Annotated in this window: 61 protein-coding genes (2 of these 61 running past the window's edge); 36 read left to right on the top strand and 25 right to left on the bottom strand. The window is 62.7% G+C overall.

Annotated features, from left to right (window positions below):
* Nucleotides 1–1,739, top strand: the 3' portion of a protein-coding gene (locus tag L2Y96_RS12900) for an ATP-binding protein (protein WP_247326325.1). 361 nt of this gene lie to the left of the window's left edge; only the last 1,739 of its 2,100 coding nucleotides appear in the window; its start codon lies beyond the left edge, outside the window; its stop codon occupies nt 1,737–1,739.
* Here the strand turns inward: L2Y96_RS12900 and L2Y96_RS12895 are convergent.
* Both L2Y96_RS12895 and L2Y96_RS12890 read right to left on the bottom strand, forming a co-directional pair.
* Nucleotides 1,736–2,680 (bottom strand): hypothetical protein, encoded by a 945-nt coding sequence (locus L2Y96_RS12895; RefSeq protein ID WP_247326323.1) that lies wholly within the window; start codon nt 2,678–2,680, stop codon nt 1,736–1,738. The two genes, L2Y96_RS12900 and L2Y96_RS12895, sit on opposite strands and share 4 nt — an antisense overlap.
* A gap of 8 nt (nt 2,681–2,688) precedes the next feature.
* The gene (locus tag L2Y96_RS12890; protein ID WP_247326319.1) at nt 2,689–3,393 is read right to left on the bottom strand and encodes a hypothetical protein; all 705 of its coding nucleotides are present in this window, start codon (nt 3,391–3,393) and stop codon (nt 2,689–2,691) included.
* Between the two features lie 932 nt (nt 3,394–4,325).
* On the opposite strand from L2Y96_RS12890, the gene L2Y96_RS12885 reads away from it, so the two are divergent.
* Nucleotides 4,326–4,880: a hypothetical protein gene (locus L2Y96_RS12885; protein WP_247326316.1), complete on the top strand. Its 555-nt coding sequence runs from the start codon at nt 4,326–4,328 to the stop codon at nt 4,878–4,880.
* Between the two features lie 80 nt (nt 4,881–4,960).
* On the opposite strand, the gene L2Y96_RS12880 is transcribed toward L2Y96_RS12885, so the two are convergent.
* The gene (locus tag L2Y96_RS12880) at nt 4,961–6,610 is read right to left on the bottom strand and encodes a site-specific integrase (RefSeq protein WP_247326313.1); all 1,650 of its coding nucleotides are present in this window, start codon (nt 6,608–6,610) and stop codon (nt 4,961–4,963) included.
* A 338-nt stretch (nt 6,611–6,948) separates the two neighbouring features.
* Here L2Y96_RS12880 and L2Y96_RS12875 point away from each other — a divergent pair, with 338 nt between their 5' ends.
* On the top strand, nt 6,949–7,353 hold the full coding sequence (locus tag L2Y96_RS12875; RefSeq protein WP_247326311.1) for a hypothetical protein: 405 nt from the start codon (nt 6,949–6,951) through the stop codon (nt 7,351–7,353).
* A 27-nt stretch (nt 7,354–7,380) separates the two neighbouring features.
* Here the strand turns inward: L2Y96_RS12875 and L2Y96_RS12870 are convergent, their stop codons facing one another.
* The 3 genes from L2Y96_RS12870 to L2Y96_RS12860 form a co-directional block, all read right to left on the bottom strand.
* Nucleotides 7,381–7,560, bottom strand: a complete 180-nt coding sequence (locus L2Y96_RS12870) for a hypothetical protein (protein WP_247326309.1) — start codon at nt 7,558–7,560, stop codon at nt 7,381–7,383.
* A 65-nt stretch (nt 7,561–7,625) separates the two neighbouring features.
* On the bottom strand, nt 7,626–8,114 hold the full coding sequence (locus tag L2Y96_RS12865) for a hypothetical protein (protein ID WP_247326298.1): 489 nt from the start codon (nt 8,112–8,114) through the stop codon (nt 7,626–7,628).
* A gap of 400 nt (nt 8,115–8,514) precedes the next feature.
* A complete protein-coding gene (locus L2Y96_RS12860) occupies nt 8,515–8,676 on the bottom strand; it encodes a hypothetical protein (RefSeq protein WP_247326297.1) in 162 nt (53 codons plus the stop codon).
* Nucleotides 8,677–8,880: 204 nt separating this feature from the next.
* Between L2Y96_RS12860 and L2Y96_RS12855 the strand changes: the two genes are divergently transcribed.
* The 5 genes from L2Y96_RS12855 (at nt 8,881) to L2Y96_RS12835 (ending at nt 14,002) form a co-directional block, all read left to right on the top strand.
* Complete coding sequence (locus tag L2Y96_RS12855; protein ID WP_247326294.1) at nt 8,881–9,321, top strand: hypothetical protein; 441 nt, start codon at nt 8,881–8,883, stop codon at nt 9,319–9,321.
* Between the two features lie 1,333 nt (nt 9,322–10,654).
* Nucleotides 10,655–11,728 (top strand): ankyrin repeat domain-containing protein, encoded by a 1,074-nt coding sequence (locus L2Y96_RS12850; RefSeq protein WP_247326289.1) that lies wholly within the window; start codon nt 10,655–10,657, stop codon nt 11,726–11,728.
* 76 nt (nt 11,729–11,804) lie between these two features.
* On the top strand, nt 11,805–12,797 hold the full coding sequence (locus L2Y96_RS12845; protein ID WP_247326278.1) for a hypothetical protein: 993 nt from the start codon (nt 11,805–11,807) through the stop codon (nt 12,795–12,797).
* Between the two features lie 91 nt (nt 12,798–12,888).
* Nucleotides 12,889–13,680: a hypothetical protein gene (locus L2Y96_RS12840; protein ID WP_247326276.1), complete on the top strand. Its 792-nt coding sequence runs from the start codon at nt 12,889–12,891 to the stop codon at nt 13,678–13,680.
* Nucleotides 13,649–14,002, top strand: a complete 354-nt coding sequence (locus L2Y96_RS12835; RefSeq protein ID WP_247326274.1) for an ankyrin repeat domain-containing protein — start codon at nt 13,649–13,651, stop codon at nt 14,000–14,002. Before L2Y96_RS12840 ends, L2Y96_RS12835 begins: the two co-directional genes overlap by 32 nt.
* Here L2Y96_RS12835 and L2Y96_RS12830 read toward each other — a convergent pair.
* Nucleotides 13,966–14,757, bottom strand: coding sequence for a hypothetical protein (locus L2Y96_RS12830; protein ID WP_247326272.1), 792 nt, complete (start codon nt 14,755–14,757; stop codon nt 13,966–13,968). The genes L2Y96_RS12835 and L2Y96_RS12830 overlap by 37 nt on opposite strands.
* Before the next feature lie 296 nt (nt 14,758–15,053).
* Between L2Y96_RS12830 and L2Y96_RS12825 the strand changes: the two genes are divergently transcribed.
* From L2Y96_RS12825 to L2Y96_RS12815, 3 genes are all read left to right on the top strand, one after another.
* Nucleotides 15,054–15,632 (top strand): NAD-dependent malic enzyme, encoded by a 579-nt coding sequence (locus tag L2Y96_RS12825; protein ID WP_247326269.1) that lies wholly within the window; start codon nt 15,054–15,056, stop codon nt 15,630–15,632.
* 1,357 nt (nt 15,633–16,989) lie between these two features.
* Nucleotides 16,990–17,451, top strand: coding sequence for an Hsp20 family protein (locus L2Y96_RS12820; protein ID WP_247326268.1), 462 nt, complete (start codon nt 16,990–16,992; stop codon nt 17,449–17,451).
* Nucleotides 17,452–17,814: 363 nt separating this feature from the next.
* Nucleotides 17,815–18,525 (top strand): response regulator, encoded by a 711-nt coding sequence (locus L2Y96_RS12815; RefSeq protein WP_247326266.1) that lies wholly within the window; start codon nt 17,815–17,817, stop codon nt 18,523–18,525.
* On the opposite strand, the gene L2Y96_RS12810 is transcribed toward L2Y96_RS12815, so the two are convergent.
* Entirely contained in the window at nt 18,522–18,794 is a 273-nt protein-coding gene (locus L2Y96_RS12810) for a hypothetical protein (RefSeq protein ID WP_247326251.1), read from the bottom strand. The genes L2Y96_RS12815 and L2Y96_RS12810 overlap by 4 nt on opposite strands.
* Before the next feature lie 218 nt (nt 18,795–19,012).
* Between L2Y96_RS12810 and L2Y96_RS12805 the strand changes: the two genes are divergently transcribed.
* A complete protein-coding gene (locus L2Y96_RS12805) occupies nt 19,013–19,243 on the top strand; it encodes a hypothetical protein (protein WP_247326249.1) in 231 nt (76 codons plus the stop codon).
* A 35-nt stretch (nt 19,244–19,278) separates the two neighbouring features.
* Here the strand turns inward: L2Y96_RS12805 and L2Y96_RS12800 are convergent, their stop codons facing one another.
* The 4 genes from L2Y96_RS12800 to L2Y96_RS12785 all read right to left on the bottom strand — a co-directional run bounded on the left by L2Y96_RS12800 (nt 19,279) and on the right by L2Y96_RS12785 (nt 21,838).
* Complete coding sequence (locus L2Y96_RS12800) at nt 19,279–19,494, bottom strand: hypothetical protein (protein ID WP_247326238.1); 216 nt, start codon at nt 19,492–19,494, stop codon at nt 19,279–19,281.
* 452 nt (nt 19,495–19,946) lie between these two features.
* Nucleotides 19,947–20,435, bottom strand: a complete 489-nt coding sequence (locus L2Y96_RS12795) for a pyridoxamine 5'-phosphate oxidase family protein (RefSeq protein WP_247326235.1) — start codon at nt 20,433–20,435, stop codon at nt 19,947–19,949.
* 78 nt (nt 20,436–20,513) lie between these two features.
* Entirely contained in the window at nt 20,514–21,470 is a 957-nt protein-coding gene (locus L2Y96_RS12790) for a hypothetical protein (RefSeq protein WP_247326229.1), read from the bottom strand.
* Between the two features lie 26 nt (nt 21,471–21,496).
* Nucleotides 21,497–21,838, bottom strand: coding sequence for a hypothetical protein (locus L2Y96_RS12785; protein WP_247326227.1), 342 nt, complete (start codon nt 21,836–21,838; stop codon nt 21,497–21,499).
* A 171-nt stretch (nt 21,839–22,009) separates the two neighbouring features.
* Between L2Y96_RS12785 and L2Y96_RS12780 the strand changes: the two genes are divergently transcribed.
* The 12 genes from L2Y96_RS12780 to L2Y96_RS12725 all read left to right on the top strand — a co-directional run bounded on the left by L2Y96_RS12780 (nt 22,010) and on the right by L2Y96_RS12725 (nt 30,176).
* Nucleotides 22,010–22,267 carry a helix-turn-helix domain-containing protein gene (locus L2Y96_RS12780; RefSeq protein ID WP_247326225.1) on the top strand — a complete coding sequence of 86 codons (258 nt, stop codon included), beginning with the start codon at nt 22,010–22,012 and terminating at the stop codon, nt 22,265–22,267.
* A gap of 351 nt (nt 22,268–22,618) precedes the next feature.
* Entirely contained in the window at nt 22,619–23,656 is a 1,038-nt protein-coding gene (locus tag L2Y96_RS12775; RefSeq protein ID WP_247326223.1) for a GGDEF domain-containing protein, read from the top strand.
* Between the two features lie 1,188 nt (nt 23,657–24,844).
* Nucleotides 24,845–25,240: a hypothetical protein gene (locus L2Y96_RS12770; protein WP_247326214.1), complete on the top strand. Its 396-nt coding sequence runs from the start codon at nt 24,845–24,847 to the stop codon at nt 25,238–25,240.
* Nucleotides 25,241–25,398: 158 nt separating this feature from the next.
* Nucleotides 25,399–26,091 (top strand): hypothetical protein, encoded by a 693-nt coding sequence (locus L2Y96_RS12765; protein ID WP_247326212.1) that lies wholly within the window; start codon nt 25,399–25,401, stop codon nt 26,089–26,091.
* Between the two features lie 75 nt (nt 26,092–26,166).
* Nucleotides 26,167–27,111, top strand: a complete 945-nt coding sequence (locus L2Y96_RS12760; RefSeq protein ID WP_247326210.1) for a hypothetical protein — start codon at nt 26,167–26,169, stop codon at nt 27,109–27,111.
* A gap of 74 nt (nt 27,112–27,185) precedes the next feature.
* Nucleotides 27,186–27,788, top strand: coding sequence for a phage N-6-adenine-methyltransferase (locus L2Y96_RS12755; protein ID WP_247326209.1), 603 nt, complete (start codon nt 27,186–27,188; stop codon nt 27,786–27,788).
* A 110-nt stretch (nt 27,789–27,898) separates the two neighbouring features.
* Nucleotides 27,899–28,237, top strand: a complete 339-nt coding sequence (locus tag L2Y96_RS12750) for an ankyrin repeat domain-containing protein (protein WP_247326207.1) — start codon at nt 27,899–27,901, stop codon at nt 28,235–28,237.
* A gap of 183 nt (nt 28,238–28,420) precedes the next feature.
* The gene (locus tag L2Y96_RS12745; protein WP_247326205.1) at nt 28,421–28,603 is read left to right on the top strand and encodes a hypothetical protein; all 183 of its coding nucleotides are present in this window, start codon (nt 28,421–28,423) and stop codon (nt 28,601–28,603) included.
* Nucleotides 28,584–28,916 carry a response regulator gene (locus L2Y96_RS12740; protein ID WP_247326203.1) on the top strand — a complete coding sequence of 111 codons (333 nt, stop codon included), beginning with the start codon at nt 28,584–28,586 and terminating at the stop codon, nt 28,914–28,916. Before L2Y96_RS12745 ends, L2Y96_RS12740 begins: the two co-directional genes overlap by 20 nt.
* Nucleotides 28,917–29,008: 92 nt before the next feature.
* On the top strand, nt 29,009–29,371 hold the full coding sequence (locus L2Y96_RS12735) for a hypothetical protein (RefSeq protein ID WP_247326193.1): 363 nt from the start codon (nt 29,009–29,011) through the stop codon (nt 29,369–29,371).
* A 286-nt stretch (nt 29,372–29,657) separates the two neighbouring features.
* Complete coding sequence (locus tag L2Y96_RS12730; protein WP_247326170.1) at nt 29,658–29,873, top strand: hypothetical protein; 216 nt, start codon at nt 29,658–29,660, stop codon at nt 29,871–29,873.
* A gap of 81 nt (nt 29,874–29,954) precedes the next feature.
* Nucleotides 29,955–30,176 (top strand): hypothetical protein, encoded by a 222-nt coding sequence (locus L2Y96_RS12725; protein WP_247326167.1) that lies wholly within the window; start codon nt 29,955–29,957, stop codon nt 30,174–30,176.
* Nucleotides 30,177–30,189: 13 nt separating this feature from the next.
* Here L2Y96_RS12725 and L2Y96_RS12720 read toward each other — a convergent pair whose 3' ends face one another.
* From L2Y96_RS12720 to L2Y96_RS12710, 3 genes are all read right to left on the bottom strand, one after another.
* Nucleotides 30,190–30,519 carry a hypothetical protein gene (locus tag L2Y96_RS12720; protein ID WP_247326165.1) on the bottom strand — a complete coding sequence of 110 codons (330 nt, stop codon included), beginning with the start codon at nt 30,517–30,519 and terminating at the stop codon, nt 30,190–30,192.
* Entirely contained in the window at nt 30,516–31,196 is a 681-nt protein-coding gene (locus L2Y96_RS12715; RefSeq protein WP_247326163.1) for a hypothetical protein, read from the bottom strand. The genes L2Y96_RS12720 and L2Y96_RS12715 overlap by 4 nt, the downstream gene beginning before the upstream one ends.
* Before the next feature lie 404 nt (nt 31,197–31,600).
* On the bottom strand, nt 31,601–31,975 hold the full coding sequence (locus L2Y96_RS12710; RefSeq protein ID WP_247326160.1) for a response regulator: 375 nt from the start codon (nt 31,973–31,975) through the stop codon (nt 31,601–31,603).
* Between the two features lie 344 nt (nt 31,976–32,319).
* Between L2Y96_RS12710 and L2Y96_RS12705 the strand changes: the two genes are divergently transcribed.
* From L2Y96_RS12705 to L2Y96_RS12695, 3 genes are all read left to right on the top strand, one after another.
* Nucleotides 32,320–32,523: a hypothetical protein gene (locus L2Y96_RS12705; protein WP_247326158.1), complete on the top strand. Its 204-nt coding sequence runs from the start codon at nt 32,320–32,322 to the stop codon at nt 32,521–32,523.
* 516 nt (nt 32,524–33,039) lie between these two features.
* Nucleotides 33,040–34,698 carry a methyl-accepting chemotaxis protein gene (locus tag L2Y96_RS12700; protein ID WP_247326157.1) on the top strand — a complete coding sequence of 553 codons (1,659 nt, stop codon included), beginning with the start codon at nt 33,040–33,042 and terminating at the stop codon, nt 34,696–34,698.
* A 2-nt stretch (nt 34,699–34,700) separates the two neighbouring features.
* Entirely contained in the window at nt 34,701–36,674 is a 1,974-nt protein-coding gene (locus tag L2Y96_RS12695; protein ID WP_247326155.1) for a putative bifunctional diguanylate cyclase/phosphodiesterase, read from the top strand.
* Here L2Y96_RS12695 and L2Y96_RS12690 read toward each other — a convergent pair.
* The gene (locus L2Y96_RS12690; RefSeq protein ID WP_247326153.1) at nt 36,658–36,879 is read right to left on the bottom strand and encodes a DUF2188 domain-containing protein; all 222 of its coding nucleotides are present in this window, start codon (nt 36,877–36,879) and stop codon (nt 36,658–36,660) included. The two genes, L2Y96_RS12695 and L2Y96_RS12690, sit on opposite strands and share 17 nt — an antisense overlap.
* Before the next feature lie 123 nt (nt 36,880–37,002).
* On the opposite strand from L2Y96_RS12690, the gene L2Y96_RS12685 reads away from it, so the two are divergent.
* Nucleotides 37,003–37,287 carry a hypothetical protein gene (locus L2Y96_RS12685; RefSeq protein ID WP_247326152.1) on the top strand — a complete coding sequence of 95 codons (285 nt, stop codon included), beginning with the start codon at nt 37,003–37,005 and terminating at the stop codon, nt 37,285–37,287.
* A gap of 170 nt (nt 37,288–37,457) precedes the next feature.
* Nucleotides 37,458–38,306: an alpha/beta fold hydrolase gene (locus L2Y96_RS12680; protein ID WP_247326150.1), complete on the top strand. Its 849-nt coding sequence runs from the start codon at nt 37,458–37,460 to the stop codon at nt 38,304–38,306.
* Between the two features lie 202 nt (nt 38,307–38,508).
* Here L2Y96_RS12680 and L2Y96_RS12675 read toward each other — a convergent pair whose 3' ends face one another.
* Complete coding sequence (locus L2Y96_RS12675; RefSeq protein ID WP_247326148.1) at nt 38,509–38,664, bottom strand: hypothetical protein; 156 nt, start codon at nt 38,662–38,664, stop codon at nt 38,509–38,511.
* Nucleotides 38,665–39,005: 341 nt separating this feature from the next.
* Between L2Y96_RS12675 and L2Y96_RS12670 the strand changes: the two genes are divergently transcribed.
* Nucleotides 39,006–39,377: a transposase gene (locus L2Y96_RS12670; protein WP_247326146.1), complete on the top strand. Its 372-nt coding sequence runs from the start codon at nt 39,006–39,008 to the stop codon at nt 39,375–39,377.
* A gap of 30 nt (nt 39,378–39,407) precedes the next feature.
* Here the strand turns inward: L2Y96_RS12670 and L2Y96_RS12665 are convergent, their stop codons facing one another.
* From L2Y96_RS12665 to L2Y96_RS23085, 3 genes are all read right to left on the bottom strand, one after another.
* The gene (locus tag L2Y96_RS12665) at nt 39,408–39,698 is read right to left on the bottom strand and encodes a hypothetical protein (RefSeq protein WP_247326144.1); all 291 of its coding nucleotides are present in this window, start codon (nt 39,696–39,698) and stop codon (nt 39,408–39,410) included.
* 699 nt (nt 39,699–40,397) lie between these two features.
* Nucleotides 40,398–40,808, bottom strand: coding sequence for a hypothetical protein (locus L2Y96_RS12660; protein WP_247326143.1), 411 nt, complete (start codon nt 40,806–40,808; stop codon nt 40,398–40,400).
* Nucleotides 40,809–40,969: 161 nt separating this feature from the next.
* Nucleotides 40,970–41,509, bottom strand: coding sequence for an isochorismatase family protein (locus L2Y96_RS23085; protein ID WP_425492422.1), 540 nt, complete (start codon nt 41,507–41,509; stop codon nt 40,970–40,972).
* Between the two features lie 338 nt (nt 41,510–41,847).
* On the opposite strand from L2Y96_RS23085, the gene L2Y96_RS12655 reads away from it, so the two are divergent.
* Both L2Y96_RS12655 and L2Y96_RS12650 read left to right on the top strand, forming a co-directional pair.
* Complete coding sequence (locus tag L2Y96_RS12655; protein WP_247326140.1) at nt 41,848–42,345, top strand: YciE/YciF ferroxidase family protein; 498 nt, start codon at nt 41,848–41,850, stop codon at nt 42,343–42,345.
* A gap of 99 nt (nt 42,346–42,444) precedes the next feature.
* Nucleotides 42,445–42,624 (top strand): hypothetical protein, encoded by a 180-nt coding sequence (locus L2Y96_RS12650; protein ID WP_247326137.1) that lies wholly within the window; start codon nt 42,445–42,447, stop codon nt 42,622–42,624.
* Nucleotides 42,625–42,732: 108 nt separating this feature from the next.
* Here L2Y96_RS12650 and L2Y96_RS12645 read toward each other — a convergent pair whose 3' ends face one another.
* Nucleotides 42,733–44,016 carry an NRAMP family divalent metal transporter gene (locus L2Y96_RS12645; RefSeq protein WP_247326134.1) on the bottom strand — a complete coding sequence of 428 codons (1,284 nt, stop codon included), beginning with the start codon at nt 44,014–44,016 and terminating at the stop codon, nt 42,733–42,735.
* A 144-nt stretch (nt 44,017–44,160) separates the two neighbouring features.
* Entirely contained in the window at nt 44,161–44,448 is a 288-nt protein-coding gene (locus L2Y96_RS12640; protein WP_247326131.1) for a hypothetical protein, read from the bottom strand.
* Between the two features lie 1,808 nt (nt 44,449–46,256).
* On the opposite strand from L2Y96_RS12640, the gene L2Y96_RS12635 reads away from it, so the two are divergent.
* A complete protein-coding gene (locus L2Y96_RS12635) occupies nt 46,257–46,451 on the top strand; it encodes a response regulator transcription factor (protein WP_247326128.1) in 195 nt (64 codons plus the stop codon).
* 19 nt (nt 46,452–46,470) lie between these two features.
* Here L2Y96_RS12635 and L2Y96_RS12630 read toward each other — a convergent pair whose 3' ends face one another.
* Complete coding sequence (locus tag L2Y96_RS12630) at nt 46,471–46,746, bottom strand: hypothetical protein (RefSeq protein WP_247326126.1); 276 nt, start codon at nt 46,744–46,746, stop codon at nt 46,471–46,473.
* Between the two features lie 507 nt (nt 46,747–47,253).
* Between L2Y96_RS12630 and L2Y96_RS12625 the strand changes: the two genes are divergently transcribed.
* Nucleotides 47,254–48,381, top strand: a complete 1,128-nt coding sequence (locus L2Y96_RS12625) for an AI-2E family transporter (RefSeq protein ID WP_247326123.1) — start codon at nt 47,254–47,256, stop codon at nt 48,379–48,381.
* A gap of 86 nt (nt 48,382–48,467) precedes the next feature.
* Here L2Y96_RS12625 and glgX read toward each other — a convergent pair whose 3' ends face one another.
* Nucleotides 48,468–50,588 carry a glycogen debranching protein GlgX gene (gene glgX, locus L2Y96_RS12620; protein WP_247326120.1) on the bottom strand — a complete coding sequence of 707 codons (2,121 nt, stop codon included), beginning with the start codon at nt 50,586–50,588 and terminating at the stop codon, nt 48,468–48,470.
* A 170-nt stretch (nt 50,589–50,758) separates the two neighbouring features.
* Here glgX and L2Y96_RS12615 point away from each other — a divergent pair, with 170 nt between their 5' ends.
* Entirely contained in the window at nt 50,759–52,438 is a 1,680-nt protein-coding gene (locus tag L2Y96_RS12615; RefSeq protein WP_247326118.1) for a hybrid sensor histidine kinase/response regulator, read from the top strand.
* Nucleotides 52,439–52,556: 118 nt separating this feature from the next.
* Here the strand turns inward: L2Y96_RS12615 and L2Y96_RS12610 are convergent, their stop codons facing one another.
* Nucleotides 52,557–52,925, bottom strand: coding sequence for a hypothetical protein (locus tag L2Y96_RS12610; protein WP_247326116.1), 369 nt, complete (start codon nt 52,923–52,925; stop codon nt 52,557–52,559).
* Nucleotides 52,926–53,209: 284 nt separating this feature from the next.
* Here L2Y96_RS12610 and L2Y96_RS12605 point away from each other — a divergent pair, with 284 nt between their 5' ends.
* On the top strand, nt 53,210–53,469 hold the 5' end (the start) of the coding sequence (locus L2Y96_RS12605) for a YihY/virulence factor BrkB family protein (RefSeq protein WP_247326113.1). The gene runs 709 nt beyond the window's last position; the window shows 260 of its 969 coding nt (coding positions 1–260); the start codon lies at nt 53,210–53,212; its stop codon lies off the right edge, out of view.

The raw sequence follows: 53,469 nt of genomic DNA, 5'->3' as shown, positions 1-53,469 counted from the left end.
GCGCCATCTGGTTCACCCGCTTCAAGGGGCGTGCTGCAAGCATCTCGGTAACCAGTGCTGATCTCGAAACCTACGAGTACGTCGTCTATGAGGATGACCAGGCGCCATCTCTGGTTCCCGCCAAGGGCACGAGGGTGGTCCTCAATCCAGTCACGCGGTCACTGCCCCACACAGACGCGATGCTCGCTGCACTTGGCCTGGAGTTCGGCTGGTTCCTCGCCGTCAATCCCGAAGCCCGGTTCATCTACGACGGCTGCCCTGTCCGTGCGCCCGCCCACGACATCGTCTCGCGAAAGATTGAGCGCGACGGTCACGAATTTGACCTCAGCATCGTCCGGTGGCACGACAAGCCGGCCTCCGAGAAGTCCCAGCTCTACCTTCTGGACGGTCGGGGAACGACCGTCTATCACCGGCTCAATGCCCACAACAACAAACCCGGATTTTTCACCAGCGTCATTGCACGGTCGGCCTGGGCGAACGGATTTGCACCCGAGCAGGACCTGCTTCGTCCCGATGCGCCCACGGCAGCATCGAAGACGTGGCGGGGTGTCGAGGACGACATCGTGGCCATCCTCAGGGATGTCTACAACGACTTCCAGCGCGCACATGTCGAGCAACGCCTTGTCGAATTCGAGGACGAGGGCGCGTTTCCGGATTTCAGCCGCCTGACACCGGTGGATGCGGCATGGCGCAGGGAAAATCTCCGGGGCGTGCTTCGCGCCATGATGCTTGCCGAGCCAGGGGTTATCTCCAACAACCGCAAGCAGCGTCTTCTCTTCATCCGCCTGGTCGACCGGCTGTCTGTTGCCGGCGAGAACGATGCGTTGTTTGACGTGCTCCACTCGGTCCTCGAGCTCGACCCGCCTGCCGTGGCACGCCTCGCCGCCCAACTCCAGCGGACGACACTCGACAACATCATCCAGACCATCAGCCTCCTGCAGGAGCGGGCAGAGGCCGTCGCCTACCTCCGTGAGCTTATGCGGACGCATTACCGCACCTTGCGGGAGACGCCGGACCTGCAGCGTGTCATCGAGCAAAACACCTGGTTGTTCGGTCCCCAGTTCGCCACACTCGGTGCAGAGGAGACCACCTTTACCGAGATTGCCCATCAGCTCCGCCTGCAGGCGCGCTCGGCAGACGACATTGAGCAGGGCGACATCGAGGATGTTTCCCTGGACGTATCGCTGCAACAACCGGACCTGTTCCTCGTGCGGCGACTGGAAGAGGTCGACTCCCTCGGTGTCCAGTTCTTCCGGTGGGTCATTGTCGAGATCAAACGTCCTTCCATTGCGCTCAATTATCGCCATCTCCGTCAGCTCGAGGACTATCGCCGTCTTATCGCCAACCACGATGCCTTCAACAGCGAACATGCCCGAGTCGACCTCATTCTCATTGGTCGGCGGATATCGAAGGACGATTCGGATATTCGTGCCCGGCTTCGGGAGCGGTCGAAGGAGGGACGTCCCGGGCTTATCCAGTCGGACGATCGCATCAACCTCTATGTGCTCAACTGGGAGACCGTGCTCGACGGGTTCGAGATAACCCACCGCGACCTGCTGGGACGGTTGCGGCTAAAACGCGAAAGCCTCGAGCAACGCTCAAAGGACGACCTCCTCGCTGCACTGGCGCCGCAAGCCACGCGTGCGCTGCAAGGCGACGCCGGGATGATCCTGCCGACGGCGGCGGTTGGCCGTGGGACGGGCGGCAGGAAGAAGGCTGCGCAGCCGGAGCCCCGTTAGGGGCAACTGTCGGCAGGAGTGGTTGGCCGCAGCACCCCGCTGACGGCCACCCGGCTGTCGGAGACCGTTTCGTCGTACCGGCTGATGAAGGTGGCGAACCATTCGACGTCACCGGCGTGCGCGCTCAGCCAGCGGACAATGGCATCGCCGACGACCTTGATGAGCCCGTGGAAATTGAAAAAGAAGATACCGTCCGGTGCAGACCATAGACCAGCCTCCGGGGCGTTGACCCCGAAGCTGATACGACGCACGGTCCCGCGCCGCACGCGTCGTGAGTGCACATTGGTCATGTGGACAATGCCATTTCGCATCTCCCACAGCTCTTCGGACGTGATTCCTAGCTTGGTGAGGTCTGCGTAGCCGTCGAGCCAACGCGAAAAGTTGCCCTGGACATCCCCGAACTCGATGTAAGACAGCGAGTCAATGCACGACAGCAGGAGTTTCATGGACGAGACGTAGAGCCGGGCATTGAACGTCGCCTTGATGGCAAGGAAGTAGTCGTCGTGGATGAGTTGGGGAAGGTCAATGCCGTGGTTGGTGGTGTACTTCGCCAGCCAGTCATCCATGACGCCAAACGCACCGAGCTTTTCATCGACATCCTTCATGTCGAGTGGACCGGTTCCGCTCTGGTAGTTGACCCGTGGACGGCCGTGTTCAACCTCAGTGACCAGCATCATGGGCTGTGGTCCGGCGCCGGTAAGCTCGAACACCTCGTCGAAGAGGTGATGCCCGTTGCCCATCCGGTGGCCGGCAATGAGGCGCTCGTGGGTGAACGATTGCTTGAGGCGGAGCCGGGTCGCACTGACCAGGTCCTCTTCGAGGCAGGCGTGAAGGAGCTTGCCCGCTTCCTCGTCGGTTCCCTCGAACGTATGGACCACGTACCCGACCTCAGCGCAGGTGTCCCCGACGAAGTACAGAAAGAGGTTGTAGATGGGTTCCATGCTGCGTCTCATGCGTGCGATGGGGGATGGGGGACGCCCGGAGGCAACGTTCCAGGTTTGGTCAGGCGCTCGGTGAACGGGATGGCCTCGGGACACTTGATTTCGATGCAGTCGACTTCGTCGCCAAGCGCCATCCAGATGAGGCGGTACTCACACTGGGTTGCATACCGGAGGCGCTTGAGGAAGAACGAGTCAACCGATTCGGTCTGAATCGCTTTGTCGAACCGCTCGAAGGCTGCAGTCGGGTCCGCCTCGTCCGCCTCGGTAAACATCTGCGGCATCGCCTTGATGAGCCCGACGTCGTCGCGGTACATGCAAAGGCCCTCGACCCCCTGGATGAACCCGGGGATATGGCGCGAGACGACATCGGCAAAGGCGACCGTGTCGAGGATGCGGAAACCGTCGTCCGTGCCAAAAGCCTCTGCAATCGCGGGGCCCTCGCTTGATGCGCCGCACAGGACAAAGCAACGCCCGCCGTTGATTGTCACGATGGCACTGTGGCCGCCGTCCGGATGGGTCCATGTCTGGCTCGCCCGCCCCTCCAACCCGTCCCCCCTGACCTCGTCGGCATATTGGCGAAAGCGCCGGAAGGACGACAATCGCAGCGACCCGTCCCGGAAGAACGCGTCGACATACGCCGTCTCCATGTAGCGGGTCACCACGGGACGACGGATTTGCCACGGGCGCGGGAAGAGGACTTGGAGATGGTTCATCGGAGAGCTCTGGTGGGCGAGAGACCATGCTAACCGGCCCGTGCGTGATACGGGCGGGAGTACCCTTGACAGGCCTCCGTTCCTGGGTACGTTGGTGATCCCGCGCCGGACCGACCGTGAGCCAAAGCAGCCCGATCCTCCTCCCTTCATTGCCGCCCCCAGTGCCCCGGTCAGGTGCCGGTACGTCCGCCTCATCGGCCCCGTCATCGCGCACGACACACGGCGTCAGGTATTCCCCGCAGACCGACGAGATATCCGGCGCGGATACTTGCAGCAAAGCGCAGTCGGTGTTGTCGCGCCGGGCTGTCATGAGTACATTTCCGGCAAAAACCAAGGCCAACGGAATCTCCGAAGCGGTCTATGCCATGTACTTCCTGCGCTTGGGATTGACGCTGTCCGCCGGCTTGGACTCATTGACATGGATTCTGTCTCCCGGTGAGTCACTCCGCATCTGGCCAGAATGGAGCGCGCCTCTCATGTTTCCGTCATTCGATCATGTGGACGCGTGGTGGAAGCGGGAGGCGTGCATACTTTTCCAAAGATCGGACAGGCAGCGCGTCGCGCTGACCATTTGTAGACAGGGCGCACCCGACGCGGTGGCCGACTTGCTCGGTGCCCTCAACGGGGTGCAGGGGACCAGGTTCGCCGCCACACTGTGCCGACGGGCAGAACGCTGGCGGAGCGAGCAGGGTATACCGGGAACCCATTGGAGACGACGCGCGCGAACTTTATTCAGACTGCACTACTGCCGCGATGGCGCCCGGGAGAAGGGTTTGGAACAACTCGTGGCGGAGGCGCTCTCATCGTCACTGGCCGACTCGATTGCGCCAGCACAGACCGTCGCAAACAAGCCTCTTCGGCGTCTTTAGTCAGGCCATTGCCAAGTCTGTGGCAGCGAGCTATATACATGGTTCGACTAAAGGGAAGTTGTCATGGGGACTCTTGCATTGCCCGCCGCATCGCTCGTCGACATGCTCGCTCAATACATCCTTGCCCACCCGAGCCTGAATGCCCAGAGACAATTTCCAAAATCTGTCCAGAAGGTCCATCCTCTAGGCATGGTGTCGAGCGAGCCGCTGCGGTGGTGCGAGCCAGGCCGCTGCTGGTTCAATGTGCTCGCGGCCGTCGGCGCGGGAAAGGGTCAGGTGATTTACGGCTGGGCGTTTTGGCCGTCCGAGGTCGAGGAGAACGGAAGTCGGCGCGAAGTGATCCTCGCCCAACATCATGCGGTGCTTGAGGACCATACCGGCAAGCTCGTTGACATTACCCCGCAGGAAGAGGTCTATCCGGGCCCGTCGGTGATGTTCATGGGGGATGAGCGTGTTGGATTCGATGTCGATGCTCTCAAGCAGCCTGGCGTCCTTGCGCTCGATGTGATCAACACACTCGCAGGCAAGCCTGACCTTTCATGGCGCGACTACTATCTCAAGCGGCTACCGCAGGCCGCCGGAAACCTGTTTGACAATTTCGGCGTCGGAACCATGTAGGACCTGGTTCAGGGAATCGCTGACATCAACGAAAGACGGGCTGCCAATGGCAGCCCGTCTCATTCTCAGCTCCGGTCGCCTCACGCCGCCCGGCCATACACCTGCTCAATGCGCTCAAACCGCGCCTCATCCTCTGCCGCCTGCTCGAACGCCTGCTCATACTGTGCCGGCTCATAGGGCAGATGTTGGAGTGGCATGAACTGCATTTTGCCCATCGACTGCTGCATGTCCAGGAGGTTGAGCTTCATCAGGTAGTGCTTCCGGAGAATTGAATCCCCCGCACTGTGCCCAAGCATGATGGCGATGCGCGCATCAGACAAACCGGAGCGCTCACCATGGGTGGCGAAGTTGTGGCGGAACGAATGGAAGACCTTGTCTTTTGCTTTGATGCCGCACGTCCGTCTGAGAAAACTCCGGTTGAACCAGTCGGATGTTGTATCCCCCGGCCCATTTGCACCCCACACCAGACCGGGGAAGAGGGTGACCCGGCCCCAGCGCCTTGCTTGCTGTACAAAGTCGAGAAAGCCGTTTTCCACCAGGACGGGATGGATGGGAAGCGTGCGACGCGACTGGCTGTTTTTCAGTCGCTGCCCCGGCCGGTCACGGGTGACATCAATGCACCACAAACCATCGATGAGGGAGATGTCATCGACGTAGATTTGGGATAACTCGTTGACACGCAATCCCTGGTAGTAGCCGAGAAACCGCGCCCAGTACTGGTGGGGCTTGGTAAACGTCTTGTCGTGCTTGGGGTGGAAGAGGAGTTCGAGTTCATGCGGGTCAAAGGGCTTGCGCCGCTGACCCCGGTCGTCGGTCGATGAAAACAGACGCACCCCTTTCAGAAGTCCTGGCACCACTTCGTGGCGGTTTTCCAGCCAGCGGAAAAATGTCCGCAGCAAATCGATGTGGCGCTGCTGCGTGCCCACATCGATCGGGGGGTCTTTCAGACGCTTCGCCTTGGCGACCACCGCAGGGGCCTTCATCAAACGATAGTCGCGCCGCTTGCTCGCATGCGGGGGCCAGACACTGATGGCGTGCAAAAACACGTCGACGTCCCCAGGCCCGAGCTCGCACAGACGCTTGTCACCGACAAGTTCCGTGAGGATGCGCAGCGTCCAGAGGCCGCCAATGGTGCAAGAGCGCGACGTGTGCTTCTGGCGCAGGTAATCGACGTACACCGGATACCGGTCGGTCAGGGTGACATCCGACTGGATGACGAAGGTGCCGGTGTGCGAAACACCCTGCTGCATCAATGCCGGATGCTGCCAAGTGGGGTTGGCGGGAAGACCGCGCTTGCTGCGGGTGATTTCATCGACCGTGGGGCGGGGCGTGAGGTCAACGGGCACGGCAGGACGCGGGGTCTTCTTTCGCACGTCACTGATGGCCATGACATGCCGCGCGGACGGGGAGGGTTCGAACACAGGCTCTGGCTCGACTTGCACGCTTGCAAGCTCATCATCGGACATCGTCATGATGGCGTCCTCAATCGCCTTGCGCTTCAACGTGGCACGGACCTGGTGGATGGGTCTGGCCGTCCGGGTCATGACGCGGTGACCGTCCTCGGTTTCGCCGACATGCCGGATGCGGGGCGCAGGGGCAGGGGCGGCATCAATGCTGCGGATGAGGTCGGAGGCTTCGGCGGAGGGTGGGACGGGAGGGAGTGAGCGGGACGGCGTGCGGGGCGCAAGACGGCGGGCACGGGATGGGTTGGAGCGGGAGATGTTGGACATTGGATTTCCTCGGTAGAAAAAGAGCAGGGCCGATGAGCAGCTCATCGAACGTAAGCCGTGCAGTTCGCAGGCTTGCCTTCATCCAAACGGGGTTTTGGTTTTTGTCAACCCGTCAAGTCCGATTATTTTCTTGCTTTTTCGCAGAAAGAAGATAGGGATTCAAAATGCTCCTCCTGTTCAGTGCTGGTACCGTGGACCTGACAGGGACCAGGGTGGGCCATGCCGAATTGGTGTAGGTGATGACTGACTGACACCGCGCTACCTCGTGTGGAATCCTGCCGGGAACGAAAATTCGAGGGCAGGTGATGTCGAAGGGATTTGATTGGGGCAAGGAGGGTATGCGCATTCTTGCCAATTTTTTGTTTTGGCTCTTGCCAGCCCTGATTGTCATTGCACTTTGGAAGAGCGGGCGAATATCTGTATCGACGAGCGTTCCGGAGTGGCTGTCGAGCTTGCTTGAAGGCATTCTTGACGTGCCTGCCATCGCGTTTGTGATCCTCGTCAGTGGCGCCTTGTTCTGTCTGCTGAGGCTCAATTGGCGCACGCGGCCGTTGGCACGCGTTGTTGCAGAGGAGGTGTCGCGCGTGCTGTATGTGGCCGCAACCTATGTCTCAGTGGCTGTCATCTTCATCGTTCTGGCGGGGCTGAGCCACAGAGGGGATGTGGCAAACGCGCTTGTTGTCGCCCCATGCTGCATCGGGTTTGGGCTGCTTGCGGCTTGGGCTGCGCACCGTTTTACCTGACGGTGGTCCCACAAAGAATGACAAAGGCTAAAACCAGCCAAAATGCTCAAAGATGGCAATCGTCGAAACGAGGATGAGGCCGAACTCCACGCCGCCAATGAGGGCGGCCAGCAGAGGATGCGCCGTTCTCGCGCCGCGAGCCGTGGATGACTGGATGGTGTCGTTGGGTGTGTGCGTGGGTTGGGTCGTCATGGTGTGCTCTTTCATTGGGGTGATGTCCTCGGGTTCGAAGCTGTAATAAAGGTTCGCTTGGTGTGCTGCATGAGCCCGGGTCACGGGCGTGTCGCTGACTCAAGAAAATCCAGGGTTGTCTCCAGCCACAACGCCTCGTCCATCGCATTGCTGCAATGGCGGCTCCATTGCCGGCGCAAGGTGGCAAGGACGGTGCGTGCTGCGTCCCGCGACTGCCTGGGGCGCGTGGGGTTGTCGACAGCGGCCAGCGGCAGGCCGCGCCGGCGCAGGAGATACAACCCGTTGATGGCGTCCCCCACGGCACCGGTCTCCACATGGCCGACAATGCGGTGGATGAGAAGGCGCAGCCGGTCGCGCTCCCCCTTCCTCAACAGCGTGGGGTCGAGCTCGGAGAGCTCGAAGATCGTGCGTTTGAGAATGGGGAGATGCGTGATGACGTGCCGCACCTCGTCCGGCGTGGACACGGGGATGTCGACCAACTTGCGCCGGTCGGGACGCCTTCGCCGTGCCGGGGCGTCGTCGGTCCGGGTCGGTGTGCCGGTGGCGTTGGTGGTCGTATCGTCGAGCATTGGTTTGTCCCTGTGTAAGTATTACTGACTTGGTGGTTGACCCCTGCGACCGTCATCCCCCGGTGGCTCGCTGATTTTCTTGGCGGGATTCTCGAGATCTGGCCCTTCGTGTTTGCCTTCGGCACGACGGCCCTGCTGTTTGTCATCTTTCGCATCCGATCTTCCACGCGACCATTGGCCCGCGCCATCGGTGAGGAAGCCTCGAGGTTGCTGTACGTCATTGGGTCGTACACGTTTGCGGCAGGCATGTTCCTGCTTGCCACAGGTCTTGCCGGGTCGAGGGACATGCACAACGTCGCCATTGTCACCCCGGTGTGCCTCGTGTCGGGATTCGGATGCGCCTTTGCCGTCCACAAGGGGCATGAAACACGTCTCTGCCATCGAGGGAGGGTGGGCCCGGTCATGGCAGCCACCCCAGGGCCCGGGCGAGACACAATGCGCCGATGACGACACAACCAAAGACCGTCCCGGCCCACAGCGCGACGAAAATGGTGCGGGCGGGATGGACTGCATCGGAGTCCTGGATGGTTCTTTGCGGGGCAATGGCGTCAGGGTGATTCATGGTGTCGTCCTCATGGGTGGGGTGGGTATGGGTGTGACAGCGAAGGAGTGGGGCGCGGCGTTCGCTCCGGAGGCTCCGCCGGCGCGGGATAGGATTCGGTGAAACGAAAGGAAAGTCCGATTTTGTGTAGGCCTGCGCCGACAGACGACAGCTGATGCAGATGGAATGCTGTTCGCACCTTGATGAACACGTTCCGGGCGACCCGTGGCGAAGCCGTTTCCCGTCAAATCCGAATTCATCCGCATCGCAGCCAATCTTGTGTTCTGGCTTACCCTTGCGGCCGGGGTATGGGGCGCATGGGCAGCGGGGTGGGTGACGCTGTCGACCGAGTTTCCGGACTGGTTTTCCAGCTTTCTCGAAGCTGTGCTTGATGTGAATGCCATCGGGTTCGTTATCGCCGTGAGCCTTCTTCTCTTTTGCGCGTTCCGGCCGTTTCGCCGAACGAGGCCACTCGCGCGCGCCATTGCCGACGAGATTTCCCGCGTGCTGTATGCCGCCGGCACATACGCCCTCGTGTCGGGCGGAGCGCTCGAAATCGCGGGCATGGCGAATCGCTCGGATGTGCTGCACGTCGCCGCCGTCACAGTGTTTTGCCTGCCTCTCGGCTTCGGGTGGGCCCGTCTGGTCCACGGCGCCACCGGATAGGCTGGCCGGCACCGCAGGCTGCGTTTGGCCGGCGGCTGCACTACAGCGTCCTGCCCAGGGCGTGGCATACGGCGCTGGCGAGGATCAGCAGGGCCGTGCATGCGATGCCGCCAACGAATGCGGCGAGGATGGGATGTTCCTCTCCATTCGGGGCCAGCGGCTCGCCAGCATCTGGGACGGGGGCTGATGGGTGTGCGGTCCCTGTCGGAGGCGGGGTTGCTGCGGCACTTTGCCCACCCGGATTTTCGGGGCGGGGGACGGGCGGGACGGTTGGCTTTTCGGTGATATCCATGGCGGTTCCTCAGTGGTTGGTTCGCGCGTTAACAAGCTTTACTGGCTTGACTGGGGGCAAAACCCGTCTTCACTAAAAATGTTTTCGCTGCAAAGGGTTGGGTGTTCCCGGTGTTGGTGCGGAACAAACCCAAACGCTTCGGGTCTTCACGAACACACGGCGGGTGACGCTCGGTGTCGCGCGACCGAATGCCGTGCGCGCAGTCCTTGACGAACTCCGATTCCTGGTTAGGTTGGTGATCCCGGTCAAGCGAGTTGAATTCACCCCATCGTCCTGCAATCGCGCCTGCGGCCGTGTGTCATGCGAAGATCTGACGTATTCCGAGCCGTTTCTGCCGCAGGCTGGTCGATGAGTGCGATCGACTGCCCCCAAATCCAACCGAGGTGCCGTTGGGCGCTTGTGATGCCTGGGGGCGAGGAGATCCTCTGCTGGTCGCTTCGGGAGCTGATGAGGCGCCTGCGAAAGGAAGCGCGTCAATACCTCGCATCGCGGGCGCATGCGGAACGGTTGGTCATGCAGGAGTTCTGTGATCCACCGAGCGCGGGGTCGCCTGGAATGGTGCCAAGACTCGAACAGCGCCGCTCCCACCATTGGATACGCTCACTGGAGCGAGTGGGTGGTCTGCCTTCGCCTGGTAGCGTATCGCTGAGTCAGTTGGTCGGTGATTTCCGGGCAGCGCGTGAGCGATTGCACCTTATCGCGACGTTGCCGGAAAAGCGTTGCCTGAAACGCCCGCGACGCATATGAGTTCGACGCCCCACAGTAAAATCGCCGCTTTCAGTTTCGGGAGAGTGGTATGGCTGTGGGGCTTACGTGTGTCTACCACTTCCGCAACGGAGAGAGGATTCGTGAAAACGAAGAGCTGAAGCTGGGGCCAGACGACGTCGCGAAAATCGTGGCGTCTTTTGTGACGGCCGACAAGCGTCACACGTAACGCTGCCCACCCGGACGACTGCAAAAAGTGGCAAATGTTCGCATCGCCCCTTGACGAAACTGCAAACGACGCCAGGCTGGAGATCCCGCCCCCAAGGACGGATTGCCATGACGATCATGCCAGACACTTTTTTGCACACCACCAACACCCGTCAGCCCGACGAGGTGACCGAGCGGCTCGTGCAACTCATGGACGACCCGGATGTCAGCCTGCGGGACATTGTCGGCCAGATCGTGACGGGTGCAGATTTGCACAATGAGTGCGGTGACTTCGAAGCGGGCGACTGGCAGGCGTGGACCGATCTGACGGCCCTGTCGCTCGCGGTGCTCATCGACTCGGACCGTCACCAGTTGCTGCTGACACCGTTGTTGCTGGCTCACGGTGGCGACATCAAACAAGTCGACTCCAGGGGTCGCACGTTGATGTCGTTTGCCTGGCAAGGGCCGGTCGCCGCGTATCTTCATGACCAGGGCGCACCATCCGCGCCCGGTGCCGCCGAAGCGATTGCAGCCATGGAAGAGACTGGCAGCGTCGTGCTGGTCGATGACGAGCCGCTCATTTCCGATGATGAACTCCAAACCCTTGCGCCGGAGTGGCTGTCAGCAGAACTCGAAGCCCTGGGGTTCTTCAATCCGGACGCGGCCAGAATGTTCCCGACGTTCCGGGATACCCATCCCCTCATCGCCCGGTTCAGTGTCGCCCGCATGCTCTCCGATGCGGTCTATGCGCGGGATGACATCCGCATCAAGCGGCTTGTCGAGCTCGGCGCTCTGGCGGTTCAACTTGGGCATGACTACGACATCCAGCGCGGTGCGACGCTGTATTCCTTCCGTGACCTGACCTTCCTCGGTCTTGCCGTCGTCGTTGACGGGGAAGAGGGGGGCGACGATGGGGCCGATGGCCCTGAGGGTGAGCCGCGCGCCGTTCCTGCATTCGTGCAGTCGGTCGACTTCCTTGGTCCTCACGATGCCCATGGCAACACACTCCTCCACATCGCCAAATCCACGCGGATGGTCGAATGGCTGCTTCGCCTCGGCCTGCCGCTCGACGTCACCAACGACAAGGGCGAGGCCCCGTTGGATGTCGCCACACCGGTGACGCGGGCTGTCATGGAGAAATGGGTTTTCGAGAAATGCCTTGGTGGCGATGTCATGGGCGCCATGGCGCAAAAGCGCCTTTGATCCGCGCTGCGGGACCGGCCGCCGGAGCGTGGCGGTAGTCCTTGCTACCATCCACCCATCACGAAAGGAGACACGGATGGCACGCGAATCGATGTGGAACAGTCGGACGCAGACGATTGGCGAGTTGCTGGGATCTCTTTGTCGCGTCCGATGGTTTACCCCGGACGCCATGGCATGCGGCGGCTATGATGGCCGCAACGCAAAGGGGGCTGACATGGGTGCGGGACGTGCATCGCAGTGGGGTGGCGCAAAGCGCACCATCAGCCAGCTGCTCGAATTGCCCGAGGGCGACGGGGTACCCACGCAAGACGAGCGCAACAGCGTGTGGGATGCCTATGCATCGGCCTCGGGAAAAGACGCATTGTCCCCTGAGCAGAAAGCATCGCTGCTCCATTCCCACGCGTCATTTCGGGCGCTGTTCCTGCGCGTGCCCGATGATGCCCGGGTCACCGAGCTCGTCGCAGCCGCCTGGCTCGGCATTGCGACACGGACCCTGGCACTCGGTCTGAAGGCCGCCTATGAAGGTGCGCCGCCCGTTCCCTGGCGGACGCGCCTGGGTGCCTTGCTGGTCGACCCATTGCCGGAGGAAGCGGCACTCCTGAATGCAGGTTTTCGCTGGCTGTTTGTACGGGACGTGCTGCCAAAAAAACTGAAACGCCAAGTCGACCGTGCCGAGGAGCGCCGCGATCGCTTGCTCGAGGACCACACCCGAAAGGTCAAGGCATCGGCATACCCCGGGCCCGTCGCCGAGCGCATTTTGTTCATGGTCGACAAACAGGGCGCCGTGCTTCATGCCTTCGGTCAGGCGCATGTCGACGCTGAGGCATTCATCGAACTTTGCGCAGAAGGTGCACAGTGCATCCCTCTGAGTCCGCTGGACGCCCTGTCGCGTCCCTGGCGGGACCTGGTGGCCCGTGAAGCGTGGGAAGGCCCTGTTCGCCAGGCTCTCCGGGTCGCGCACGCGGTTGCAGAAGGCGACATTGGGGTGGGCGCGGCGGGAACTGAACAGCTGTTGCTTGAAGAACGCCTGCCGCCGGCCGCCGGAAAGACCATCCTCAAGCCCCTCTAGGCAGGGCCCGCTACGTCGGTGGGATCAAACCCGTGCGCCGATGGGTGCGTCCCGGCCAAGCTGGAATCTCCGCACCCACTGGAGTCCAGCCATGATGCATACCCGGTTCCACACGGCCCTCGGCCGTGTCCATGTCCCCAACATGCCGTCGTCCCAGCGCTTGCCCGCCCGGTTGGGCCAGGTGCTGGGCGGGGCTTTGCCGACCCTGTGCGAAGCGGCCGCGCAGGGCCTGCCCCTTGGTACCCTGGCGGACGTCACGACCGTCTGGGAAAGCCAGATCCACCATCATCACCAAACGGCGCCCGAGTTTCCTGTCGCGATCTTCGAACTGCTCGGCCTTGTCCGCAGCATGCCCTTCGGTGCGGACGTGCTCGGTGCGTTTCTGGCCGTCCACTGGACGGACTGTGCGCTTGATCCCAGCGAGCTTGCCGAGGAGGGCAGGGTCGTCAAACGAGCGCTCTCCCTCATCCCGCACGGGTTCTACGGTGAACTCCGTTTCAACGAAGGTCGCTTCGGCCGTCTCACGCTCGGCTTGCTTGCGGCCATCGTCCAGCGGGGCGACGTTGACCTCCGGGCGCTTGAGGTTGTCGTGAAATGCACGCCAACGGATGACGGCTACCCATCCATTGTCTGCATCCTTGCCTCTTGCTTCGTCCACGGCCACCTGCCCACTGCCATCGAGTTCGTCGCGGGCGAAGAGAGCCTGTGCAGGCTCGATTGTCCGTGCAGTGACAGCCCTGTGCTTCCGACTGCTTCGGGTGGGCTGTCGATGGAGGCGAAGGAGCACGCATCGACCTTGACAGCATCGAAGGGGATGGTAGATCTGATTTTTTCACGGCAAGGACGCCGACATGAATCCGACCCTGCAACGACAACTCTGTGACGCCGCCTGGGACGGCAACGACGCGGTGGTGGCTGCGCTCATCAATCATCCGGAGGTTGTTCCCGATGCCCACCACTCGGCTGCCCTCGTGCACGCAGCCCACAGAGGGAAGACAGGCTGTGTTCGTCTCTTGCTGCCGGTCAGCAACGCCAATGCAAGAAACGCCGAGCCGCTCTGGCGGGCGGCAACGCATCGGCGGGCGGCCTGTGTGCGCCTCCTTGTCCCCGTGTCGGACACCTCGGGCTGGGAACAATGGATGTGGTCCGAGCTGCCCGGCCCGATGCGTCATCTGTTGGCGACCCTCGGCAACGCCGCAACCTGACGGTCAGTGGACGTCGGCAATGCCGGGCACCGGGTGTCTTTCACCAGGGGGCCGAGCACCTCGATGACGTCGGCCGCGACCATGCGCGAGGCGATGATCGTGCCGCCCCCGATGCGCGCAATGAGCACGGACGTGCCCAACGGCCGGACCATGTGCCATGCGAGCGGATCGCCCGGGATGCAGACCAGGGGATGGAGGCCGCCCGGCTCGCCCCGCAGCAGTCGCTGAGCATCGAGCGTGCCTTGCTGCCAGGGAAAGAGCGTGATGACGCAGAGCACGAGGCTGATGGCAAGGGGAACCACGATGCGCCGACTCCGCAGATCGCGGGGGCGGGTTGCAATGAGCAAGGTGGCCACCATCGCGATGAGCAGGGAGACGCCGGCGAGGAGCACAACGTCGAGGACGCGTGTCATGTCAGCGGCCCATCCGGGGCTGAGGCTGCGGACGATGAGTGCGGTGAGCACTGTGGCGAGCAGGGGCCAGAAGACGCTGCTGCGGACAACGCGCCGATGGGGCATCTGGAGGGTCACGGTCAGGCACAGGGCCAGGGCGCTCACGGTCATGCTGATACCAAGCGCCCCCGTCTGCAGCATGGTCGTATACGGCACATAGTCCATCGCCCACATTGACCCGATGGCCTCGAGGAAACCCTGCATCTGATAGGCGCCGACGACGGTGGCAATCGCGGACGCGCCAATGAGGCTGCCGCCGATGACAGGCAGTGTCTGGAATGCCTTCCCGAGGATGCCGACCATCTCATCGTGACTGCGAAGGGCGCGGTGGAGCGGGCGTCTGCGCCGTCCGGTGTGCGGGGTCGAGGGGTCCGTCACGGCCTGGTCCTTGTGGTTCCTGAGGCCGGAAGGATAGCGGTCGGGTCGGGGCCCGAGGAAGGCGGCTCATCCATCATGCGCCTGCCCAGTCGCCTGCGCTTGCGGCATTCAAGTTTGCAGGTCAGCTCCAAGAGCGCGGAGTCGCAATTTCCTACCGTAGGGGCTCGCCCTTGAGGAGTGTGTGCGATGGCAGACCACAATGACCGGATTGGGCGCCGACGATGGACGGGGGGATTGCATCGCCGGTCCCGCGCCCCGGTTCGTCGCTGCAGACGGCCCTGACCGGCTACAGCCTCCTGCGTGATCCCCGCCACAACCGGGGCACCGCATTTGCCCTTGATGACCGGAGGCGCCTCGGCATCGAGGGACTGCTCCCACCCGGCCCAAGCTCGCTGGAGCACCAAATCGCGCGCATCCACATTGAGCTCTCGCATCTGCAAACCCCGCTGCTCAAATACCTTCTCTTGTCCGACCTGCAGGCGAGAAACGAGACGCTCTACTACGCCGTCCTCATGTCAGACCCGGCGACCTTCATGCCGATTGTCTACACCCCGACGGTCGGCGAGGCGTGCCAGACCTTCGACCACATTTTCCGGGCGGCGCGCGGTGTCTATGTGCCAATGACCGCAAAGGGCCGGGTGCGGGAGCTTCTTTCCCACTGGCCGGTCAGCGACGTCCGCTTCATCGTGGTCACCGACGGCGAACGTATCCTCGGGCTTGGTGACCTTGGTGTCGGTGGCATGGGCACCACTCGCGATCTCTTTTTTGATGGCGAACATTCCGTCTGGTTCTCACATTGATCGACGCAATTGCCCCGGCCACCTTGTCTGTTCTTCTTGTTTTGATGACCCAGATTGATTCGGATCAATCCCGAAGAGCACCCGATTGGCGATGATGCAGCTTTACCGCGAGGACGCCCATGCCCGTCAAAGTCGCGCTCTTGAAAGAACACGTTCCCGGCGAGAGCAGGGTCGCGATGGTTCCGCAGTTGCGTTCGCGCTGGGAAAAGTTGGCGTTGAGCCTGTGTCTCGCGTCGGGTGCTGGACAAGCTGCCGGCTACGCGGACGCGACCTGCACGCCGGCCGTCATTGCAGCGACAGATGCCGAACTGTTGACTGGACCGGTGGGTGGAATCAGGAATTGCATGCGGCCATAGAGACGAAGGTCTTGGACGCATTCAATGCCATGTACGGGAATGCGACGTTTAGCATTGATGAGCGGGCAAAGAACATTGATGGAATGCGAGGTTTTTACTAAGCGCGGATGATGGCGACAGCGACCCTCCTTCTGGCCGAAGTTCCACTCATGGTGGCGGGTGTGGCTCTCGTGGTGTCGGTGTTGTAGGAAGAGCCGAATCTCGGAATGGGTAGCTAGAGCAAGCGGAGGACAATGGATGATTGCAGCAATTTTTGGCTTCATCGGTGTCATCTTCGGTGCGCTCCTTACAGGCTTCAAGGAGTGATTGTTCCGCCGGTGGGATGACGAACGAAAAGGCTACTTCCCCGCCGTCCATCAGCGGGGACTGTTTTTGTTGGTGGCCTGCCCCGGTCATGGAGCAACCATTTTCCGGATGGGCGCATGCGGTGAGGTCGCCGGTCCCGCACCCGGCGATGCCATTGTCACGCGCCGCGCACGGACCCACGCCATTTTCGCGACAAGTAGTGGGGGAGGGTGGCCGAAACCCCGGAGACGCCCATGCACCTCATTCCTCCTCTGCGCGCCTCGAGCACGCCTCTGACGTCCGACCCGACCGAACCTGGCAAGCCGCCGACACCGGAGGTCGACCCGGGCAAGGCCCCGCCAGAAAACCCCGACCGGGACCTCCCCGGCACGCCGGGATTCCCGGCAGAAGACCCTGGCCGGCCACGACCGGTCGACGACCCGCCCCCGGCCAATCCCGACGGCGTCCCGCCACCGCCCGGTGGCACGCCCGAAATCCGGGAGTGAGGGGTGGGGAAATGCCCCCGCGACCTGGTCCGCGCAAGGCAGCGACAACGTGGCCGGCAAACGGGATATGGACGTCCAAACGAATGCTGAATTGGCACCCTTGAAGACGGTCCGGGAATCCCTATCTGAAAATCGCCGGGGTACCCCCGGCTTTGCCTGGACAACAGGCGAGCACCCATTCCATCTCCTTGCACGCTCGGAGGATTTGCCATGCGTACTCTCAACCTCAATCCCATCTACCAGCCCACCAGTGGTCTTGACCGCGTCTTTGACCTCATCGAGGCGGCGGCGCAACGCCAGGGCGACGATTTCCCACCCTTCGATTCCATCCGTTTGTCAGACAACCGCTTCCGTTTGTCGGTCGCCGTCCCGGGATTCCGGGAAGACGAGGTTGCGGTCACCCAGCACAAGCGTGAGCTCATCGTCAGTGGTGAGCGCAAGGGGGAGCCGGAGGGGGCGTATCTCCACCAGGGGATTCCACGGCGCGTGTTCAGCCGCCGGTTCCAGCTCGCCGAGCATACCGAAGTCATCGGGGCGACACTTGCCCACGGCCTGTTGTCCATCGACCTTGCACGGGAAATCCCGGACGCCGAAAAGCCCCGCACCATTCCCGTCAGCGTCTCGCCGGACTGGGCTGAGCCGGTGCGCCAGATTGAACGCGATGCAGCCTGATGGAGGTGCCCGCCCCTTGCCGGGGCGGGCCTTTTCCCGATGGCCAAATCCCATGATTCAACACAGCGTTACTGCGTCACGGCGGCAGACCTTGCCTGGGCAGAAAGCTGGCGCCCGCCACCGAGGCCGCCCCGCCGCGAGTGCATTGCCTGCCTTCACTTTGTCCCCGACACCATCAATCCGGCCGGCGGGCTTGGCCGCTGCCGCACGCGCCCGGACGTGAGTGTGTTCCCTGGTGTCGACATGCAATGCAGCCGGTGGACGGACGCACACGCCTCAACCCGGTGAGCCTGGCGGGTTGCCACGGAATTTTGTTTTTGGCAGGATTTTAAAAAGCCGATTGGCCATCCAAACGTTTCCGTTATGCCGCTCCGACGCTTTCCTCGCATCGTTGGTTTCGAGGTCCCACCGCTCAACGCCACGGTCGACGTGGTGCGCGACCCACCCATCGTCGGCCTGTTGAGCCTTCCGCCCACACGCCCGTGGCTTGATGCCTTCATCATTGAAGCGGCGCTGACGCGGAGCAAGCTTGGCGATGCGATGGTGTCGGTCGATGGCACACGGGTGCTGTTTTATGCCTCATCGACCAATGCGCGTGCGCAATGCAAGGCGGTTCGTGACATGGTCGAAAAGGTGAGTCGGCAAATCCTCGCCGGAACGCCTTCCCGTCCTCCCGGCGAGGCTGTTGGCATCGGAAAAACCGAGCCCCGGAAGGTGCTGCTGGTCGAAGATGACGAGGTGCTGCTGGACGTGACCGCCGAGGTGCTCCGGGGCGGCGGATGGACGGTGACAGCAGTGACCAGTGCAACCGGGGCGACTGCCGCACTCAATGAGGCGTCGTTCCACGTCGTCATGACCGACATTGACCTCGAATCCCCGGGGCAGGGGTTGGTGCTCGCCGAGGACGTCCACCGGCGCTGGCCCCGGACTGGAATTGTGGTGGCAACAGGTCTCCGGAGCGAGGTCGTTCCAGCCCTGCCGGAAGGCGCCTTGCTCCTGACCAAACCCTACCAGCGCCGGCAACTTCTCACCGTGCTCAACTTGGTGTCCCCTTCAGGGGTGGGGCCGGGCTAGACCTCCGGCTCTTTCGGATTCCGGTCAAGCCAGCCGGGCGCGCGATTCATTGCCCACTCGATTTCCCGCGCCAAGGCGTCCGGCATGTCGGCGCCCTTTCTCAAACTGGCGAGCACCCCGGTGCGAAGGCCGAGGACCTGGTCAACGAGCAGGTTTGACTCGATGTCGTCGGATTCAAGTTCGACAAGGAGACGGCGCAGGTTGGCATGCCGGCGGGTTTGCAGGGTTTCCGGCAACCGTCCCTTCGATGCTGGCCGGTCCCCGGCCATCAGGAGCGCCTTCCACGTGGACGGGAAGTGTCGACGGGCAGGGAGGTCTGGTGGGGCATGTCTTCTTGATACGCCATCCCGGCCACGGCCGCCAGTCCGGACGCAGGCGGTTGACAGGGACGCGCGGACTTGGAGGATAAGGCCCACGGGTCTGGGTGTGACCGGGGCGCGGTCTCGCCGGCTCCGCCATCCGGCCGGCCCGTTTGCAGGAGGCGGCCATGAGGGAGCAAGTCATTGAGGTGGTCGACGAACATGGTGTGCCGCTTCGCGCTCAGGTGACCTTCGGGGTCCTGGGCCGGGAGGTCATATGGTCGGCGGAGATTCCGGGTTCAACGCTTACGGTACCCCTGACAGGCACCGTCGCCACGGAGGAGAGCATCGCGGGCGCGTTGCAGGCCACCGTGCTCCGCTGGGGCATCACAGCGGGCACGTCGGCCCGCTTCCGCTGACCCGTACATGGCTTTATCGACACCGTCGCGAAGGGTCAGACGTCGGAAGGGTCGGTCGTGAGGCCCGCGACGCTGGCCAGAAAAGCCGTCGGAGGGGTGGATGCCACCCGTGTCCGGCTTGCCTTGATGGGCGCAGTCGGCTCGGGGACGTCAGGGCGGCGTTCGTCCAGCCATTGCATCGCCGCCGCCATCAGGTGCTCGATCGAGCGTGCGAGGAAGTCAGTCCGGCAGCGGCGCAACTGAAAGTTCACCCGTGAGGCGCTCGGGGGGCATGGACGGGCCAAGGCGGCCGAGAGACGACGGAATCCGGTCGCACCCCGGGCCTCCCGGGTCCGGCACGAGGCCTGGATGCTCTCGGCACCCGCGCGGAGGTCGGCATCAGGATGGAGCATGGCAGCACGCAAGACAGACACGGTGCAGGGGTGTTATCGGAAATCCCGTCTCCCGGTTGGACCTCAAACCTGAAGAAGGTTTTGGCTTGCCGGTCACCATGGCTTGATGGCCGGGCAGGGATGCTCGGGTGAACCCTTCAGGCGCGTGACCTGACTCCCATCAGGCGCACCCTCGTGCGCTTTTTTTTTGAATCAGCGCACAGTCCGGGCGGGACACATGGCGGCATGCTCTCCTCGTCGGCCGTCACCCTCACCCCCTTGCGCCGGCCCTTGCAGCCCCGCCCATGGACGGGGCTGCTTTTGGGGCGGGGTCAGACGTCAATCTTGCCGTGCTCGCCGAGGTCCGGCTGGGAGCCCGTCACACGTGCCTTGATGTAGTCGAAGGCGACGGCCATCTTCGACGACGGCGCGTCCCAGTACTCTGCGGTGTCGATATCCATGCGGAGCAGCGCCAGGTCCGGGTCGTCCTTGCCGTCGGGAAACCAGGTCGCCACGAACTGGTTCCAGTGCTGGTCGATGGCATGCATGTTATCGACGAGGATGGCTCGGCCGGCGAGGGAAACAAGGCTCATGTCGGCAGCCGAGGCATAGGCCACATTGACCTCATGGTGACCCGCCACCTCGTCGACCTTGGGGGAACTCTTGCGGGTAAAAAACCAGAGCGTGCCGTCAAAGTGCTTTTGCGAGGCGACCATCGGCCGACTGTAGAGCCGGCCGTTCCGGGTGGTCGTGAGCATGGCGACCCGGGCGTCCTTGATGAGCGACCAGATCTTTTCAAGGTCTTCTTCCCGCTGGTTCATGGCGTGTCCTCTGGCAAAACCCGAAGCTGGCACCCGAGTCCTCAACCAGGTGTCAACGCAGCGCATACCCTGGGATGACTACGTGGCCGGGCAGATAGACAGCAGGCCCTTTCCGTGGAGCTTCTGGACCGTCACCGCTTGGTCAGCGCTCAAGGTGAAGACTGGACGGTGGTCTCCAATAACCGCCAGGATGCGGTTGCCGCCCTTGGCAACAAGCGCCGAATCCAGGCGCTCAATCAACGGATGCTCGCCGACCCCGCCATACATCCGCCCGTCCGCCTCGATGACGAGGTAGCGCAGGGCGGGACCATCGAGGGCCTCCCAGACCTCGACCGCTGGCGTGCCGGTTGCCAGGCGCTGTTCCCGGCAGTACCGGACAAGGGCATCGGTCGCGGTCTGCCAGTCCAAGGTGACCTTGCCAGCGTCGAGTTCAATCCCCGGATGCAGCCGGAGCCAGCCGGTGACATCCAGCCCGCTGTCTTTCCACACGTCGACCCGGACCACGTCGTGCATTCCCCGCTGGGCGGTGACGGGTGACAAGGAGCCAGCTGCCGGCCACTGGCGGAACGAAAGCTTGGCCCGCTGCTGGCCGTCATCCTCATAGTAGGACGCATCGAATACCAGCCGCCCCATTGCGACCGGATGAGCCATGATGTTCCCGCGTAGGGCGACCAACACCCGGCCGGCGGCCCGGTCGAGGGTGAGAGTCAGTTCGGGCGTTGTCAGTTCATCCCGGGACAGCCGGCGGTGACGGAGCAGCCGGACGGCGACCGCCCCCAATGCCCACAGCCCGACAACGACTGCTATGAGCCCACCGACGGTCGGCCAGAACTCAGCGCCCGGTCCGGGCATGGGTGGGGATGAGCGGGCAGGCGGGTCGAACAACGAGAAAAAGGCCATGCCGAGGCAGGCCAGCATCGCGACTTGCGATGCGCGGAATGCCACCTCCGACCAGTTGTCGTCTTTGATTCTGTCGGTGCCAAAACGACCACAGAACATCAACGTCGCCGCCAAAACGAGCCAGAGGACAGTCATATAAACACTCCTTGGTGTGATGGCGCTCAGTTCCGCTGGAAGCGCGAATAATTCGTGAAGAGACCACGCTGGTCGAAGGTGACCGCGGTGTATTCACCCGACGTCGTCGTGGCCTTTTCAAGGGAGGGGCCAACAGCCGGAATTGTGGATGCGGGGTCTGTTTTCACGGCTGAAAAGCTGTAGCCGAGGGTCGTGCCGCCGTCGAGTCGTTTGGTCACCGACTGCGGACTGCCCAGCAGTCGTTCGGCATCGGCCACTGTCGAGCGGCCGGGTTTCAACTGGTCGACCTGGGTGGTGTCCGTCCGGGTGCCTTGGCTCGTGCACGCGGCCATGAGAAGGGTGAGGGTCAAAATCAGATATCGCTTCATGCGTGCTCCCCTGTAGTGACGCCGGGAGGGGTGCCGCCCGCTGCCCGGCGGCCCGGTTGGTCAATGAGGGCCGGGCGTCAAAAGCGTATCTAGTTATCAGGTAAAAATCCTGAATTAAACGTAACTGTTTATCAGGTATAGGTTCATGGCCGTCCTTTTGGTCGCGGCCCAATGAAACGAACCTCCGTCCACAGCGCACGGCACGCCGTCATCACGAATTACCTTCGTGAGCTACGCGTGGTGCGGGGACTGACCCAAGGAGAGGTGGCTGATGCGCTCGACCGTCCGCAGACCTACGTGTCTGACATCGAGAAGAACCGGCGCGGAGTCGACATGCTCCAGGTCATGGAGTTCTGCGATGCCTTCGGCGTTCCTTTCGAGGAATTCGCCAGTGAGGTGATGAAACGCATCCGCAAGGTCAAGGCCTGAGCGGCAGGCGCCGCGCCAGATTCAGCGTTGGCGCGGGCTAGTGTGCTCTTGCCGGCAGTCGCCCATATCAGCGAGAGCCGTGTTCTGGGACGGGAAACCACGCCGCGCCTTCTTTGGTCGTGCGCTCCTGATGAGGACTAGGCTTCCTCCGTCAGCCGTTCGTCTTGTCCCTCCCTTTTTTTGACTGCACATAAGTGGCCCTTTGACGGCCACCAATTTCTTTTCGCGTCCAAGGTCGACTGCGGACGACAAAAGACGTCCAACGATGAGGTGTCAATCAGCCTTTCGTCGTATTGGTGGGACCTCTTCTTCGGGGCACAGTCATGCTTGGCTTGAAGTTGAGGCGCGGCCATGGAACCGGAGGTCAGGAACGCATTGCTCACGGAAGTTCAGCATTCCACAGCACGCGCAAAACTCACCGTGCAGGCGATAAGCATTGTCGCAGTGCTCATCCCCATCTTCCTCGATGACCGAATATGGGTAGCGTGTGGTGCGCTCGCACCGCTGGTCGTCTGCGCAATGGCGGGGTTGATGGCTCTGTCGCAAAGTAGGTCCATGGTAATGTCCCGTCTGGCTGCTCCGGCGTTCGTCTTGCTGGAAACGGGCTTCTTTTGCCTGGAGGCCCGGGCCCTGGGCCCCGAAGGCATTGTCTGGTGCGTGCCCATCGTGACTACGATCGCGCTTGCCGCTGCATTGTTCTTTTCGCGCTTCCCTGATTATTTGGTCGCAGCACTGGGTAGCTGGGTGGTCCTGTTTGGGGTGACCGGCGGTTCCCTGCTCACCGTGTTTGTATGGTATCTGCTTTTAACGTTCGCCGTGGTTGTCTCTGCAATTGGGATGGTCATGCAGCGGGCATTCAGCGGCTTGGTCGGACGCCTGATGATGGCGCGCGTACAATTCGAGATCTTGGCCAATACCGATGACCTGACGGCGCTGTCCAATCGCCGCCGCTTCCTCGAAGAACTCCACAGAGCGCTCCAGGAGGATGGTCGCGTTCTGGTCATGGTCGACATCGACCACTTCAAGCAGATCAACGATCGGTATGGTCACCCGACCGGGGATATCGTCATCCGAGCAGTGGCGGAACACATGATGACGCTCGAGGGTTGTATTGCCTGCGGAAGACTCGGTGGGGAGGAATTTGCAGCCGTGCTTACCGTCCCCATCAATCTCGCCGCCGCAGCATGCGAGCCGATGCGTACGGCCCTGAGGGCTGCGACGCTTCCTGTTACCATCAGTGTGGGAATCGTGAGTGCGACTGCTGGCGAGTCTGTCAGGCAGATTCTTGGTCGGGCGGATATCCAGCTATACAAGGCAAAAGCGCATGGTCGCGATTGCATCGCAGTGGAAGGTGTGATTGCTCCGCAGCCAGTCACCGTCCCTTTCTGAGGTCACGTGGCGGCCTGACCCCGGTCCCCATGTGTAGATGTTTCGTTTCCGTCCCGCGCGACACTGTGCGGGGAAGAGCTCCTTCCTTCTCAGCGTGGCCCTCCATTTGCATTCGCTTGTGACCAAGCGCTCTTCCCAGCTGCTCCTTCAGTGCTCCTTTCAAACGCCGGATGAGGCGTTTTGAGCTGTGAACATACATACTGCACCTCGATGCGTTACGACACGGCGTATCCGTAGCTTCTGAGGCCGTTGGAAAAGGAAACGACCTGCGCCGACCGGTTGCTACCCACCGGCAGGTGATGATCCAGAAGGCACGGTTCCGTGCCCACATTGTGGCTTTGGGCCGACGCGCTGTCTTTTGCCGGTTGCTCGGGGCACATAGGGTGCCTGACTTTTACCTCACGGTTCGCCAACCAGCGGCGGAGAGGGAGGCGCTACACGACAACGGACCAAATTGGCAGTAGACGTTGGCACGGCGTTGCACCGGCGCGGCACGGCTAATGCAGCCCGATGGTGACTCCCGCCGCTTTTCGGCGTCATTGACGTGTCCGAGGGGCCAGTTGCGCAAGGCACTGTCGGCGTCGGGAAGTCCATGAAGAATTTTCAGCGATAGACCCGGGCGGATCTGGCTGAACGTCTCCTCATCCAGGTCTTGTAGCTTTGCCACACAGTCATCGCGCAAGTCATCTCAGGCCCTGTGCAACCTATTCGGCCGAGATGGCATTCGAACTGTACCCACGTCTCGATTTCCGGCCAGTCGGGCTCGGTACGCAACTTCTCGACAAGGGAACCGACCTGATTGGCGCGGATGCGTCGGTTCCGCAGGTAGTAGGCGAAAGATAATTCGGAATCCAAACGCAGGGCCTTCATCACGTACATGGTGAGTCGCCGGCGTAGCTCGTGCATCGCGCCAGTTGGACTACTTATTACCACGAATTCCGTCCCCCGTTCCGCGTGAAAAGACACATTCTGGGAAAAGAGCACACTCCAGCAGCTCCAACAGCGATTCCATGTTCTAAGGACGCAGTACCTCAATGTTTCTCAGGGAGTACGTTTGTCCTGACGTTTGAAGCCTACCTCTCGAATCTGATGCATCCTCGCGCGAGACAGGCGACGACCTAGTTGAGGCCCCATCTGCCGCCGATGAACGCGGCAGCGATGGCCTTGAGCGTCTTGCCGGCTGACTCCGTGATTGAAGACGTGGATCTCCTCAGCGCCATCCAGCGAATCCTCGCGGTCTCGGGCGAGATGCTTGTCGTCGGCGATGACGTGGAGTCCAGCGACATCGTCGGGCGTCGGTACGTTGTCGTTGATATGGAGCCGCCTGTGACTGCTCGACTCTTCTCGTCCATGGAGGAGCTGCGGGAGGAGGTCGAGGACACTGTTCAGCACTCTCTCAACGCGCTGGGCGGCCGGCGCTACGTGAATGCCATCGGGGAGGGCGAGCTCGAACGCCATGATTTCCTTGCGTTCGCCGGTGAGGACGGCGAGGAATGGCTCGCCAAGGGGGAAAATGCCATCCTGGGTCAGTCGATCGACAAGGCCGTTGGTACGGCGACCGTGACGCAGAGGACACGACTGTGAGAAGCCGTCCGGGCAGCGGGTTTCGTTACACGTAACGTTTGAATCCTGTAACACGTAACACCTTTGGAGAGCGCGTATGGACAACATGCCGCTCCGCCCCTTGACGACCTTCGAATCCTCGTTAACGTGGAAGGAGTCCCCCCCATTTTGGAGTTCCCGTGAACGATCCCGTCCGTCTTCCGCCGACCACGCTGGGCAGTGAAATGCCTGGGTATAAGGAAGCCTATGGTCCATACCGCATCGGTCGGCAGGCACTGCAGCAGCAGTTCACCCCTGCCGAGCTTGAGTCACTCGGCTACACGTTGGTCGACCCGACGCTCGGGTACGCGCCGGATGACCCACGGAGGCGCCAGAGCGACCGTCCCAAACCGGCCAATGTGGACGACACCTTGCCGGGCCTCCAAGGCATGCTCGAAGGAGCACTCGAGGAACGGGACCTTCCGGCTGCGCGCGCTGTGCTCGGCACAGGTCTCCGGACAGACCTCGATTGCATGAATTTCGGGTGTGACCCCACAGGCGAGGAGCCGCCCGACGTCGCAGACATCTCCGCCATGGCCTATGCCACGTTGCTTGACTCCGAATCGGGCAACCTGGAGTTCCTCCCGCTGCTTGCCGAGTTCGGGAACCTCCTTCAGGTCGACACCCATGGCCGCACGCTGATTGCCTACGCCGCGAACCCGGCCGTGATTGGATTTCTGCTCGATGCCGGCGTCCGCATCGATGCAATCGATGAGGACGATATCCCCGTCACCGAGTTTCTGGGGCCGGACAACGCCCAGCTCATCGAGTCCATGTACCTTGAGCGGGCCGTGCCTGCCGGGAAGACACGCGACACCGCGCCGCGTTTGTGATGTGGGGCAAGGGAGACCCAGTCCCGACTTTGCATGCGATGATGGCGCCATTGGATAACGCACCGCAGGACGCCCATGGCCACATTGTCTGTCACCAACAGCCTCCCGACTTTTCTCTATGACCTCTACCGCGCGAAGGGGAGTGGCTGGCCGAGGCGACCCTTCGATGCCACAAAAGCCGCGGAGGAGCATGCCATTGCCGAAGCCTTTGCGCGCGACTGTGAGGTGGACCTCTTGGCGCTCTCAGGTGACAACCGTGGGGACATCGACTACGAGCGCGAACTCGGCGAAAGGATCCTCATGCACGAGTCCCACGCTGCGAGGTTCAAAGGTCTCGACGACGGCGACTGGATAGGACAGGTCGCTGCCGCCTTCTACTGCAAGGTGGGGAAGAAGGCGCTGGGCACCGCGTTGACGGCCAACTACGGTGCAGGTTGGAAGGCGTTCCTCATCACACAGGGCGTTGCAAAGCGCCATGCGATCCGTTTTTCGGACGCGCTGTCCCGACCACGGGCAGACGGAAATGACCGCATCCTGCCCACTCCGGCCGCTCCATCGCTGCTGTTCGTCTGGCACTGGGTGCGCGACGAGCTCCCGCGCGTGATCCGGCCCCCGCAGCCCGGCAAGGAAAGCGGGTCGAGCGTGGCGACACCCGAGGAGCGCCCGGCCATCAACCGTGCCCGTGTCCTGAAGAAAAAAGTGCCCTTCGTGGTGCGGACAAATCCTGACGGGTCATTTGTCATCGAAGGCTCGGCCGACGGCGGATCCATCAGTGTGGACACGATCGTCGCGGCGATGCGCGAAGACGGCTATCAGATTCGCATGTTCTCCGCGTTCGACGTCGTGGGCATGCCCTGGGCACGCAGCGACGAGCGCCGCGTCTGGGTGGCCCTGGTCAATGCCACGATGGACGTCACCCGGGATGCCATTCGCCTGGCCGACGACGAAACCCTGCGCATTGTTCTCGACGAGAGCCTGCCAGAGGCGGTGGCTCCCCTCCCGCCACGCAACCCCCTCTAGTCGGTCCGGGGATCAACCCCCGGACCGGGGTGATCCCCATGAGTGTCCGTTGCTCCCATCACCGGAGCAACGCCATGACCCGCTCGACCCTTCCCGCCCCCCGCGCCGCCGCCAGCCAGCCTGCCACCCGCCGTAAACCCGTCTCCCCAAAGTCCTCGACGAAGAAAGGCTTCCAAGCCGACCGCACGGTCGGGGAGGAAACCTGGCTGACGCCGCGCTGGCTCGTTGATGCCCTCGACCTCCCCAATGTCGCCGACGTCGACCCCTGTGCGCCGCCCATTCGCTACTGGAAGACGGCGCGGCGTCATTTCAACAAGGCGCAGGATGGCTTCAACCGCGTGTGGATGCCCGAGGACTTCTATTGGGTCAATCCGCCGTACGGCGCTGAGTGCGCCAAGTGGATGGAGAAGCTTGCAGACCATGGCAACGGCCTCCTGCTGGTCTTTGCCAGGACGGACACGAGGGCATTTCACGACTCGGTATTCGCTCACCCCAGCACCAGCGCGGTGTTTTTCTTTCGGGGCCGGTTGAAGTTCGCCAACGCAGCCGGTGAGGAAGTCGGCACGGCTGGTGCTCCGTCGGCGCTGGTTGCCTATGGGACCAAAGCGGTGGGCGTCATCAGGCGGGCCATTGGACGGGGCGAGATGGACGGCTACCTGCTCGAGATGACCCGGTGACCTTCGGACCGACCCATTTCCCGCCCCCATCCCTCTTGACGCCGTGCGGTTTTCTGCTTGAGTGGAAATGTCCAGGACGGACGGCTGCGCCAAGGAGGCGCCATGCGGAAATGAACCAGCGCGCATTGTGTGACGCGGCCTGGACGGGCGACATCGACGTCGTCAGGAAATGCATCCTCAACCCCGCCATGCGCCGCGTCGGTGACGTCGATACGGCGCTTCTTCACGCCAGCCACCGGGGCCATGCCCGCATCGCCGAACTCCTGCTTGGCGTCGGCGCAAATCCCCTCAGGCGAAACTCCGAATGCCTCTGGCGCGCAGCCTGCCATGGGCGGGGGAGCGTGGTGCGCCTGCTCTTGCCCCTGAGCGACACGTCTCGCTGGGAGCGCTGGCAGTGGGAGGAGATTTCGCCCACGATGCAAAAACGGCTTGGTTACCTGTCGTCGTAACCCGGCGGGTCAAGGCCGTCCGCACGACCGTGAAGGTGGGGCGCGATACGATGGGGTGAGTCGGGCGATGCCAACATCTCAACGGCACCGCGCAGAGCTGTTCGTACACGTCAGGGGACCGTATCGTGTGCGTGCTGCAACGATGTCGGCTGCAGTGGGTATGGCCCATCAGGCAGTTCGGTTGTGACGTTCCCACCCACCGATGCACCGGCCATCAGCGGTCCGGGCAGCAGCTCGAATGGTTTCTACACCATCAACTGGAGTGGGATGGCCGGGGCGACGTACAAGATGCAGGAGCAGACCAACGGCGGAGCGCGGACTGGCATCGGCAACGAGGGCTCGCCTGATGGCACAGGATCCGATTGAAGACGGCGGGTTCCGGGTCGTGTCTGTCCCCGATGCCGCTTCGGCCATCCGGATTCTCGAAACCCGGCTGGATATCCGCATCGTCTTCACCGACATCGACATGCCCGGCGACATGGACGGCATCCTCCTTGCTGCGGCCATCCGCAGGCGCTGGCCGCCCATCGAGATAGTCATGACATCGAGCCATGTCCACATCCAGGACAGCCAGTTGCCCGAGCGCGGGGTGTTCGTGTCCAAACCCTATGATGGCGAGCAGCTCCTCGGCTTGTTCCGCACGATGGCCACGCGGACGGACCTGTCGGGCGCCCCCTGAGAGGGCGGAACAGAACGCCGGGCCGGCCGTGAAAATCCGGATGCGATTTCCTACAATACGGTCCCCCATGGTGAGCCAGGCCAGGAGGACCGATGGCCACTACCCGCTTCCCGCGCGTCGTCGGCTTTGAGGTTCCACCCCTCAAGGACACGGTGGACCCTGCCGTCGATGCACCCATCATTGCGTTGCTCGACTGCACACCGACGCCGAAGTGGGCCGAAACCTTTGCGCGCGAGGTCACCGCGCTGCATGGCGAGCTGTCGACCGCCCATGTGGACATCGAGGGCGACCGAATCCGGTTTTTTGCCACGGCATCGACGGGACGGGCGCTGGCAATCAGTCTCCGCTCTTTGGTCGAGCGGGTTTCCCGTGTACGGCTCGACGAGCGGTTCGAGAAAGCCGGGGTGACCCCCGTCGGAAATACCGGAGAACCGACGGCGGGGGACGGGGTGTGAGTCGGGAAATGTCCGGCGGCCGAGCCTGCAAACGTCCTGCCCATCGCACGAATTTGTGATGAGATCGCCCATATGCACCAGCAGCCCAGATGCACTTACTCCATCCATACCGGACCCGGCGGCTTCTACGGGTCGTTCGAGGTGTTTGATGCCAATGGCGCCGAGCTTGAGTCCGGCCGCGACGCCGCCCGCCATCCGACCCGACAGGCTGCGATCGACAGCGTCTGGGCCCTTGCGCAGGCAGCGGTGGCGCGCCATTCCCCCAGGGACCGGAAGAGGGAGCGAGGTGAGCACTGAGGCGCCCGTTCGCATCTTCATCATGCACCCGGCCCGCCCGGGTGCCCCATGGCACGTCTCGGTCGAGGGCGAGTGCCCCCTGGCGCTCGACAGCGAGGCAGCGGCTGTGGACGCCGCGCTGGCCAAGGTCCGCGCTTGCGAGACCATGGGTCTGGCAACCCTTGTGCGCAAGGAACGGCCGGACGGTGGTTGGGAGGCCCTCTGAGTCGTGGGAAGCAGTCCGGTATCCATCGGGTGGAAGCGGCGCGCGTGGGCGGGCGTGCTGGTCGTCTGGGGTGTCAGCCTCATGGTCCACGAACCCAGCCGCAAGCACGCCCTTGCCATGGGTGCTTTCCTCCTGACCGGATGGCTGGAGGCGTTCGTGCCGAGGCCCCCTTACTTCCAGCCACTGTCCAGGACCGTGGCGGGATACCGGACAGGCCTTTATCCACGCCCCCGCATCAAGGACATGCTCGTGGCCCTGAGCGTCTTTGGCCTGATGATTTCGGCGATGCTCACCGACCGATGAGGGCAGGGCGCGCTCAGGCGCCCTGCAAGGCAAGGCCGGCCAGATCCATATAAGACGCATTCGCCTCATCGAGGGTCCGCAGGGGCGTCATCGTCGCGATGCCTGCAATCCTCGCGTCGATGTCCTGGAAGGTCTCATCCTCCCAGACGCGGTCAACATCCGCCCCCGTATCGAGGACAATGATGTAGACGATTTCCCCACGTGTTCCTTCGCACAGCAAAGGCGGCTGTTTTGCCAGCATGCCAAGCGCCCGGGTCCGCCGGTGCTGCTGGGCCAGCAGCCCGAGCAACTCCTCCCGCTTGCCCTGCATGGGCCGGTAGGCAACCACAATGACCCGGCTCATCGCATCTCCCGAGTTTGGTGATTCCTGCCGATGGTCGCCAAATGCGCCTGAGCCGGCAAGGGGCGTAAAAGGGTCAAAATCCGACCAATAATCGTCATGCCGGGAGGGTTTGAGCAGGCGTCGGATTCAGAACGCCGGAACAGGGTGAGATGGGCAAGGGTCTCCCGCATGCCCTGCGTCTGGTCGATGACCCGGAACAGCGCCTGGTTGAAGACGCGCCGCTCCTTCGCCTGATAGCGCACGAGCTGGTTGAAGATGGCCGGTTCCGTGTCGTGTCCGTGCCCGATGTCGCTTCGGCCATCCGGCTTCTTTAGGGGGGCGCCCGTCAGTCGAGACCCTGTGCGACCTGTTCGCGTCACTTCGGGTTCTGCTCCTGCAAGGGCGTGGAGCGAGGTGTGCGTGGGTGCGTTGCCGGTACCGGGAAATGAAGGGGTCGATTTCGTGGGGCTTGCATCGGGCGTGACCGGTAAAGTTGCAGCGTTCGTGACAGCCCGTTCGGGCCCGATCCCCTCGTCAGCGCTGAATTTTTTCGTCATCGCTATCACGGATGTGGAGGCGGCGTTCGCCGAACTGCCTGTTGTCTCGTCGGCGCAGATGCTTGTCGACAGCAAACGCCCCGATGATTTTATCGACGTCGCCACGCGCGGATTTTTTTCTATGACTGGCAGGATGTCCACCGCACGAGCAAGTCGGCCACCCGCGCTTACGAGCCCATCTGCGAGCCGGTCGAACCCATCAAGTCCGACGTCCCTCCGGAGGCACTCAGGCAGCTCATGGAATCGACAGTGCTGCCGGTGATCATTTGCCGACCGGCGAGCCCTGGATGTCTTCCGGACGGCCACCTGCGTTGGTCCAAGGGATGATTGACCTCACGCGTAGAAGGTTTTCCGTGTCAGGTTTAGGGTCTCGATGTGGAACAAAGTGGTGCTGCACGATTGCCGAGACAGTGGCCCTGATCATCGCCCTGACCTGCTGACGAAAGGATTCATTCGTCGTTGTCCTCGGGCCAAACCCTCCCGTCGCCGTTGCCATGGACAGTGACGTTCATCATCCCGGATGCAACAACGACACCAAGCGTCCGTCAGAACCGCGTCCGGGCAAGCGCCTGGACGAGCCCCAGCAGGACATTGCGGGTCACGGGCTTTTGCACAAAGGGGAAGGTGGAAAAGGGCGCGGGCAACACCGTCCGGGGATGCCCTGAAACGAAAGCCACAGGAATGTCTTTGGCAAGCAGGGCTGTGGCAACACCGAGCGAGTCCCCGCCTTCGATGTCGATGTCGAGAAGGGCAATGTCGGGGCGTGTGTTGAGGATGGCACGGATGGCGTCTGGTTCGGATGCCGCGATGGTGCTGACGCGAAATCCGCCATCTTCGAGGATGAGTTCAAAGACCCCTGACACCGCCGGGTCATCTTCGACAAGGAGGCAGCGAGGGGCGTCATCGGTCGGGTTGGTCATGGAGAATCCGGAAGTCAGGCCGGTAAAATCCCTCCAAGCCCGTCAAAGGCCCGTGTGACATTTGCGGTCGTCCCCTGCGCAGACGTGACGAGGGCCCCATTGGGTTCATCATCAGAAAGCCGGAAGCATCGCCCCTGTCCGTGATGTTGACACGTGCCTGCGCAATGCTCCCCATTTGTGCGCAGTGAAATGGTCTGGAGCAGGACACTTGGCTCAGCCCGTCGGAGGTGTCGACGGGGAGCGCCTTCACTCGTGTGAAGACCCTCACCCCTGGATAACGGCCGGAATCCGGCACCGTCACGTTCCTCGGCGCCTCAATACCTTCCCAACAGCGGAGGTGTGCCATGAGCGATCAGCAAGGGTCACGGGACAACCAGCAGCAGGGCCAAGGTCAGGGCCAACCGGGCCACGGCAACCCGCCCGGTAAGGACACGCAACCCGGTCAAGGCGGGCAACCCGGAAAAGACACCGGACAGTCGCAGCCCGGCCGGGATGACCAGCCCGGTGGCGGCCAGAAGGGCAAGGAGCCCGGCCAGGACAAGCGGTGAGACGATGGCGCCCGCACATGCGGGCGCTTTTTCATTGGTTCGGGGCAGGGAATCCCTCAGTGCTGCGACGGCTGGTGACAAGGATCCCCAGGCGTCAGTGTTGTCCCTGTTGACTCGATCGCACGCCAAACGGCTGCCACAGCAGCCCGCCACTCCCCATCGTGGGGTGAAGGTGTCCGCTCAGCGCCCCGGCGAGGAGCTTGAGGGGCGGCCGAAGGTTGCCGAGGGCTGTCCGGTTGGCTCGCTCCCGCACATGGGCAAGGCTCATTCTGGCCCCCGGCAAAATCTCCGGCCGCCGCCTTAGCAGTCATCGCCAGGCCAAGGGATGCGAGCCCAAGCAGCGTGGGAAAACCGGATTGCGGTTCGGGATGCATACGTTCAATTGTACGACATTGAGGGAGACCCGACGATTTAGGTATGCAAGTAAATCGCGCATGAACCGAATAATCGATTTTGTCATTTTTCCTTCAGGGGCCAAGTTTAGCGCCGATAGGTGGACATCCGTAGGAGTGACCCATGACCGTGCGCCAACGTATCACCCTTCTCGTCGCCTCCGCCGTCCTGATTGCCATGAGTGTCGGGGCGGCGGGCCTGTTTGCCCTCCGTCAGACCAGTCAGCAACTCGACGACCTGTACCAGAGCTCCCTTGTTCCCATTGTGGACGTGACGGCCATCCGCGACCTCTTCAACGAGAACCGTTCGGGCCTCAATCGGGCCTTGTTGAAAGGCACGGCGGAAGCCGCTGGCGAGGAAAGAGCCAGCAATACTGAGGCGGCGGCCCGCATGGACGCCCTGTGGGCACGCTATTACCCGGCCATGGTGTCGTCCAGCCAGGAACAGGCGGCCGCCGAGGCCTTCGTGAAAGCGCGTCAGCGCGCACGTGCTGCCAAGGCCCAAATCGAACCCATGATGGCCAGCGGGCGGCATGACGAGGCCGTCGCCTTCATGCTGGGCACCGTTGGGCCGGCCTTCACGGAGGAATCCAAGGCCATCGAGGCCATCGTCAAGGCCAACGTCGATGAGGCGGCCGTGGCCTACGCGGAGGCGCAGCGCCGTGAGAAAACGGCCATCCTGGTCGTGGCCTTCGTCATCCTTGCGGGAGGCATTGGTCTTGTCGTGGCCGGCCTTTTCCTCGCCCGGTCCGTCATGCGTCCATTGATGCAGGCCCGCGCGCTGGCCGCGTCCATCAGTGACGGCGAGTTGGGGCACGACATCGAGGTGAGGGGCAAAGACGAGGTCAGTGACACCCTTCGCTCCCTGGTGGCCATGGACGCGACCCTCGCCGGCATTGTCCGAAAGGTCCGGGACAATGCCGGGCAGGTCAGTTCCGCGGCCCGGGATATCGCCGCAGGCAACGATGAACTGTCGTCGAGAACCCAGGAGCAGGCGTCGAGCCTTGAAGAGACGGCAGCGTCCATGGAGGAGATGACCGCGTCCGTCCGTCAGAATGCAGATTCTGCGGCGGCCGCCCAGGGGCTTGCCGAACGCCTGACCATTCAGGCCTCGGCCACCCGTGGGCTGGCTGGGGAAACCTCCGAGGCCATGGGGCGGGTCAGTGCCGCCAGCCAGGAAATCAGCGGCATCGTGTCGGTCATCGACGAGATTGCCTTCCAGACCAATCTGCTGGCGTTGAATGCGGCCGTGGAAGCGGCCCGCGCAGGGGAGCAGGGCCGGGGATTTGCGGTGGTTGCAGGGGAGGTCCGGCGCCTCGCCCAACAAAGCGCAGTGGCAGCCAAGGACATCAAGGGCCTGATTGCATCGAGCGGCGAGCGGGTCGAGGAAGGGGTGGTCCTTCTCGAACGCACAACTGCTGCGCTCTCTGATATGCAGGGCGCAGCCGCGAAGGTAGCAAGCTTTGTCACCGAAATTGCCACCGCCAGCGCCGAACAGGCGGCCGGCATTGACCAGGTCAACATGGCGGTCACCGAACTCGATGCCGTCACCCAGCAAAACGCCGCCCTGGTCGAGGAGGCGAGTGCCGCCAGCCAGCAGGCAAGCGAACTGGCAGATGGGTTGATGATCCAGGTCGCGGTCTTTCGCCTTGCTGGAGATGCCAGCGGGCGCATTGCCCCAGACAACGCCGCTGCCATGGACATCCTTCCCGGTCCGGCGGTGACACCGACCTCTCCCCCGGCCACCGTGGCATTGGCCGCGTCGGTGTGGCGGGAGTTCTGAGAGTGCTGGATGCATTCCTCCTGCGGCTGCGCAAAGATGGTGGCAAGGGCCCGATCGAGGAGACAGTTGACCCGGACGGGCTTGTGCTAATTGCCCAGCAGGAGGCCGTCATGGAACACCCGACGACAGACATGCCAGAAGGAGCGGCGGACGCCGCAGCCTCGCAGGGCGTCATTGAACAGGAGCGGGCGCGCCTTGATGCACTCGGCAGCCTGAAGGTCTGGGACAGTCAGCCGCTCCCTGGGCTCGATCGGCTGACCGCAATGGTTGCCGATGCCTTCGACATGCCCACCGTCCTCGTGTCAATGGTCGGGGAGACCGAACAGCGGTTCGTTTCCCGGGTGGGCATGGAGGAGCCCGGCACGGAGCGCGGCGCGTCCATCTGCTCGGTGGCCATCGAACAGGACGATGTCTTCGTCGTCGCCGACCTGACGACAGACCCCCGTTTTGCCACCAACCGCCTGGTCTGCGGTGCGCCGGGCTTCCGCTTTTATGCCGGCGCCCCTCTCGTGACCCCGTCCGGTCATGCCGTCGGAACCCTGTGCGTTCTCGACCACCGACCGCGTCGCTTCACTGACCGGGACCAGCAGCGGCTGGCCGATTTTGCCGCCCTGGTCCTGGACCAGATTTCCCTTACCCGGATGGTGGGGCGGCGAGACCCCGTCACCGGACTGCCGAACCGTCAGCAGTTTTACGCCGACATCCGATCGATGACGGATGCGGGGTTTGGTGGCACGTTTGACCTCGCCCTGGTTGACGTCATCGACCTGCCTTTGGCCCACCGTCTGGCTCAGGCCCTCGGCATGGGGCCGGTCGAGTCGGTCATCCGTCAGGTGGCCCAGCGGCTCGAAGCAGTGGTGCAGCCCTTTGGCACGCTTTACCACGTGGCGGTCGCCCGCTTCGCCTTTTTCCTCCGGCCACTGCCTGGCGATGCCTGTGAGCGTCTGCTCGATGAGGTCGCCCATGCCGTCGCCGAGCCGTTGGAGGCGGAAGGGATTCCCCTCCAGCCGACCTGCCATGCCGGGTTCGTGTCCTTCGGTCAGGACAATGCGGCAGACGCGTTGCGCCGGGCCGTCTCGGCCACCCAGGATGCCATCGACGACCGAGCGACCTGGCGGGTGTATGACGCTGAGCGGGACCGGCAGATGCGCCGGCAATACCGCTTGGCGGCCGACGTTCCCCGGGCGCTGCGCACGGACGAACTCCATCTCCTGTTCCAGCCCCGCGTGGATCTCGACGCCGGGATGGTGCGAGGATGTGAGTCGCTCTTGCGCTGGGCGCATCCCGAGCTTGGCGAGTTGTCCCCCGGTGAATTCATCCCCATCGTGGCCCGGACGGCGCTGATGCGCGAGGTGACCGACTGGGTGCTCGATGCCGCGTGCCGCCAGTTGGCAGTATGGCTCGGTGAGGGTGTTCGCCTATCGGTCTCGGTCAACGTCACCGCCGCCGATTTCACTCTGGGCGACCTGCCCGGAAGGGTCGTCGCGGCCTGTCTTGCCCACGGTGTTCCCATGGACCGTCTCGAGCTGGAAATCGTAGAGGGCGACTGGCTCGACAACAGCGCGCATGTCATCGACCAGCTCCAGCACCTGCGTGAGCGAGGCGTGCGGATTGCCATCGATGACTTCGGCATCGGCTACAGCAATTTCTCCTACATCTACACCTTGCCGTTTGACATCCTCAAAATCGACCAGGCACTCGTGCGGGGTTTTCTCGGCAATGACCGTCAGGAAGCGGTGCTCACCGGCGTTCTCCGCCTGTGCGCAAAACTTGGCATCACCTCAGTCGCCGAAGGCGTTGAGACCGTTGAAGAGGACCGTGCGCTGGTTGCTGCCGGGTGCCAGGAGGGGCAGGGTTACCTGTACGCGCCGCCGCTGACGGCCAAGGAGATGTCCGCTCTCTCAGTCTCCGGCATCGCGTCGAGGGCATCAGGGAAAAGCCGGGACCGAATCATAGGACTCAGACCGGCGCCTTGAGTTCCGGGGTAAACAGCCGCCACTTGCCGTCCTCTCCCTCGATACTCAAATATGCCCCGCCCTTTGTCCCGTCGAACCTGGCGGCAAGCTTTGCCGCGAAGGTCACGGCGGCGTGCCGCGCGCCGAATGTGAGACAACTGCCATTGGGGTGGCTTACGTGCCAGGTGTCATCCGGCGGATGCAGGGGAATGTCAAAGACAAGCATGAGGGGAGGGGGCGGCTGGGGTGACTCCACCCTAGCTGTCATCGCCGCTTGGTGGGTCAAGGCCATCCACACGATTGTGAAGAAGGGTCCGCGATACGATGGGGAAAGTCGGGAGAGGCATCGATGGCGCTGACATGGCAAAAGCGGCTCTGGGCGTGTTTTCTCGCTGGCTGGGGCATTGGCGTCATGTGCATGGTGCCAAGCCGCAAGCATGCGCTGGCGATGGGTGCTTTCCTTCTCATCGCATGGCTTGAAGCCTTCGTTCCGCGTGCCCCGCTCTTCCAGTCCATCCGGAAAACAGTGGCGGGCTACAGGGACGGGACTTATCCCTCGCCTACGGTGCGAGAGACGCTCGTAGCAATGGGCAGCTTTGCCTTAATGGTTGCGGCGATCGTCGTGCCGGAATGACCCAGCGGTGAATCGGAATGGCCGTGGTCGTCGTGGAAGTTCCGACATGCCGTGACAAGATGCCCCCAAACTCGTCGATGCCATGAATTGATGGCCTGGTATCCACATCCTTCGCCCCGTGTTGATGGATGGTTCGTCAGCTTCGTCACCTCAACCACCGGAGAGCTGACATGCCCTATATCACCACGCCATCGCCAACCCAGCCGACGGAGCTCTTTTATGAGGAAGTCGGGCAGGGGCGACCCGTCGTCTTCATTCATGGCTGGCCGTTGAGTTCAGCAATGTGGGAATACCAGATGGGGGCAGTGGCTGAGGCGGGCTTCCGTGCAATTGCCTATGATCGCCGTGGCTTCGGGCGGTCTGATCACCCGTCGGCCGGCTACGACTACGACACCTTCGCCGACGACCTCAACAGTGTCCTCGAAGAACTCAACCTCCGGAATGTGACCTTGGTTGGCTTTTCAATGGGCGGTGGGGAGGTTTCACGGTTCATGAGTCGTCATGGCGCGGACCGCATTGCCAGCGTGGTTTTTGCATCAGCCGTCACGCCATACCTGTTGAAGGGAGGCACCAATCCGGACGGCGTCGACGGGGGTGTGTTCAAGGAGATGAAGGACAAGCTGCGCGACGATCGCCCCGCATTTCTCGACGCCTTCGGTAAGCAGTTCTTCGGCCAGGGCATGCTGTCCCATCCAGTCAGCAAGGCGACCCTGGATGCGAGCCTGATCGTCGCAATGCAGGCCTCAAAGAAAGGCACGCTGGACTGCGTCGACGCCTTCAGCAAGACGGACTTCCGCCAGGACATCACCTCCATCCGCGTGCCTACGCTCATTATCCATGGTGATTCGGACAAGGTCGTGCCGGTGGAATCGAGCGGCCGGCGTCTGGCCAACGAGATTCCGGGTGCCGTGTACAACGAGTATGACGGGGCGCCGCATGCGCTGGTGATCACCCACAAGGAAGACTTCAACCGCGACCTCATTGCGTTCCTGCGAGGCGACGTTCATCCGCCTGTCTGATAAACGCTCGTCTTGGCCGCCCCGGCAATGACGGTCCCAGACTCGTTGCAACGGGGCGGCACCGGTCCGCCGGAAAGTAGAGGGCCGCTTCCACCGACCGGCCGGCTCGGGCGGTCCGGATTGGAATCAGGTGGATTTTTGGCCAATGTTCTCTAAGCGGGGTTATTCCGGCCGCGCGTCGCGATTCAAGACCCCGCGGTACTCAGTGGGGACAGTTCCTCTTTTTGTCCTGTAGAAGCACGATATCGCCGGGTTTCAGGTCTTCGGAACCGGAACTCTTGTACAGATAGACCTTGTGGATGTTGTTCGTGGCCGATGTATCAGTGACCATGACCGAGGCGTCTTCGACGGTGCTCATGACTCCCTGAGCTTAAAGAGCTTCTGCTGTTCGCGATGGCCGGCTCTGGCCGACACGAACCAGTGCTTTCAACCAAGCTCTCTCGTTCCCGCAATCGAACGCCCACACCTGGGCGCAGCAGCCATAATCAGGCGAGCGGCATGGACATCTCGCTCGTGGTCACGCCACACGCGGCGCAAACCCCGTGTATTACCCGCAGCCGGTTGGCCTTTCAGGCGGCGTTGGCGAAGTGCTCTTTCAGCCATGGTTGTCTATCCGGCCCGACAAGGGCGTCCGCCATCACGCCCCATCTGCGGTCTTGGCTTTAGGCTTCATCGTGTAGAAAAAGAGGGGACACATCCGTGATCAATGATGAACTTTGGCAGCAACTGGGCGAGTTGCTGCCCGGCGTGCCTTGGGGTCGAAAGCTGCACGGCAAGCGGGACCGGGCGGTCTTCGAGGTGATGGCGCATTTGGCCGTGAACGGCGGTCACTGGTTCGACGTGGCGCCCGATGGCGCGGGTCCTTCCGGCTTGCTCTGTTGGCGCCGCTACCTAGCGTGGCGTGAGGCTGGGGCCTGGCCCGACCTATGGCGCGCGCTTCATGCTGGGTTGCTGGCGACCGGGCACGGCATTGCCCCGCGCGTGCCCGGCCACGCGGTGGTGGACATGGCCCCGTCCAGTTTCTGGACCAGCCAGAGCGGTGCGGCCGTGGCCACCGGCGTGGCGGCCTAGGCCGCGGCGAGCGCACGGGCTCCAGTCGCCCTAGGGCGCTACGCGCGGCGCCAGGATGCCCATGTGCTCCGCTGCCAGAGCGATCACGGCTTCCATCCTGGTCTCTTCGGTGAGTTGCGGCACCGGCGCCCGGAGCTCTGCGGCGAGGGTGTGGGCCTTTCCCGCCAAGGCGAACCAACCCTCGGCGTGGGCGTAAGCGCCCAACAGTCCCGCCCGGAAGGAGGCCTCCAGCCGATCACCGTTGCGCCACTCGGTCACCAAGGCGAGCATTTCTTGGCCGACCCCGGCAAAGGGCGTAAGGGGCATTCGGTGCGGCTTCATGGCAATCGATGGCTCAGGTCGGCGTGACTGCCCCTGTAGCGGCCGGGTAAGCCAGGACTGAAGGCATCCGCGGGGCCCAATATCATTTGCCTAGCTCGTCGGCGCCTCCCATCGGCGCGGTCACTCGATTACGTCTGCGTTTGACGGGCCACGCGGAGGCCCAACGAGTTGTCGAAGTCTGGTCCGGGCACCCCTCCGTCCATGACCAAGCCAACACCCGCGCCGATCCGTGGAACCGCAAGCGGTGCTGTACCGAGACGAGGGCCGCAGGGGCAATCGTGGTGGCGATCGATGGGGCAGTTGCCCCCGGTAAACCGGCATCGTGCAGGTCGCCGCTGAACGGGCATCCATGCGAGGTTCGCCGCTCATGGGTATCGTCCTCAATCGCCCAGCATGATGCCCGTGGACTGGTATCAGTCTGGTAAAGGCTGGCCAGTTGCGGCGGGTGCCTGGGGGCGTTCGACGGCGCGGTGGCGCATTGCCGATGGCTATGACGGATCCCGTTCAACTGACCTTGTTGGAGGAAACGTAGAGATCGGATGGCGCCGCACCGGCCTCCGCCTAACCGATGTCGAGCTGACGGTCGAGTGCGCGAGACTGCTGCTCAAAGGCCCAGCACGCCGCGGCTGACTATCGCCCTTCTGCGATCAGGATGTCTGGCAAATCGGCTGAGGGAGGGGTGCTCTGCGAGTGGCGCTATCACTCCGGTGGCGAGCTGCGCACAACCCGGCCCAGGTCGATGATCGCCTGTCCGAGATCACGAGTGGGCACCCCGCCTGGCGGGCCGAGCGCCTTGATGACCCGCCCCGTAGCGTTTACGACCGCACTGAGCCCGGCATTTGTGGCGAGTTCGCGCACGTGGGCAAGGCTCAGGCGGGCGCTGTCGAAGTCTGCGTCAAGGGCAGCAGTGCCTGTGGCGATGATACCTGCCTCAAGAGCATCAAGCAGGGGCGTCGAATGGTTGGAAGGCCCCATTGTGTATCCCCGGTGGCGGACTATCCCAAGTTTAACCGCATCAAAGTGGGTCAGGACACAACGCTCAGGGCCCGCGAACCAAGGTGATTTGGCCGTTGGGCTCAAGCCGGGCCGCAGCCACATCATCATCGACATCAATGGCCCTTCTGCCGGACCGGGCGAACAGCCAGAAATACACGTCTACGAGAATTCGCATTCCGATTCTCGAAAGCCGCTGACCAGAAATCCTCGCTGACCAGATATGGCGCAAACGCATTGAAGGGGCGGCCGTGCTCATGAATTCCTCATTGTCGGCGTCAAAGCCGGTGACGCATTGGACCCACCAAGCGGCAAACATCATCAGGAGCACCGCGATGCTCTAGCCGCTTCTGTGAAAGAACGTGCCATGCATTCCGGGCATCCCCCATGAGGCCTTCAATGGCCGAGGCGCCATGTGCAGGTGTCGAAACGCCACACGATTCGCGGAGATGCAAGACCGTCCGCCCAGTGCGGCCCCTTGATTGCAATGGTGTGGTATCGACGGGCATGACGGAGGATATTCCACGCAGATGGACATCGAGAACCGTGGCGAGTACGCAGGGGTCTGTGACAACGCCGCACATCACCAGGGTGGTAGCCCGGAGGTGGCGGAGAATGGACTGGAGCGTCGTCTCGAAGAAGGCCGGATGCCTTGGCTTGGGCATGCGGAAACCCAAGGACGCGGGGGGTAAAGCGTTGACCACCATCGTCCCCTTGGGCCAACTGCTGGGCGTACCAGAGAATACCGTCGGAGTCGTTCGGTCATCGGCCGAAATTGTCGTTGGCAAAAAAACCACAGGGAGCCCGTGGGCGCGCAACGACTGGAGGAGTGCATGGATGGGCTCGACGACGGAGCGGATTTTTGGATAGAGGTCCTTCGCACAGGGAACTCGAAGCTATCGAACACGCCGAGGGCCAGCTGTGTAGGGTTGCCGCAGCGATCATTGTCCTGTCTGTCGTTCATCGCTCCTCTCCCATCGACGCCGTGCAGTCGTAGGTTGCCTTGCTCGACCCTGAGCGCCTGCCGAGTCTTGTCCGAGGGGTTGAAGGGAGGCGTGTGCCTCACACAAGTCAGCGCGCCTTTCACGCCAGCATCCGACCGCCTGAACGCCCAGGAACATAAGGTCCCCGTTCCATCCCCCGGCGGAGCGCCGCTATGGCCATCACCACGATCGAAGACCTCTTTATCCATGAGCTTTCGGACATCTACAGCGCTGAAAAGCAGCTGACAAAAGCGCTGCCGCATCTGGCACGCGCTTCGTCGAGTCCGGACCTTGCGGGAGCCTTTGAATCACATCTGGAAGAAACCCGAGGGCAAGTCGAGCGAATTGATGAAATCGTCGAAATTCTAGGCGTCCGGCTCAAGCGTATGAAATGCGCTGCCATGGAAGGCTTGGTTGAGGAGGGCAAGGAAGTCATCGATGAAATCGAGAAGGGTCCATTGCGCGACGTCGCGCTCATCGGTGGGGGCAACCGTGTCGAGCACTACGAGATTGCCGGATACGGCACCCTGATTGCCTTGGCCAACCAGCTGGGGTACGCCAAGGCGGTACCCCTCCTGCAGGCGACCCTGAAGGAAGAAAAGGCCGCTGACGAGAAGCTCACCCTTCTCGCTGAGCAGCTCGGCAAGCAGCAGTCCGCCGAGAGGGCCTGACCCCGGCTTCCCACGTCCGTTGCTTCAGCCGGCGCATCCGCGGACCCACTGGATCAGGGCACCCTCGCCCCTCGTCTAACACGGGTCTTTGCAGCGGTGATGAACACGAACCTGACCTTGCGCATGGGCAACTGCAACCACCGCAACTATATCCCCAGGCTTGTCGAGCTCGTGCGCTCTGGTCAGGCCGTGCCCACCGCCATCGTCATCGAGAGAGAACCGCTGAGCGATGCGATTGGCGGCTATAAGCAGTTCGACAAAGACAGCCGGGCTGGATAAAGGTCGAACTCAACCCGTCTGCATAACTACCAAGTGTGGCAACCGGTGGCTTCAGGACCATCGGCTAATTTTGCGGTCCGCCGCAGGCCCGGTTCTCCAGGGCCCCTTTTACCCGCCCAAGAACACCATCGCCCCGAGGCCGGCGAACATCAGGAGTGCGGTGAAGCCAACAACGACCCGGTTAAACAAGGGGCTTGGCTGCCCCTGCATAAGCTTGTGGTCGCCCGTAATTAGTAGCAGGCCCACGAGCAGGAAGGGGGCGAGGATGCCGTTGACCACGGCCGACCAGAACAGGGTCTTGACCGGGTCGACGTCGAAGACATCAAACAAGGCGCCGCCGATGGCTGCGATGATAAAGACAGCATAGAACGACACTGCCTTGTGGAGTTTCTTGTCGAGCCCGAAGACCCAGTCGAAGGTTTCCGCAAAGGCGTAGGCGGCCGAGCCAGCGAGGGTTGGGATGGCGAGAAGCCCGGCCCCCACAAGACCGCCGGTAAACAGCAGGAAGGCATAGTCGCCCGCCAGGGGCTGCAAGGCGCTTGCCGCATCCTTGACCGTCTCCACGGATTTGCCATGCGCGTGCAGGGTAAAGGCCGCTGTGAGGAGGATGAAAAACATGACGAGGTTCGAGAAAAAGGTGCCGGTCCAGACATCGAGTTTCCGGTCACCGAGTTCCCGTTCCGTGGCATTCCGCCGGGACGACAGCAACCGTCGTCCCTTGGCCTTGTCCTCTTCCACCTCCTGGCTCGCTTGCCAAAAGAACAAAAACGGGCTGATGGTCGTGCCGAACAATGCCACCAGCGAACTCCATCCATCCTTGCCCTTGGGCAATGTCGGAATGAAGGTGTCATGGGCGACCTGCCCCCAATGGGGTTTCACGAGAAAGGCAGTGACGATGTAGGCCAGCAGCACCATCGCCAGCCACTTGAGGACACTGGCGAGCTGGTAGTAGCGAAGGCGGACGGCAAGGACACAGATGCCGATGCCGTAGACCCATACCCAGAGCAGGGCGGGGCCTGCATGGAGCATCTCCATCGCATCGCCCATGCCGCCCAGGTCGGCGGCGATGTTGAGCAGGTTGGCCCCGAGGAGGGCGACGGCGGAGACGCCCACCAGCCACCGCGGAAACCGTTCGCGGAGCGCACCGCCAAGGCCCATCCCCGTAACCATGCCAACCCTTGCGCACATCATCTGCACGACGGCCATCAGGGGCCATGTGAGCAATGCCGTCCACAGGAACTGGGTGCCGAACTTTGCGCCGACCACCGAAAACGTCGCGACTCCAGACGGGTCATCGTCCGCAGCGCCCGTGGTCAATCCTGGTCCCAGAGCGCCCAGAAAGCGGTGGAGTCCGGATGGTTTGGACGTCTCATTGCGGGTTGACTCGGCCATGGTGTTGTCCACTCTTTTGCGCACCATAAACCGGAAAAAATCACGCCGGCGTGAGGGATGTTCCCGGCCTTCAGGCAAGGCCAGAGGGCAAGAAAAAGAGGATCGCATCGGCCGTTTGGATATCGATCGAGTTTGGGTTTTTCGTCAGCTTTGAGTGCACCGACGACGACGGAGATAGATGACCTGGCCTGTGATGCCGGTGACCAGAAGCGCGGCATTGCTGACGATAAACACCGGGTTTTTGACGAGAATGCTGTAGACAAGATAGAGCAGGGAGGCTGTCATCTGACCAATGAACAGCCATTTGGACACTGCCTCCACCGTTGGGGCGTGCGCCTGCCGCCAGATTTGCCGGCCAATGGTCGAGAGGAGAATGAGAGAGGCCATCCATCCGAGCGGTTCGGGGCTCATGAGCTGGTCGGTCAGGGTCATGGCGTAGTCCGCAGGTCAATGCCTTTAGATAGCGACATGTATGTGTGCGCCCCATCAGCGCGGCGTAGTTATCAATGGACGTTCCGCGGTGTCGGCGATGGACGGCCGGGGGCCTTCAACATGGCGGAAAGGTCGCGGCCCGTTGTCGTGCGCGCCGTGGCCGACGTTTGCGCGCTGCTCGAGATTGGTCCGCTCGCCGATGCCTTTGAGACCTGAAACGAATGCCATGCAATTGCCGGGCTGGGGTCGATCTCCAGCAGGGATTCCTGTCCGCCCGTCCCCTTAGGGGCGGCATCCTCTGTCGCTTGGCCGAGGTCAGCGACAAGGCGCTGACAGGGTCGACCAAACCCTCACAGATCCTGGGGGAAGATGCAGAACCGGATATTGGAGTTCGCATGCGCACGCCTCCCGATCAGATCGATCCGCAACGCCGCCAAGTGCCCATCGGTGATCCCACAGCGCCTCAAAACGTGCCGCCACCGCCGCATCAACCGCCGCGTGATCCCGTTCCTGAGGGAGAGCCACCCCCGACCCGTCAAGGTTCGGACACGCAGCAGGACCATCGGCGCGCGACGGCGTCGACAGGGAAGGGTAAGGAACGGCGCTGATTCCCGTCATGCTGGTCGTGGGACTTGTTGGTCGCGCGCTCCGAGTGGTTGATTGGGAGAGCCAGCTGTGAACGAGATGGTCGATGCTGTGCACGACGAACGCATCCCCGGGTGTTGTGTCTTCCCACGGCCGAAGAGGCATTCGCAGCCGCCAATCGTCACAAAATGACGACTCTCTCGCCGCGAACATGAGGACGGTGGCACGATCCTCCACCCCCAGAGCGTGTCGCCGCAGCCCCTGTCTATGCAGGGGCTTTTTGCTTTTCATCGACGGTGGCAATGGCGCGCGTGCGCATCTACATCATGTAGCCCGCCCGCAACACGTGGACGAGGCATGTGTCAGTTAACGGCAAGGATGGCGGGTCTTACATCGACGGGGTGGCTGCCCTCCATGCAGCTTGCGACCGCGCGCGGACGACCGAGGAGACGGGTGACGAGGTGATGGTCTCCAAGAGGACGCGGGCGGTGCCTGGCACGTAGTCCGGGAGTAGGGGGCGCGAAAAGGGTCTCGCAACGGGCGACCTCGCCCCTCCCACCTCGACCCGTCAACTACCAGGATAACCCTGGGCACTGACCTCGAGCCTTTGCTTTGAGGGCGACTGGACGGCGGGCCGAGCAAGGTGCCGGAGTGGGGAGAGCCTCGTTTCATGCGGGCGAGTGACACGCGAGTCGGCGGTCCCTGACGGTCCCCAGCCTGACCATGCCCGCCTGCCACGACGGTTTTCCGCTCCGCGCATTGTCAGGTTTGATGTTTCGCCCCTCAAGGAGGCGGTCGATGTGGTATGCGATCCACCCCTCGTCGGCCTGCTGACCACACCTCCCCGGAACGGGTATGGCGCGATGCCTTCCTCATCGCGCCAGCACGCACGGGACGCTGGACGATTCACTGGCCTCCACCAAACGCGAACGTGTCCTATTCTTTGCCTCGATGTTCAATGCTCGAGCGCGGTCCGATGCGGTCCGCGCAATGGTTTAGGACTTAAGTGCCGAGGTCGTCTCCGGAACGAGCGAAGTGTTTCCGAGCACGGCCGCCGGTGGCCGGTCCGTTCCCTCGCATGGCCAGCTGCTGGTGGTCGAGGACGATGAGGTGCTGCTCGACGTCGCCTGCCAGCTGCGGACAGATGGCGGATGGAGCGCCATCCCGGCCGCAGGGTCTCCCATGTTCTCTCGGCCCTTGACGACCAGGCGTTTGATGCGGCCATGACCGACATCGGTCTGATCCGCCCGGCCGACGGCCTGGCCCTTTCCCGGGACATCCGCCAGCGTTGGCCGCAGACCAGCGTGGTCGTGGTTACCGGTCGCCACCCGGAATCCGCGCTCGCGGTCCCGCAGGGGGCGGTGTTCGTCGCCAAGCCCAACGAGCGGAGGCTGTTGCTTGCCTTCTGCACCGGGTGACCGGGCAGGCGGCCGCCGCCTAGATCTCGGGCTCCCTCGGCCCTCGGTCGAGCCATCCTTCGGGCAGGTTCATCGACCATTCGATTTCCCGGGCCATCGCGTCGGTGATATAGGCCCCTCTCTGGATGACCTCGGTGCTCCCTCCCTCAAGACCCAGCAACCGGTCGATGAGTGGGAAGGACTCAATGCCGTCGCCTTGGAGTTGCTGAAGCAACTGCCGCAGGTTGCCTCGCCGGTTGAGCTGCACGGCATCGGGTAGCAACCCTTGGGGCGGGCGGGGACGGGCGGTCGTCATCAGGACCTCACCTGCGGTCGAACACCGAAGCCGTGGGAGTGGGGGAAGCGCGATATCGTCATGGAAGAGTTGATACGCGAGCTGGCGGCTGGCGACAAGGGACATTCGCTGGCTTGCCGGTCACGAAGGCTTGATGCCCCTCGGGGAAGATTGGTGCTGAACCCTTCAGGCAGGATGCCTGGCTCCCTTCAGGCGCGCCCCACGGCGCGCCTGTTTTTTTTAACAAACGCAGCGGCCGCCCGGGCGGTTGCCGCATCCCGACCACTGGCGTGTTACCCCTCACCCTGATGCCGGCCCTCGGTCTCCGCCGCAACAAGGGAGGCTGTTTTGATTATCGGCTAGACATCAAATTTTCCAGGCTCTCCGAGGTCGGGCAGGAGCCGGTCAATCGAGCGTTGAACTCGATGGCTGCGATGCTCCGTCCAGACGCCGTTATCACGAAGACGCATCCACAGTAGCGCACGAGCCGGCGCGCCGCTGGGCTATACCGACCATGGGGAATCCACAATGTCCACAGACGCCGCTCCGCCGCCCGAGGTGGACGTGCCTCCGAAGGCGGATATAGAGCCGGAGGAAATGCCGTTGCCTGGCGACCCCAAGACGGTTTTCCTCGGGGCGCTGGCGATCATGGCAGCCTTGGCTTGCGCTTACATGGCTCGCGAAGTCCTCTTGCCGATCGTCTTGGCGTTTGTGCTCAAGCTGCTGCTCCAGCCGCTGATGCGTGTGCTTGCCCGCGTACGTGTGCCACGTCCCATCGCGGCGATCGTGCTGATTGTTGGATTGTGGGGAGTGTTGGTCGGGCTGGGCAGCATGCTCAGCGGTCCCGCCCAAAGTTGGGCACACCGATTGCCCGAAGGCCTTCCCAGGCTTCAGGAGCGCGTCAAGGTCATCAGTGGTCCGTTGGACAGCATCAAAGGCACGTTGGCGCATGCCAAGGGCATGTTGGGTTCGCCGGCTTCAGGTGCGGCGGAGACATCCGGTGGACCAGACATTCAGGGTGCGATCCTCAGCGGGCTCCAGACATTTGCCTCCGAGTTCTTCACAACGTTCCTGGTGCTGTTCTTCCTGCTTAACTCTGGGGATACCTTTCTACGCCGCCTCGTGGAAGTCATGCCCCGATTTCGAGATAAACGTCAGGTTATCGACATCGCTTGGCAGGTCGAGAGCGATGTCTCTTCCTACCTGGTAACCATCACGGTGATGAACCTTCTGGTGGGCGTGGCAACCGGCGTGGCGATGTGGGCCCTTGGCTTACAGGATCCGCTTTTATGGGGCGCGGTGGCTTTGTTGCTTAACTACGTGCCGATCCTGGGCCCTCTGGTTGGCTTGGCGACGTTCCTGGCTGTGGGAATGCTGACGCTCGACCCGCTTTGGAAAGCCTTTATGCCCATGGTCATTTACGGGGCTATCCACGTGTTAGAGGGCGAGACGATCACGCCGATGTTGCTGGCGCGACGGTTCACGCTCAACCCCGTCATCGTCATCGTTTCATTGCTGTTCTGGGATTGGATGTGGGGCGTGCCGGGCGCAATTCTCGCCGTGCCCATGCTCGCCATTACTAAGATTCTCTGCGACGGCGTGCGTCCGCTGGCCGCCTTCGGGCACTTCCTTGAGGGCGATAAGGGGGGTGGTTAGCCTGCCAGCGTGACCTTGTTTTAGCGCGCCCCAAAGCAGCGCGTTGGACACTCGGCGCCATCCCTGGCATGCCAAGTTCATCGTGTTCAGATTGCTTCGCAGGCGAAGACGACAAGGGATCGCGGCGGACAAACGAAAGACTGCCCGCCACGGACGCGGACGTTTGCGTCCAGCTCTGGCGCAGTCGACAGGACTACCGTCCATTCCAAGCCGTCGCTGTGCTCGGGGAGCTTGAAGTCAACGCCTTCCGCCCATGCGTTTACAAGCATGAGCAGGGAGGTATCCGTGCCCGGTCGCTGCACGCCCGTTTGCTGCGCACGTCCGTCGATAAGGGCCGCGATCGAACGGGCACCGGCGTCGGTCCATTGGGCTTCTGTAGCTTCCGAGCCATCGGGCGCCAGCCACACGATGTCACGCACCCCGGTGGCCTGATCGTAGCGGCCGTCCAGGAATCGCCCACGACGGAGCAAGGGAAAGCGCTGGCGCAGACAGGTTAACTGCCGCACGAAGTCGGCCAGGCGCCCCTCGGTGGGGTCGCGCTCCCAATTCAGCCAGGCAATCTCGCTGTCCTGACCATACGTGTTGTTGTTGCCGTCCTGGGTCTGTGCGCGCTCGTCACCGGCAAGGAGCATCGGGGTGCCCTTGGACAGGAACAGCGTCGCGAGCAGGTTGCGCATCTGCCGCTCGCGCAGCGCCTGGATGCCAGCGTCATCCGTTTCGCCCTCGGCCCCACAATTCCACGAGTGGTTGTTGTCCGAGCCGTCCTTGTTGTCTTCGCCGTTGGCGTCGTTGTGCTTGTCGTTGTAGCTCACCAAGTCATAGAGGGTGAAGCCATCGTGCGCCGTAACGAAGTTGACGCTCGCCCAAGGGCGGCGACCGCGCTTGTCGAAGAAGTCGGCAGACCCGGTAAGCCGCTTGGCGAAGTCGGCCAGCGTGCCTTCATCGCCTTTCCAAAACGCGCGCACGTCGTCGCGGAAGCGGTCGTTCCACTCCGCCCAGCCGGGCGGGAAGTGTCCCACCTGGTAGCCGCCCGGGCCACAGTCCCACGGTTCCGCAATCATTTTGACAGAAGCGAGCACCGGGTCTTGCGCCACCGCGTCCAAGATGCCGCCACGCTGTTCGAACCCGGTAGGCTCTCGACCCAGGATGGTCGCCAGGTCGAAGCGGAACCCATCGACATGCATCTCGTTGACCCAGTAGCGGAGCGAGTCGGTGACCATCTGCACCACGCGAGGGTGGCTCACATTGAGGGTGTTTCCGGTGCCGGTGTCGTTGATGTAGAACCGCGGGTCATCGGTGAGGCGGTAATAAGACACGTTGTCGATGCCGCGCAGCGACAGGGTAGGGCCCAGCTCACTGCCTTCGGCGGTGTGGTTGTAGACCACATCGAGCAACACCTCGAGCCCTTGGCGATGGGCCGCCTTCACCAGATCGCGGAACTCATCGCGGTGCCCGCTCGACAAATACCGCCGCTTGATCGCAAAAAAGCCGATGGTGTTGTAGCCCCAGTAATTTCGCCGCTCTGCTTCGAGCAAATGGCGATCGTCAAGATAGGCGTGCATCGGAAGCAGCTCAACCGACGTAATCCCGAGTGACCGTATGCTTTCCAGCACCGCCGTCGTCGCGAGGCCCGCGCAGGTGCCTCGCACCGCTTCGGGCACCGCTGGATGGCGCATGGTGTAGCCCCGAACATGCGTCTCCATGATGACCGTCTCGTCCCATGGGATCATCGGGCGCTGGACATCGCTCCAGTCGTAGTCGTCGCTGACGACCACGGCCTTGGGCACAAAGGGTGCGCTGTCACGCTCGTCGAAGCTCAAATCCTTGTCGGGGTGGCCCACGGTGTAGCCGTAGAGTTCATCGCACCACACTAGGTCGCCCGAAAGTTCGCGCGCATACGGGTCAATCAAAAGCTTATTGGCGTTGAAACGGTGGCCTGTGCCCGGCTCATAGGGGCCATGCACGCGGTATCCATAGAGTTGGCCGGGTCTCACCTCCGGCAGGTAGCCATGCCACACCTCGTCGGTGTATTCGGGCAGGTCCACGCGGGTCTCACTGCCATCCTCATCGAACAGACACAGTTCCACGCGGGTCGCATGGGCAGAAAAGAGGGCAAAGTTGGTGCCCGAACCGTCGAAGAAAGCTCCGCGCGGGAAGGGACGGCCCTCCGCGACAGCGAGAGCGGAGGTGGTCGTAGTCTGAGTCATGGAAGGGGCGCCGGCGGGAGGTGGCCCAGCATTCCCGCACGACGGTCGAGGCCGCGTTGAAGCGGGGCGACGCGCGCGTGGAGGATCGATTGGCCTGTGCCGGGTGCGGTTGAAGTCGCCTTCACTGGGTGGTCGGCTATGCTGGATGCCTTTCCCCCGTCCGAGCCACCATGCTGCCGTTCCCGCTGACTGTCACAGCCCCCGAGCAGCTGGCGTTCCGCTTGCTGCAGGACAGCGATTGGGCCCAAGGCAATCTCGCTGCCGATGTGCCCCTTGAGTTCAAGACCGCCCTGTCGATGGTGCTGGACTCCCCAGAGCCCTTGTGGCTGGCATGGGGCGCCGAAGAGAAGCGTTTCTTCTTCAACGACGCGTATTTGCCGTTGCTGGGCGAGAAGCTTCATGGCGCCATGGGAGCAAAGCTCCAGACGGTTTGGCACGACGTGTGGCCAGAGGTGTGTGCGGCCATTGATGACGCGTTCGCTGGGCGTCCCCGCAGCTTCAAGAATCTGAGGCTGCTGATGGACCGCGACGGCACGATGAAGGAGACGTTCTGGACGTTTTCGTATTCACCCATCCGAGTGGCCAGTGGTGAAGTCGAAGGCATTTTATGTGTCGTGAGTGAGCAGACTGAGCGAGTTATTGAGCGCGATTTACATAGCCGTCAAGTCGCGGCCATTACCCAGGAAGCCCGGCAGGCACATCTGGAATTGGTGCGGGCGCGAGAGCAGCTGCGCCAGTCTCAAAAGCTCGAAGCCATGGGCCAGCTCACCGGCGGCGTTGCCCATGACTTCAATAATCTGCTCCAGATCATCACCGGCTCGGTCGACATGCTCTTGCACTACGCAGGCGGCGACGAACGCCAACAGCGGCATGTGAAGGCCATCGGGTCGGCCGCCGGACGCGCGGCCAAACTAACAGCCCACCTCCTGGCCTTTTCGCGTCGCCAGAGCTTGTCGCCTGAAGTGTTCGATGTCGGCGAGAGCATTCAGGCGTTGAGCGAACTCATCACCACGATCGTGGGTGGCCACATCGCGGTGACAGTCAACCTGCCTTACGAGCCCGTCCATGTGCTGCTGGATCGCAACCAGTTGGATACCGCGCTCATTAACATGATCGTCAATGCGCGCGATGCGATGGCGGGCGGGGGGCGCGTGACCATTGATGTGGAACGGGTCAGCGCGGTGCCAGCTGTCCGGTGGTCCCTGCCGATCCAAGGCCGTTTTGCGGCCGTTCGGGTCTCGGACACGGGGTCGGGCATCGCGCCCGAACTGCTGAGCCGCATTTTCGAGCCGTTCTTCACCACCAAGGGCGTAGGCGAAGGCACCGGTTTGGGGTTGAGTCAGGTGTTTGGGTTCGTCAAGCAATCCGAGGGCGACGTGGATGTGCAAAGCCAGGTCGGGCAAGGCACGACCTTTACGCTCTATTTGCCGCTGACCGAGCAGACGCCGTCCCATCATCTCTCTCAGGACGAGGGATTGGAGCAAGGGGAGGGTCATCGCATCTTGGTCGTGGAGGACAATGCCGACGTCGCCGAGTTCGCGATGGGAGCCATCGCGTCGCTCGGCTATCAGGTGACGCTCGCCCGCAACGCCGAATTCGCGCTGCAGGAACTCGCCCAGGATGCTTCACGCTTCCGCGCGGTGTTTTCTGACGTGGTGATGCCTGGGATCAGCGGGTTAGACCTGGCCAAGGCCATCCGTTCGCAGTATCCAGGCCTACCGGTGGTGCTGACCAGCGGTTACAGCGAACTGCTTGCCAAAGACGCGGGTCACGGCTTTCCGCTGCTGCTCAAGCCTTACTCGCTGAGGCAGTTGGGGAAGTTCCTGGCCGAGGTCTGCTGCGCGGTTTGACGCGTTCCCAACGTGCTCTGCGCGGATTCCTCGGAAGGACGTCCGGATGCCAACTGCCTTCGCCGACCCGTCGATCCCGGCGCACGCAACTGGGCAGACGGGAAGACGTGCTCATGGATCACCAGGTCTTGGCATCAGAGACGACGACGGTGTAATCGCTCATGCCGGGCTGGTACCGAAACAACCGCCCCAGATCGAACTCGACCGATTTGCCCGGGTCAATGTTGGACGTCCCCGCTGGCCAGCCCTGCTTGCTGGCGAGCACCTTTCCGGAAGCATCTTTCGCATCGACGCGAATCTGTGCAGCGGCCGCCTCCGGACAGCGATTCACCAGCTGCCCCTTCATGCTGAAACGGGGCTGTCCGGAGCCTTGTTGTAGTTTCACCGCGAAGGACTCGATGCTGAAGTCCTTCGCACTGCAGGCGGCCGAGGCGCGCCCTGGTACGAGAAGGGGCAGCAGGGCGATGGCAAGGAAAGGGCATCTCATGGGTTGCCTCATCGAAGGACCCGGTGGCCGGGCTTACCAAGGGTATCGGCGCGATCATCTCGCCCTTTAGCGGTGCAGTAAGAAGCTCTCAGAGGGCCTTGGCCGGCCGCCACGCGTCGCATCCGGCGCTTGGGCAAGAGAGTCCAGGTGCTCTCCGTTACGTCCAAGGAGCGGCCCCGGCTGGTCACTTTGTCCACACAAGGCGCTAGGCATCGTCTGGGCAGTAGTCCGCGGACGGAGAAACGGTGATGCGTGGAATTCCTGCCTTGCTCAAGCGGTTGACCATGGCGACCATTGACGGGTTCAGTGACGATGAGCTCATGACCCGGGCGGCGGCGCTCGCATTCTATGCCGCGCTTTCTGTAGCTCCGGTGCTCTTGCTCCTGGTCTGGCTGCTCTCGATGCTGCACCCCGGACTCGAGGAACAGTTGAGCGAGGCGCTGCGGACCACAGTAGGCGAAAAGGCGGCGTCATCCCTTGAGTCCGTCATCACTAGTGCGCACGAGCGACCCCGCCTGGGCCACGTTGCCGGCATCGTGGGACT

It is taken from the genome of Luteibacter aegosomaticola (assembly GCF_023078475.1).
In the GTDB taxonomy this organism is placed as follows: Bacteria; Pseudomonadota; Gammaproteobacteria; order Xanthomonadales; family Rhodanobacteraceae; genus Luteibacter; species Luteibacter aegosomaticola.
The sequence above is the reverse complement of the archived record's forward strand: the minus strand, read 5'-3'. Positions and strand labels throughout refer to the sequence as shown.

Excerpts from the sequence above, each read along its gene's own strand:
- L2Y96_RS12895 (WP_247326323.1), bottom strand. The coding sequence starts at position 2,680 with ATGGAACCCATCTACAACCTCTTTCTGTACTTCGTCGGGGACACCTGC.
- L2Y96_RS12890 (WP_247326319.1), bottom strand. The coding sequence starts at position 3,393 with ATGAACCATCTCCAAGTCCTCTTCCCGCGCCCGTGGCAAATCCGTCGT.
- L2Y96_RS12885 (WP_247326316.1), top strand. The coding sequence starts at position 4,326 with ATGGGGACTCTTGCATTGCCCGCCGCATCGCTCGTCGACATGCTCGCT.
- L2Y96_RS12880 (WP_247326313.1), bottom strand. The coding sequence starts at position 6,610 with ATGTCCAACATCTCCCGCTCCAACCCATCCCGTGCCCGCCGTCTTGCG.
- L2Y96_RS12875 (WP_247326311.1), top strand. The coding sequence starts at position 6,949 with ATGCGCATTCTTGCCAATTTTTTGTTTTGGCTCTTGCCAGCCCTGATT.
- L2Y96_RS12870 (WP_247326309.1), bottom strand. The coding sequence starts at position 7,560 with ATGAAAGAGCACACCATGACGACCCAACCCACGCACACACCCAACGAC.
- L2Y96_RS12865 (WP_247326298.1), bottom strand. The coding sequence starts at position 8,114 with ATGCTCGACGATACGACCACCAACGCCACCGGCACACCGACCCGGACC.
- L2Y96_RS12860 (WP_247326297.1), bottom strand. The coding sequence starts at position 8,676 with ATGAATCACCCTGACGCCATTGCCCCGCAAAGAACCATCCAGGACTCC.
- L2Y96_RS12850 (WP_247326289.1), top strand. The coding sequence starts at position 10,655 with ATGACGATCATGCCAGACACTTTTTTGCACACCACCAACACCCGTCAG.
- L2Y96_RS12845 (WP_247326278.1), top strand. The coding sequence starts at position 11,805 with ATGGCACGCGAATCGATGTGGAACAGTCGGACGCAGACGATTGGCGAG.
- L2Y96_RS12840 (WP_247326276.1), top strand. The coding sequence starts at position 12,889 with ATGATGCATACCCGGTTCCACACGGCCCTCGGCCGTGTCCATGTCCCC.
- L2Y96_RS12835 (WP_247326274.1), top strand. The coding sequence starts at position 13,649 with ATGAATCCGACCCTGCAACGACAACTCTGTGACGCCGCCTGGGACGGC.
- L2Y96_RS12830 (WP_247326272.1), bottom strand. The coding sequence starts at position 14,757 with ATGGTCGGCATCCTCGGGAAGGCATTCCAGACACTGCCTGTCATCGGC.
- L2Y96_RS12825 (WP_247326269.1), top strand. The coding sequence starts at position 15,054 with ATGGACGGGGGGATTGCATCGCCGGTCCCGCGCCCCGGTTCGTCGCTG.
- L2Y96_RS12820 (WP_247326268.1), top strand. The coding sequence starts at position 16,990 with ATGCGTACTCTCAACCTCAATCCCATCTACCAGCCCACCAGTGGTCTT.
- L2Y96_RS12815 (WP_247326266.1), top strand. The coding sequence starts at position 17,815 with ATGCCGCTCCGACGCTTTCCTCGCATCGTTGGTTTCGAGGTCCCACCG.
- L2Y96_RS12810 (WP_247326251.1), bottom strand. The coding sequence starts at position 18,794 with ATGGCCGGGGACCGGCCAGCATCGAAGGGACGGTTGCCGGAAACCCTG.
- L2Y96_RS12805 (WP_247326249.1), top strand. The coding sequence starts at position 19,013 with ATGAGGGAGCAAGTCATTGAGGTGGTCGACGAACATGGTGTGCCGCTT.
- L2Y96_RS12795 (WP_247326235.1), bottom strand. The coding sequence starts at position 20,435 with ATGAACCAGCGGGAAGAAGACCTTGAAAAGATCTGGTCGCTCATCAAG.
- L2Y96_RS12790 (WP_247326229.1), bottom strand. The coding sequence starts at position 21,470 with ATGACTGTCCTCTGGCTCGTTTTGGCGGCGACGTTGATGTTCTGTGGT.
- L2Y96_RS12785 (WP_247326227.1), bottom strand. The coding sequence starts at position 21,838 with ATGAAGCGATATCTGATTTTGACCCTCACCCTTCTCATGGCCGCGTGC.
- L2Y96_RS12780 (WP_247326225.1), top strand. The coding sequence starts at position 22,010 with ATGAAACGAACCTCCGTCCACAGCGCACGGCACGCCGTCATCACGAAT.
- L2Y96_RS12775 (WP_247326223.1), top strand. The coding sequence starts at position 22,619 with ATGGAACCGGAGGTCAGGAACGCATTGCTCACGGAAGTTCAGCATTCC.
- L2Y96_RS12760 (WP_247326210.1), top strand. The coding sequence starts at position 26,167 with ATGGCCACATTGTCTGTCACCAACAGCCTCCCGACTTTTCTCTATGAC.
- L2Y96_RS12755 (WP_247326209.1), top strand. The coding sequence starts at position 27,186 with ATGACCCGCTCGACCCTTCCCGCCCCCCGCGCCGCCGCCAGCCAGCCT.
- L2Y96_RS12750 (WP_247326207.1), top strand. The coding sequence starts at position 27,899 with ATGAACCAGCGCGCATTGTGTGACGCGGCCTGGACGGGCGACATCGAC.
- L2Y96_RS12740 (WP_247326203.1), top strand. The coding sequence starts at position 28,584 with ATGGCACAGGATCCGATTGAAGACGGCGGGTTCCGGGTCGTGTCTGTC.
- L2Y96_RS12735 (WP_247326193.1), top strand. The coding sequence starts at position 29,009 with ATGGCCACTACCCGCTTCCCGCGCGTCGTCGGCTTTGAGGTTCCACCC.
- L2Y96_RS12725 (WP_247326167.1), top strand. The coding sequence starts at position 29,955 with ATGGTCCACGAACCCAGCCGCAAGCACGCCCTTGCCATGGGTGCTTTC.
- L2Y96_RS12720 (WP_247326165.1), bottom strand. The coding sequence starts at position 30,519 with ATGAGCCGGGTCATTGTGGTTGCCTACCGGCCCATGCAGGGCAAGCGG.
- L2Y96_RS12710 (WP_247326160.1), bottom strand. The coding sequence starts at position 31,975 with ATGACCAACCCGACCGATGACGCCCCTCGCTGCCTCCTTGTCGAAGAT.
- L2Y96_RS12705 (WP_247326158.1), top strand. The coding sequence starts at position 32,320 with ATGAGCGATCAGCAAGGGTCACGGGACAACCAGCAGCAGGGCCAAGGT.
- L2Y96_RS12700 (WP_247326157.1), top strand. The coding sequence starts at position 33,040 with ATGACCGTGCGCCAACGTATCACCCTTCTCGTCGCCTCCGCCGTCCTG.
- L2Y96_RS12690 (WP_247326153.1), bottom strand. The coding sequence starts at position 36,879 with ATGCTTGTCTTTGACATTCCCCTGCATCCGCCGGATGACACCTGGCAC.
- L2Y96_RS12685 (WP_247326152.1), top strand. The coding sequence starts at position 37,003 with ATGGCGCTGACATGGCAAAAGCGGCTCTGGGCGTGTTTTCTCGCTGGC.
- L2Y96_RS12680 (WP_247326150.1), top strand. The coding sequence starts at position 37,458 with ATGCCCTATATCACCACGCCATCGCCAACCCAGCCGACGGAGCTCTTT.
- L2Y96_RS12675 (WP_247326148.1), bottom strand. The coding sequence starts at position 38,664 with ATGAGCACCGTCGAAGACGCCTCGGTCATGGTCACTGATACATCGGCC.
- L2Y96_RS12665 (WP_247326144.1), bottom strand. The coding sequence starts at position 39,698 with ATGAAGCCGCACCGAATGCCCCTTACGCCCTTTGCCGGGGTCGGCCAA.
- L2Y96_RS12660 (WP_247326143.1), bottom strand. The coding sequence starts at position 40,808 with ATGTCGATGATGATGTGGCTGCGGCCCGGCTTGAGCCCAACGGCCAAA.
- L2Y96_RS12655 (WP_247326140.1), top strand. The coding sequence starts at position 41,848 with ATGGCCATCACCACGATCGAAGACCTCTTTATCCATGAGCTTTCGGAC.
- L2Y96_RS12650 (WP_247326137.1), top strand. The coding sequence starts at position 42,445 with ATGAACACGAACCTGACCTTGCGCATGGGCAACTGCAACCACCGCAAC.
- L2Y96_RS12645 (WP_247326134.1), bottom strand. The coding sequence starts at position 44,016 with ATGGCCGAGTCAACCCGCAATGAGACGTCCAAACCATCCGGACTCCAC.
- L2Y96_RS12640 (WP_247326131.1), bottom strand. The coding sequence starts at position 44,448 with ATGACCCTGACCGACCAGCTCATGAGCCCCGAACCGCTCGGATGGATG.
- L2Y96_RS12635 (WP_247326128.1), top strand. The coding sequence starts at position 46,257 with ATGACCGACATCGGTCTGATCCGCCCGGCCGACGGCCTGGCCCTTTCC.
- L2Y96_RS12630 (WP_247326126.1), bottom strand. The coding sequence starts at position 46,746 with ATGACGACCGCCCGTCCCCGCCCGCCCCAAGGGTTGCTACCCGATGCC.
- L2Y96_RS12625 (WP_247326123.1), top strand. The coding sequence starts at position 47,254 with ATGTCCACAGACGCCGCTCCGCCGCCCGAGGTGGACGTGCCTCCGAAG.
- glgX (WP_247326120.1), bottom strand. The coding sequence starts at position 50,588 with ATGACTCAGACTACGACCACCTCCGCTCTCGCTGTCGCGGAGGGCCGT.
- L2Y96_RS12615 (WP_247326118.1), top strand. The coding sequence starts at position 50,759 with ATGCTGCCGTTCCCGCTGACTGTCACAGCCCCCGAGCAGCTGGCGTTC.
- L2Y96_RS12610 (WP_247326116.1), bottom strand. The coding sequence starts at position 52,925 with ATGAGATGCCCTTTCCTTGCCATCGCCCTGCTGCCCCTTCTCGTACCA.